The organism is Wolbachia endosymbiont of Tetranychus urticae (assembly GCF_046529255.1).
In the GTDB taxonomy this organism is placed as follows: Bacteria; Pseudomonadota; Alphaproteobacteria; order Rickettsiales; family Anaplasmataceae; genus Wolbachia.
The window spans coordinates 749,731-807,401 of the sequence record NZ_CP114181.1; the positions used below are offsets into that span (position 1 = coordinate 749,731).

Below are 57,671 nucleotides of genomic sequence, written 5' to 3' on the forward strand. Positions count from 1 at the left end.
ATGCAAAATTGCCTGGATTTAGATCAGGAAAGATGCCTTACGATCTTGTTATTACAAATTATAAAAACGAAGCTTTGGAATATGTGATAAACGATACGATTGACTATTGCTCAAGTGATTTAATGAAAAAAATCGAAGTTAAGTCTCACATCCATCCTAAGGTTGATATTATGTCATTACCAAACCTTGATAAAAAGGATAAAAAAGGTGACTTTCTGTACAAATTATCTTTTGAATCGATGCCAAAAGTGCCAGTAATAGATCTTGATAAAATAAATTTAAAGAAAGTTAAGGCAAAAATCAAAGAGGGAGACATAAAAGAATTTATTGATTCTATAAAAACAAAATTTCCTAACTTTGTCTCTGTTGATGATGCTTCTTATCAAGCAAAAAACGAGGATAAACTGATAATTGACTTTGAAGGGCGAATTAGAAATAAGCTCTTTCAAGGTGGAAGTGGCAAAAATTTTACTGTTAATTTAGGATCTGGAACATTTATAAATGGTTTTGAAGATCAATTAATTGGCATGAAAAAAGGGGAAACAAAAAGCTTTAAGTTGAGATTTCCTGAAGATTACCAGGTAATTTCCCTTGCGGGACAGGAGGCTGCTTTTTCTGTTCGAGTTAATGACATTCAGATTGCCAAAGATTTGCAAAGTGATAATGAAATAGCTAGGAGAATTGGTTTTGAAGATCATTCTTCGCTAATAGATCATGTAAAAGAAGTAATTGATAATCAGTGTAAAGAAATGGAAGATCTCTTAATTAAGAAAGAGCTATTTGATTGTTTGGATGCTAGTTATAGTTTTGATTTGCCTATAGAAGTAGTAAAACAGGAACAGCAGAGAGTGGAAAGAGAGTTGAATGCTAAAGATGATTCGTGTAAAGAAGCTGAAAGACGCGTAAAGCTTGCAATGCTATTCATGGAGTTCAGTAAAGAACATGAAATATCATTAACTCAAAGTGATATTATGAATGTTATTGTAAATCAATATGTCAGTAAAGATGTATCATTTGACAGGGTATTTAAACATTTTAAATCAGATGGACAATTTCAGGAATTAGTTAGAGGGCAAGCGCTTGAGTATAAAGTGACGGATTATATGATAGAAAAAGCTAGTAAAGAAGAACAGATTGTTTCTGTGAAAGAATTAAAGGAATTATTTGATAATATTTGATAGGAAAAGGTATGACTCTTATACCAATTGTAGTTGAACAAACTAGTCGCGGTGAGCGGGCTTATGACATATATTCAAGGCTAGTAAAAGAAAGAATAATTTTCGTAACTGGCCCTATTGAAGACAACATGGCCAGCGTAATAGTAGCACAGCTTTTATTTTTAGAATCGGAAAATCCCGATAAAGACATTTGTATGTATATTAACTCACCAGGTGGTGTTGTAACTGCTGGTTTGTCGATCTACGATACAATGCAGTATATAAATCCAGACGTTTCAACTTTGTGTATAGGTCAAGCTGCATCTATGGGTTCTTTGTTGCTTACAGCTGGTGCGGAGGGTAAACGTTACTCGCTACCTCATTCAAGAATTATGATACATCAGCCATCTGGTGGTTATCATGGGCAAGCAACTGATATAGAAATACATGCTAATGAAATTTTGCGAGTTAAGAAAAAATTAAATCAAATTTATGAAAAACATACTGGAAATTCACTAAAAAAAATTGAAGAAATGATGGAAAGAGATAAATTCATGGATCCTGAAGAAGCAATGAAAACTGGCTTAATTGACAGAGTAATAGCTGAGCGTAAAGATATGAAGATTGAAAATATTAAAGTTAAACAAAAGGTAGTTTAATGGATAACAATAATGATTTACACTACTGTTCTTTTTGTAACAAGGCACAAAACGAAGTAGATAAATTGATTACTAACTCTTCAGATGGTTTAAAGGTGTTCATTTGTAATGAATGCATAGAGTTATCCCATAAAGCAATAAGTCAAAAGAAAGAGAGAGCTTTTAATTCAGATCATATATCTGATATGAAGCTATTACTAAAGAAACCTGAAGATATAAAAATTTTTCTTAGTAAGCATGTTGTAGGTCAGGAACATGCGCAACACGTTTTATCTGTGGCTATGTATAACCATTGTCAATCCATGGTGCAACTTCATTCTATAAGTGATATTGAAATTGAGAAATCAAATATAATGCTTATTGGTCCTACTGGTTCTGGTAAGACTTTGCTAGCAAAAACACTTGCTAAAGTTTCAGATGTGCCATTTGCTATGGCCGATGCGACAACTTTGACTGAGGCAGGTTATGTAGGTGATGATGTAGAAAGCGTGTTGTCACGTCTATTACAAGCTGCAAATTATGATGTTGCAAAGGCACAGCATGGTATAGTGTTTATCGATGAAATAGACAAGATTACAAGAAAATCTGAAAGCACTTCAATAACCCGTGACGTTTCAGGTGAAGGGGTCCAGCAAGCTCTGCTTAAGATTATGGAGGGTACAGTTGCTTATGTTCCGCCACAAGGAGGGCGAAAACACCCGCAACAAGAGTTTATACAAGTAGATACTAGTAATATACTATTTATTTGCGGAGGAGCTTTTGAAGGCCTAAATAAAATTATTGAGGCAAGAAAAAAGGGAACATCAGTTGGCTTTGGAGCAGATATAAGTCAGTCTAAAGCACAAAAGAAAAAAAATGCTTTACGCGATGCTCAACCTGAGGACTTAATCAAATTCGGCTTGATACCCGAATTTGTAGGACGAGTTCCAATAACTGCTGTTCTAGATGAGCTGGATCACGAAGATTTAATACATGTGTTGACAGAGCCAAGAAATGCGCTAGTAAAACAATATAAAGCATTGCTTGCATTTAGTAAAGTAAATCTTGAGTTTTCAGATGAAGCAATATCAGCTATTGCTAAAAAAGCTATAAGCTATAAAACAGGTGCAAGGATGTTACGTGCTATCTTAGAGTCACTTTTGCTTGATGTTATGTATATATCCGGCAACGGAGGTTTTGAAGGTAGCACTATAACGGTTACTAAGAAAATGGTAGAATTAGGCAAAGTGACGATTAATCATAATAATAAGGGTAGTGTTATAACGGTTAATGATTAATTTGAGGCATATATTATGAGTATTGGACGTGCTGTAAACTTTAATTCTACTGTATTACCAGTATTACCTCTAAGAGATGTAGTAATTTTTCCAAATATAATGTTGCCTTTATTCGTAGGTAGAGAAAAATCTGTTCATGCACTAGAGTATGCAATAAGTAGCAGTAGTCACCAAAACGAGATTTTTCTCATAGCACAAAAAGATGGTTCTATTGATAATCCAGAGCCAGAGAATCTTTATGAAGTAGGTGTGTTAGCAAACATTATACAACCATTAATAAAACTGCCTGACAATGCAGTAAAAGTCATGATTCATGGGGTAAGAAGGGGAAGAGTTATAGAATATATTAGCTCTCACACTTTGTTAGAGGCCAGAGTAGCATTAGATGGTCATTATGAGTATGGAGAAAATGAAGATAATATTGATTTAGAAGCTTTAAGGCGTTCTGTTATAGATGCATTTGACAATTGGTGTAAACTAAGCAAGAAAAATCGGCCCGAGATTATTATTGACCCCATCGATCAAGTTAAAGAGGTTAATCAAATTGTAGATATGATAGCTTCGTACTTAAATATAAAGGTATCAGACAAGCAAAACATACTTGAAGTTTATAACCCAAAAGAGCGTTTAAAAAAAGTTTTTGCTCTTATTGAGAGAGAAATAAGTATTTTGAGTGCACAAAACCGCTTGTATAAGACAATTAAATCACAGGTTGAAAGTACTCAAAGAGTTTACTACCTTAATGAGCAATTAAAAGCTATACAGAAAGAATTAGGTGAGTTTGAAAATGGAGATGAAGGGAATATACTCAATGAATTTGAAAAAAAGATAAATGAAACAAAGCTTTCTGAGGAAGCAAAAGAGAAAGCAATAACTGACTTAAAGAGATATAAGAAAATGAATCCCATTTCTCCTGAAGCAACAGTTATATCTAGTTACTTGCATTGGTTGCTTGATTTGCCATGGAGAAAGTACAAAGATGCAAAAATTAACTTAAATGCGGCTAAAAAAATCTTAGATGAAAATCATTATGGCATAGAGAAAGTAAAAGATAGAATAATAGAATTTTTAGCAGTATTAAAGAGAGTAAAAGAGATAAAGGGTCCTATACTTTGCTTAGTTGGACCACCTGGTGTTGGTAAAACTTCTTTAGCTAAGTCTATGGCAAAAGCAGTAGGAAGAGATTTTGTTCGCATATCTCTTGGTGGTATACGTGATGAGTCTGAAATACGAGGACACAGGAAAACTTATATTGGCTCAATGCCTGGTAAAATCATTCAACACATGAAAAAAGCTAATTCATGCAACCCGCTTTTCCTTCTTGATGAAATAGATAAGATGGGTTCTGATTCGCGTGGTGATCCTGCATCTGCATTACTTGAGGTTTTGGATACTGAGCACAATAAACATTTTACAGATCATTACTTGGAAGTTGAGTTTGATCTTTCAAGTGTAATGTTTGTAGCCACAGCAAATAGCTTAAATTTACCGCATCCTTTGCGTGATAGGATGGAAATTATACAATTATCTGGGTATACCGAAGACGAGAAGATCAGTATTGCTACACATCACCTTATTCCAAAATTAAAAAAAGAGCATGGTTTGCATCAGAAGGAATGGGAAATAACCAATGAAGCATTATACGAGTTGATACGTTTATATACACGTGAAAGCGGCGTGCGAAGCATGGAAAGGGAACTTGCAAAACTCATGAGAAAAGCAGTTAAAGCAATATTAACTGATCAAAATAAGAAAATATCTATAGAGATTGGTAATTTACAAGATTATCTAGGGGTACGTAAGTATACCTTTGGCATTGCAGAAAATGAGAGTTTGGTAGGGATAGTAACTGGTCTTGCCTATACTGAAACAGGTGGTGATATTTTGATGATAGAGTCAGTCCTAATTCCTGGTAAGGGGGAGATAAAATATACAGGAAAGCTTGGAGAAGTTATGCAAGAGTCTATAAAAGCTGCGTATAGTTATGTGCGATCAAATTGTTTATTTTTCGGTATAAAGCCCGAAAAATTTCAAAATAATGATATACATTTGCATGTACCTGAAGGTGCTGTGCCAAAAGATGGCCCCTCTGCTGGCAGTGCAGTATGTACATCTATTGTTTCTCTCATGACAAATATATCAGTTAACAAAAGTGTTGCTATGACAGGCGAAGTAACATTGCGCGGTAGAGTTTTGGCTATCGGGGGCTTGAGAGAAAAATTGCTTGCTGCGCTAAGAGGATCAATCAAAACTGTGATTATACCAAGTGAAAATGAGAAAGATATGGAGGAGATTCCCGCAAATATTAAAGAAGGGATCAACGTAATTTTTGTTAAGAATATTGATGAAGTTATAAAAATTGCTTTAATCCGCCCTATTACTTCAATTGATGGTGATAGTCAAAATAGTCTAGCTTCCTCCATAGAAAATAAAGATAGTACCTTCTCTGCGTTAGAAACATTAAAGCACTAAATTGAAAAGGTTTATGCAATTTTCGTTTCTTTTTTTTAACCTCAAAGCTCTGATTTGAATATATAAATTACAAGTAACATATATGGCAATTTCATAAGTTCATTTTTCAAGCATATATTGCAATATCTCACTAGCAATTGCAACATCTTGGCGTGGAGTTTTGCCATGTTCTATAAACACTGAGATTGCATAGCGCGGATCATGGTAGGGGCCATAAGCGATAAACAATTTATGACTTTCACCTTTAGAGTTTATCTCTGGTGTACCGGTTTTGCCAGCAATTTGTATACTGCCTAGTCCTTTTCTATAGTTAGAATTCACCGCGTCAAACATAGCTTTTCGAACCACACTAAGATGCTCATGATTCACATCAATATCAAGAAAGTCTTGCCGTGGTTTACTCATCTCAATGTGGGGAATTACCTCCTTTCCTGTTGCAACCCTCGCTGCAAGAACCGCAAGCTGTAGTGGTGTTGTAAGTAAATACCCTTGTCCTATAACTAAGTTAATGGTATCACCTAAATACCACTCTGAATATAGCTTGCGTGCACGCCAATCCACATCAGGCAACAATCCCGGAGCTTCTTCCTTAAACATTCCAATTAATGGTCCACTTCCTATACCAAATTTGCTAGCCATTTCTAGTAGAGAATCTACATTTATTTTTTTTCCTATATTATAAAAGTAAGTGTTGCATGAGAAGGCCATTGCCTCGTTTAAAGATACATATCCATGGACTTTGCTTTTTAGGCAACGAAATTTTCGTTCACCTATTTTCATATAGCCCCTACACGAGAACTTTTCTTCTGGTGTTATTATTCCATCTTTTAAACCCGCAAGCGCATCTATTATTTTAAATATTGAACCAGGTGGAATTTGATATGATAATGCACGGTTTACAAGCGGTAATGAAGGATTGTTTAAATTTTTCCAAGTTTCATTTGATAATCTGCTAGTGAAAAGATTATTATCGTAAGAAGGTGAATTATATAATGCTAAAATTTCTCCGTTATTTACATCAATTACCACTGTGGAACCTTGGTGGTCTTTAAATATCTCTGCAATTTTCTTCTGTAAATCAACATCAATTGTCAGCTGTATATCTTGTCCGTCTTGCTGCGGTATGCTAGATAACTCTCTCATGATACGCTTCTTAGAATTTATTTCCTGCTCAGATTTTCCGGTCTTGCCTTTTAATACATGATCATATGTATATTCAATTCCACTAACCCCTGCTTCATTTATGTCTTGCTGTCTTTTTGTATATCCGATTATATGAGAACATATCGAACCAAACGGGTAATAACGTTTATAAAGAGCAGTTATTTTTGTATCTGATGATTTTATTGCATCAGGTTTAATTTCTGATAACATCTGCAAATCAACTTCCCTAGTAAAGGTTTTTTGCCCATTAAATAAAACAATATACGAAATTTTGTTTACTGCGAGTTCAACGCTATTTCTATCCAAAATCCTGCCTCGTTTAGGCACAATAGTAACAACTTTTATCCTGTTATTATTGGATAGCACTTCATATTTTTGTCTATCTCGTACTTGTAAAGTATACAACCTATAACTAAAAATAGCAGAAATAGTAAGCTGAATACCACCTAATATGAATGCCCTGCGGTTGAAGACCTTGTTTTTTTGTCCACATAGAATTCCTTTAGAACGCACTCATCCTCCTTTTATTGGCACATTTCTAGCTTTCACTACATCACAAACCCTTTCTTCCCACTCACTTAAGGTAACAAGTTTGTAACCCGATTTTTTTAGTATTTCAATAATCTGAGGTAAAGCTTCAACTGTATTTGATTTGTTATCGTGATCATGGAACAATATAATCGCTCCATTATGTACATTGCTTAAAACTCTTTCAACCAAAATCTCTGATTTATCACCTTGCCAATCCAGAGAATCGACTGTCCATAATATGGAATACATATTTAATCGATTAGTATTTTCGATCAAATTATCATTGTGACATCCATATGGTGGACGAAACCATTTTACATTCTGTTCTGTTACATTTTTAATTGCCACATTTGTCTTTTCCAGTTCTTGCAATTGCTCCTCACTTGAAAGTGATGTCAACTTCCTATGCGACCAAGAGTGATTGCCTAACTCATGACCTGCTTCATGGATTTTCTTTACTATTTCAGATGTTTTTTTATTTATACGCTCACCAAGCACAAAAAATGTCGCTTTTGTTTTATTGCTCTCCAGAATATTAATAATATCTCCTGCTCTATTATAAGAAGGTCCATCATCAAACGTAAGTGCAACGAACTTATCTTTGTTATTCAATAATTTCTTTATATTACTTAAATTTCTATATGATAGATCCAAATCACAACTGAGCCCACGACACGGTAAGTTAAAGTTACAATCACTACAGAAAACTGAACTTGAATATAGCAAAAGAAAAGCGATTATTCTTATAAACATATATAATCAGCAAAGTGATAGAGTACTACACTTTTTTGCTAAATTAAACCACTTTTAACAGCTACTGTTTACTTCGTTACTTTGTCAATATATTATATTAATAACTTTATATAATATAGTATGATTGCAAATATAAATACCGTTGCACTTCAGGGAACCAGCACAGTAAATGTTAATGCACAAATTCACATGGCAAATGGTATTCCAGCTTTTAATATTGTTGGACTTGCCGGATAAAACTGTTGCAGAATCCAGAGAGCGTATCAGAGCAGCGTTAAATTCAATTAATCTTCTGTTACCTCCAAAAAGGATTACGGTTAATCTTTCCCCCTGCGGATTTGCTTAAAGAAGGTAGTCATTATGACTTAGCTATTGCTGTTGGATTACTTGTTGTAATGAATGTGATACCAGTTGAAAAAGTTCAGTCTTATATAATTATGGGCGAGCTTGCACTAGACAGCAGAGTCATACCAATCTCAGGAGTACTTCCAACAGCAATCAATGCAAAACAGGCAAATAAAGGAGTAATTTGCCCAAGGGGAAATGAAGTATAGTATTTTCTAAAATGAATGATAAATTTCCATTATGGTATTACCAACCAAAAGTTGTAAGTCTGTACATTTATACATCAGAGGTCTGAGGCGGCTTTTGATGGTATGCCAACAGTGTTCTATGGGATTCAAATCTCACTTTTACCCACAAGTATAAAAAGCAAGTAAGATAGAGAAAAATATACTTAAGATGAGGTAAAAACGCTAATTCTGGATTAAAAAGAGAATAGAAAAGTCAGGAGAGTAGGGTAAACTCAACAAATAGAAAAAAAATAGATGAGGTTACCCATGGAAGATATAACAAAACTGTTTTGTCTGGTCGATGATTTTTGCAGAGATATAGAGAAAAATTTTGCAGATAAACTACTGCCAAACGGTAAAAACCCACAAGAGTGCCAGAAATTACACATTCGGAAATTATCACAATAATCCTCCTGTATCAGCAATCTCCCTGTGAAAATTTTAAGGCTTTCTACCTGCATTACCTAACATTGCTCTACAAATCAGAGTTTTCGAAGTTGCCTTCATACACTAGGTTTGTTGCTCTAAAGCCCAGGGTTTTGTGGCATTTAGCCATGCTATTACAGTGCCTTTGCGGATGGTCAGAACTTACTGGAATCTCATACATAGATACAACTCCTATTGCAGTTTGCCATGCAAAAAGAATATCAAGAAATAAGGTTTTTGCTGGAATTGCAAAATTAAGCAAGAGTACATATGGCTGGTTTTTCGGCTTTAAACTACATTTGATAATTAACGAGAAACGCTAATTCTGGATTAAGGAAGGAAGAAAGTATAGGAAATGGAAGGCTTTTTGGATTTCAAGGAATAGGAAATGAGAGTAGAAAAGATGTGAACCAAGAAATTAACGGGAGATCTATGGCGAGTATGTTCAATTTCAAGTCTACTTTTGAGGTAGCCAAAAATCGTCTCAATGATCGACCTTTTTCTCAGCAAAATCTTTTCATGTAGTGAAATTAATGTGTTTTTCATCCCCTTTTTCACCTTGGTAACAAGTTTCAAACCGCGGTTAAACAACTCTTGGAAAAGCTCTTTTTTAATATAGCCTTTATCACCAAACAAAAGACCGGTTAATTTCTTAGTTAGGTTTGCTACAGGCTCTCTATACGCTAATTCTGGATTAAGGAAGGAAGAAAGTATAGGAAATGGAAGGCTTTTTGGATTTCAAGGAATAGGAAATGAGAGTAGAAAAGATGTGAACCAAGAAATTAACGGGAGATCTATGGCGAGTATGTTCAATTTCAAGTCTATTTTTGAGGTAGCCAAAAATCGTCTCAATGATCGACCTTTTTCTCAGCAAAATCTTTTCATGTAGTGAAATTAATGCGTTTTTCATCCCCTTTTTCACCTTGGTAACAAGTTTCAAACCGCGGTTAAACAACTCTTGGAAAAGCTCTTTTTTAATATAGCCTTTATCACCAAACAAAAGACCGGTTAATTTCTTAGTTAGGTTTGCTACAGGCTCTCTATCGTCAACATTACCTCTTGTAAGCGTAAAAGCTTGAATTTCACCTTTCTCGTTAATTATCAAATGTAGTTTAAAGCCGAAAAACCAGCCATATGTACTCTTGCTTAATTTTGCAATTCCAGCAAAAACCTTATTTCTTGATATTCTTTTTGCATGGCAAACTGCAATAGGAGTTGTATCTATGTATGAGATTCCAGTAAGTTCTGACCATCCGCAAAGGCACTGTAATAGCATGGCTAAATGCCACAAAACCCTGGACTTTAGAGCAACAAACCTAGTGTATGAAGGCAACTTCGAAAACTCTGATTTGTAGAGCAATGTTAGGTAATGCAGGTAGAAAGCCTTAAAATTTTCACAGGGAGATTGCTGATACAGGAGGATTATTGTGATAATTTCCGAATGTGTAATTTCTGGCACTCTTGTGGGTTTTTTACCGTTTGGCAGTAGTTTATCTGCAAAATTTTTCTCTATATCTCTGCAAAAATCATCGACCAGACAAAACAGTTTTGTTATATCTTCCATGGGTAACCTCATCTATTTTTTCTATTTGTTGAGTTTACCCTACTCTCCTGACTTTTCTATTCTCTTTTTAATCCAGAATTAGCGTTCTATCGTCAACATTACCTCTTGTAAGCGTAAAAGCTTGAATTTCACCTTTCTCGTTAATTATCAAATGTAGTTTAAAGCCGAAAAACTAGCCATATGTACTCTTGCTTAATTTTGCAATTCCAGCAAAAACCTTATTTCTTGATATTCTTTTTGCATGGCAAACTGCAATAGGAGTTGTATCTATGTATGAGATTCCAGTAAGTTCTGACCATCCGCAAAGGCACTGTAATAGCATGGCTAAATGCCACAAAACCCTGGACTTTAGAGCAACAAACCTAGTGTATGAAGGCAACTTCGAAAACTCTGTTTGTAGAGCAATGTTAGGTAATGCAGGTAGAAAGCCTTAAAATTTTCACAGGGAGATTGCTGATACAGGAGGATTATTGTGATAATTTCCGAATGTGTAATTTCTGGCACTCTTGTGGGTTTTTTACCGTTTGGCAGTAGTTTATCTGCAAAATTTTTCTCTATATCTCTGCAAAAATCATCGACCAGACAAAACAGTTTTGTTATATCTTCCATGGGTAACCTCATCTATTTTTTTCTATTTGTTGAGTTTACCCTACTCTCCTGACTTTTCTATTCTCTTTTTAATCCAGAATTAGCGTTAATGGGAAGTTTCTTAGAAGCGATGATGTACCGGAATATCACCTTTAGCTATTTGTCTGAATGTTTTTAGTATGTAGACTGTTAGGAAAATTTCTTTTGCTTTTGTGATTTTAATGTTAAAGTATAATCCCTAGGTGCAATAAGTAGCTGCTGTTGTGTGATAAACACAGCAGAGGAAAGTCCGAGCTCCAAGAAAAGGTAGTGACGGGTAACGCCCGCCGGAGGTAACTCCAGTTATAGGGCTACAGAAAATTACCGCCTAAATATTATTAGGCAAGGGTGAAAAGGTGTGGTAAGAGCACACCATAACAATGGCAACATTGGTAGTCAAGTAACCAACACTAGGAGCAAGATTAAATAGAAGTGGATTTTATGTTTTTCTCATATCTACTCGGGTAAATCGCATGAAGTAAATGGTAACATTTACTCCAGATAAATAGCTACATAAACAGAACTCGGCTTATATTTCACCTAGGCAATGCATGAATGTCAGCCATACTATGTAAATGTATCAAACATTTCACATATCCTGTACGCTCAATTTGACCACCTATATTCCTTTTACTTCTTGGCTTATCTCTTTATTTTATTTCCTTTTGAACTTAACAAAGCTTGAATTTTAACCGAGCTTTTCCTTTAACTCGTCATTCTCTATCTCTAAAGCCTTACTTTCTTACCTATAACTTTTTAGCTCCGCTTCCAACTTTTCTATCTTTTGTTGCAAATCTTTGTAAAGTTCTAAAAGACTGACCACGTTACCTCACTTTTAGGATTAGTTTTTATCTTACTAAATCTACCTTTTCGCTTCTTCAATCAACAAGTAAATAAAGCATTTCATGCGCTGTCCTTGACTTGTTCTGCTTGATAGTCACTACTGCTTTCGCTTATATTAACACTAGAGTATTCTTCATCGTCAACATACTCTTTTAGAACATATCCTCTACCCCAAACGGTTTCTATGTGGCTTATTCCGTCATTTGCACTTTCAAGTTTTTTACGTAATTTACACATAAAAACATCAACTATTTTGTTGTCTGAAGGTTCGTCCAAGCCATTGTAAAGATGGTTTAAAAACATTTCTTTTGTCAACACTGCTCCTTTACGCAATGCCAGCAATTCTATCATGGAATACTCTTTGTTAGTAAGGTGAACTGTTTTGCCTTTTACCTCAACAATCCTGTGATCAAAATTGATATTCATATTACCAATCTTTATCACTGATTCGGGATGGCCTTTAGTACGTCGGACTATGGCCTTAATTCGAGCTAATAATTCGCTCTTGTGAAATGGCTTGGTTAAGTAATCGTCGGCACCATACCCAAGTCCTTTAGCTTTATGGTTGGCAGCGGAGATACACGAAAGTATTAAAACAGGAACTTTGATTTTTGCACTTCTTAATCTTAACAGTATATCATATCCATCAATATCACCAGGCAGGTGTATATCTAGAATAACTAGATCGTAACAGTCTCCACCTGAGGAAACCATATTATTGTTATAATCTTGTGCAGAAGTAACAACGTCGCAAAAATGTCCATCAGAAGTTAAGGCATTAACTACAGTCCTTGCACTTACTTGATCATCTTCAATTAATAATATACGCATATTTTACACCCCATAAATAATTTATAATTTTAGTAATATATATAACCAAGGAAAGTAACAAATCAAATTTTTATTAATGAATAATAGAAATTACACTTATTAATTAATAGTTAATGTGTCGTTCCAAAATTATACAAATAGATCTAAAATACAATAGATATACTATAATAGTACTATTTTTAGTAAATATTGAATAGAAGCTATTTTTATTAAAAGAATACTTATACCAATTCTCATTATTAATGAACCAAATAAGAAGCATAGCAGAGTTGTTTAACCGTGGAAGGGGAAAGAGAGGTAATAAATTTACACAAAGCGCATTCAAGCAGAACGATTGTATCGTAGATTTTATTGCGTAAAATGTTCTGTTTTATATATAACCAAAACCTCTCAACAGGATTGAGTTCAGGTGAGTATGGTGGTAGGTATATAATTTCGATATTTTTAGGTGCCTTTAAATTTTTTGACTTATGCCAACTAGCGCAATCCATTACGAGAAAAGCCTTTCGTATTCCTAAATATTGCGACATCTGTTCAAGGAATATATTTATACAATCAGTGTTGACGTTTGGTGCAAATAAGCTAAAATTCTCTCCATTTCTGGGATTAACTGCACTATAGAGATAAAAATTTTCCCTACCTAATTTTACCTTAACCTTTGTCCTACTGCCTTTTTTAAACCACCCATGTCCAACTTTCGAATGTGTACCAAACCGTGATTCATCGAAGAAAAATAGCTCTTTTTCAGAATGCATGACAATAGTTTCATTGAGGTTTTTTTTTAAACTCCTCTTGCTTGTTTTTATCTTGTCCACTATGAACTGGTCTTGGTGTGATATATGAGAATTTCATTCTTTGCATATTACGATGTATTGCGGATTTGCTGATATTCAAACCAAATCTTTCTTGGATTCTTATTCTCATTTCTCTAATAGTAATATTGGGGTTTTCCTCTATCCACAACTCAATTCGTTCAAGTTGACTTTGGTTCAATGTAGTTTTTCTACGGCGTTGAGGTGGAGCAAATAATTTTTCTTCTCTTCCAAATTTTATGTGCTTTATCCATGTAGTAATTGCCTTTCTCGAAATGCAACATATTTTTGCTACAGCTGTTATACTGTGCTTTTTTGCTGCAATTACAGCATTTAGTTTTTTTGCAACATACGCATTATTTCTTACTCTCTTCAGCATCTCTTTTGCTGATTTCACCACTTTTTCATCCAATAATTTTGATCTTAATGCCATCTAAACCTCGCTATTTTACTTACTTCAGTATGGCTTTTTTCCATTATTTTCTATTCGTTGCTTGTATAGCGGGAATTGGTATTAGGTTAATAGATATTTAAACTATTTTATACTTTTATGTTATATTTTTAATTTACTTATTCTACAGTTTTAAATTATAAGTAATACTTTCAGGAATATTGAGTGGTAATATCAGTTTTAGGTGCTGGCGCATGGGGTACAGCAATTGCGATTTCATTAAGTGGTAAGAAAAATGTAATTTTGTGGACTCGCAATAAGGCCATATTTGAATCAATTAAAGAGAAAAGAGAAAGTGACAAGCTACCTGATTGTCCAATTTCTGATAATGTATCAGTAAAATTAGCTATTGAAGATGCAGTGAATGCTTCAGTAATAATTCTAGCTGTTCCCACTCAGTCTCTAAGGGAGATATGTCATCAATTGAATGATTGTAACCTAAAAAAAAATGTAGCAATAATTTTGGCTTGTAAGGGAATAGAAAAATCTACATTAAAATTACCTAGTGAAGTAGTCAATGAAGTTTTACCTAATAATCCTCTTGCTGTTTTTTCTGGTCCTAGCTTTGCTATAGAAGTTGCAAGAAAATTACCATATTCGATGGTTCTTGCATGTCAAAATGAAGTATTAGGTTTAAAATTAGTATCAGAGCTACAGCAAGAAAATATTAAATTGTACCTTAGTAGCGATGTTACAGGAATACAGGTTTGTGCAGCGTTAAAGAATGTTTTTGCTATAGCATGTGGGGTTGTTCTAGGTAGGTTTGGGTTTAATGCTCATGCAGCATTAATTACGAAAAGTATGAGTGAAATTAAGGCTTTATACTCAGCAAAAGTTGGTGACGGCAATGTAGATATAAATACACTACTTGGACCAGCATGCTTAGGCGATTTGGTTGTGACATGCACATCATTAAATTCAAGAAATCTATCTTTTGGATCTAAAGTAGCTAATAGTAATGGTTCTAGTGCTCAGCAGATTTTATCAGAAGGTAAGTCGGTAATTGAAGGTTTTAACACTGCTAAGTCTGCATTTGATTTAGCAGAAAAGCTAAAGGTAAAAATGCCCATATGTGAAGCGATCTATAGATTGCTATATGAAAATACTTCTATAGAAGATACTATTTCTGTTCTTGTAAATTAGTTTTATATTTCGGTATATTGTGAAATTTTTATATAAATTAATATCAACATGGTGGCTATCTGGCACGGTAAAACACATGCCAGGTACTATAGGCAGCTTGGCTGCTTACCCAATTGTTCCTATATTACTCAATGACAGAATTTTAGGTACAGCAATTATTTTTTTTTTATTCTTAGTTGGATTATGGTCTACAGGCAATTATATACAACATTACAAAGCTCCGCATGATCCAAAAGAGGTAGTAATTGATGAAGTAGTTGGTCAATTGCTGACAGTACTTCTAGTTTCAATATTATTAGAACAAGAAATGAATAGCTCTGTATTGTTGGTGTGCTTTTTCTCCTTTAGGTTTTTTGATATAATAAAAGTGTGGCCTATAAATTTGATTGATAAAAATACAAAAGGTCCTTTAGGTATTATGCTAGATGATGTTGTAGCTGCAATTTTAGCCTTTGTTTTTATAGGAGCCTTTTATTGTTTATTGTTGATTTATGCAGAATAAAAAAATTTGTTATTCAAGCTTAATTATTCAGAACCTAAAGGATTATATACTTTATGCAACGAATTTGTCCAAGTGGGAAATACATGACGAATTTGATAATGTTATATTTACAGTAAATGGTACCAGAGAATCGTTATTTAATTTTGTGTTTTGTGAAGATCAATGTACTGAGCTTTCCATATGCAGAACTCTAGATTATCTCAAAGCACGAAATATAGAAGCAACATGGATAATAAGTCCACGTATAAAAATAGGGGGTATTTTAGAAAAATGCGAAATAAAACACGTTAGCACACCAAAAAAAGTTTTACTCAATATAAAAGATTATTTTTTGCCTGATGATGCTGTTCCAAATTTGAAGTTCAATGTTGTAAATAGTAGTGAGCTCTTAGAGCAATTAGATTTACACACTTCTAAAATTTTTTATCATAGAATTAGTATTGTTAGCACATTTTTTCGCCAATTATCGAATTATGATGATAAGAGCTCAAGGTTAAGATTTTTTCTTGTAATGCTAAATAACGAAATTGTTGGAATATGCGGTCTTTATATTCAAGACAGCATAGCTGGTTTTTATAGCGATGGAGTTTTACCAATTTACAGGGGTCGTGGAATAGGAACTCAAATGGTTCTAGAAAGAATAAAGATAGCTAGGCAATTTGAATGCAAATACATAGTAGCACATTGCATGAAACCTTCTGTAAACCTTTATAAGAGATTAGGCTTTAGGGTATTTGGCAATCTTCACTTATATACCTCTTCAGTACAATCTCTTTGCTGAGAGGTTACAAATTTTTATATTTGTTTTAGAATACTATGTTTTTTTTGTATGAAATAGTTTTACTACTAATTCTAGTATTCTTCTTTTTCTCATATTCTAAATTAAAAATTAGTAATAAAATTAAGGACTTACAACATCAAAATGTTATCATAAATAATTTAATAGATACTGTGAATGATGGATTTTATATTTGGGACGCAAAAAAACGTATAGAAAAATTTTCTCCCAATTTACTAATTTTGCTTAATACTGTTTTTTATTCATTTAATGAGTTTGTAAATTTTTTTGAGCAATCAGAAAGCTTAATTAAAAGTTTTGCTGAGGCAAAGGAAATAAATAAATCTTTTACTCTAGATTTAAAGTCAAAAGACAGTGAGGTTTATTGCACATGTTATGGTAAAAGCATAATAGATTATTCTAATAATGTGATTGGTGTGTTGTTATGGATAAGGAATATCTCCGATTATAAGATAAAAGCTAATGAACTTGAGTTAGAAAATAGTAAGCTTATGCGAGAATTGGAGAGCTATAAAAAAATTTTTGACTCTTTACCATTTCCAATACTGAAGCACAATAAGAATAAAAAAGTAAGGTTTTATAACTTATTTTATGATAAATATATAGGCAGCTCTAAAAAATTTACTGTTGCGAGTGGCTCCTATGACGTAAAACCAGGAGAGTGTGTAATAACTTACAAGAACGAACCTAAGGTTTTTAATTTTGTTGAAGTTCCAATGCAAAATTCTAATAGCATAGTAATGTATGGAAAAGATATTAGTGATGAAAAAAAATTACATACTGAGCTAAGCAATTGTTTAGCTGCACAAGAAAGTTTGCTTGAGAAGCTATCGATTGCTGTAGCGATATATAGTAAGAATCAAAAGCTAAAATTTTATAATAATGCTTTTATAAAAACTTTTCAGTTTGATCCAAAATTTTTGGAGTCTTATCCAACTTATCACGAGATTATGCTTCACCTATTTGAATCTAAAAAGCTTTTAGGAAAAAATGATTTTCAAACTATTAATAATCAAAGACATGAGTTGTTCAAAAGATTACTGGAATCATATGGTGAAACAATACATTTCATGAACGGAAGAACGTTTAGAGTATTAACAATACCCTATGCTTCAGAGGGTCTACTATTTTCTTACGAAGAGTGCCAGAAATAACACTCAAATTCCTCCTCTCTCTATCATAAGCTGTTTTACTTTCGCTATCGCTTTTGCTGGGTTAAGCCCTTTCGGGCAGGTTTTTGTACAATTCATTATTGTATGACAACGATACAACTTAAATGGGTCGTTTAAAGAAGCAAGTCTTTCTTCTTTCTTATTATCACGACTGTCAGCAATCCATCTATAAGCTTGCAGTAATATCGCTGGCCCTAAAAATTTATCACCATTCCACCAATAGCTTGGGCAACCAGTCGAACAGCAAGCACATAGTATACAATCAGACAGACCATCCAATTTTTTTCTATCTTCAGGAGATTGAAAGTATTCTTTATTTTGTAAGGCAGATTTATCTGTTTGTAACCAAGGTTTAATCGATTTGTATTGCTCATAAAATTGGCTTAGATCTGGCACTAGATCCTTTACTATATACATATGAGGTAGTGGATATATTTTTACTTCACCTTTTATATCATGTATAGATTTAGTGCATGCGAGAGTGTTGGTGCCATCAATATTCATTGCACAAGATCCGCATATTCCTTCTCTGCAAGAGCGTCTAAAAGTTAAGGTTGAATCTATTTCATCCTTTATTTTTATTAATGCATCAAGTACCATAGGGCCACAATTATCCATATCGATAAAAAATGTGTCTATTCTTGGATTTTTATCATCATCAGCAGACCAACGATAAATTTGAAATCTTCTAATATTTTTTGCTCCAGTAGGAGTAGGATAAACCTTGCCCTTTTTATTAACTTTAGAATTTTTTGGTAAAGAAAACTGAACCATATTGCTTACCTTTTACAGCTAAAACCCCTTTTTTGTAAATAACATATTTTGGTATTATCTACCATACTTTTCCTTTTCAAATTCAAGCAAAGCTAAAATCTTGCTCTCTAAACTTTTCATTATAATTTCTTCATCTTCTTTTTGATGATCATAGCCAAGTAAATGCAGCAATCCATGAACTAACATGTGTGCAGTGTGAGTGAGGATAGATATACAGTACTCATGAGACTCTCTTTCTATTGTATCTACTGCAATTGCTATGTCTCCTAGATCACATTCACTAGATAACTGTTCGCATGGAAATGATAGTACATTAGTTGGCTTATCTATTTCTCTAAACTTAAGATTAAGTTGATGTAGCAAGTTATCATCAGCGAGAGCTATTGATATATTTGGTTTATAATGATCTATTTTTAATTCTTTTAGAGAAGCGTTAATAATATTTAATACAAAACTCTGTGGGTCCTTCGTAATACTATGCCACCTCTTATCAAGAATATTTACTTCTAACATGAATAAAGCACCAGAAAGGACATTATCCCATCACTTGACATTGGAACCCAAAAAAGAAGAATTATAGACCATCGTATCATACACACAACTATACGAATATTGTACACTAGAAGTATGTCATCCCAGTGCTCCGACATTGGGATCCAGGAATTCTGATTAGACATTAGGTGAGTGAATATAAAAGCTATATTAAAACACAACATTTTTAATGTGGTTGCATTACAGCTGGATTCCAGTGTCAAGCACTGCTTTGTGTTTGATGAAAAATTTGCTACTTCGAAACAAACACTCATACAGCTGTATGTTGTGTGCTGAGGTAATATTGTTTGGCAACAGGTATTACACATCACTCATCCTTATTATTTCATTCCACTCAGTCTCTAAAACTGGAGAAACTGATAAACGTGATTGTTTTAATATAACCATATTTTTCAAAAGTGGGTTTTGTTTTATACTGTTTAACGTCACTTGGTTACTTAAAGGTTTCAAAAATTTTACATTCACTAGTCCAAATTTGGAATTATAAACATGATAGTACTCCTTTAATACTTCAACTATTCCAAGTATAACTCTCTCTTTACCTGTATGATAAAAAAATGCAAGATCGCCTAATTTCATAGCTCTCATGTAATTTTGAGCTTGATAATTGCATACACCATTCCACTGCGTCACCTGCTCCTTTCCCATTTTCTGCCACGAGTATTCACTTGGTTCTGACTTGAGTAGCCAAAATTGCATTATTTCTTTCTTCTTAAATAAGCTGGTATATCATAAACATTGCTACCCCACTTAACTCTTTCGTTTGTTTGCTCAGTTGAAGCATATTCTTTTGTTTCTAATATTGGAATTTGATTATAAGGCCATTTAAAATTTTTTTCCTCTGCTGGGATCTTGTTTTGATTAACAGATGAATTGTTGTTACAGCTATCAATGCCAGTTGCAAGAACAGAAACTCTAACTCTTCCCTCCATCGCCTGATCAAAAGTAGCACCAAATATTATATTTGCATTTTCATCCACTTCTTCACGTACTCTATTGGCTGCAGCATCAACTTCAAATAAAGTCATATCTCCACCACCAGTAATATTAATCAATATTCCTTGTGCACCTTTCATTGATACATTATCAAGTAATGGATTAGATATCGCAGCCTCTGCAGCACTAATTGCCCTATCTTCTCCTTCTGCCTCTCCAGTACCAATCATTGCTTTACCCATCTCACTCATTACTGTTTCTATATCAGCAAAATCAAGGTTAATCAGTCCTGGCATGATCATCAAATCAGTTACTCCTCTTATGCCAATATGCAGAACATTATCGGCGAGTTGAAATGCGTCAGCAAATGTAGTTTTCTCGTTAGCAATTCTAAATAAATTTTGATTGGGAATGACAATAAGTGTATCTACGTATTTTTGCAACTCTTCAAGTCCAAGCTCTGCAATGCGCATACGTCGCACACCTTCAAAACCGAACGGCTTAGTTACAACTCCAACAGTCAGTATCTTTTTTTCTTTTGCTCCTTTATCTTTAACTACCGCTCTTGCTTCTCTGGCTGCTTTTGCAATTACCGGTGCAGCACCTGTTCCAGTACCACCACCCATCCCTGCTGTGATAAAGAGCATATGGCTATCTTTTATATGCTCCATAATCTCATCAATTGATTCTTCTGCTGCACCTTTACCAACATCAGGCAAAGCGCCGGCACCAAGGCCCTTAGTTAAGTTAATACCAAGTTGAATTTTTTTATCACATAACGACTTCTCTAACGCTTGAGCATCGGTATTTGCTACAACAAAATTTACCCCTTGCAAATTGGATTGGATCATGTTGTTTACAGCATTTCCGCCAGCACCACCCACTCCCACAACGGTAATCCTTGGGTGCAATATGGGTAATTCTGGTAAACTAAGGTCAATTGACATTTAAATTTTACTCAAATATTAGTGAATTCACTTGATAACAAGTTACTGCTTTTTTAACAATATGCAAACATTTTTCATTTTGATATATGCAAATAGTAAACAAGATTTACTTATTCTTAACACTAGAAATATCACTAATCAATAGACGTAGTGATTTTCGAATTTTAACCAATAGAAAAAAAAGGGATAGGTTTCTATCCCTTTTTGTTTTGTTACGCTGCACTGATGAGTGTTTCTGAAAGATTAATACTAATAACACCATCCAAGAGCGCTAATGGTGCAGTATCTGCTTTAAACTTCCAACCATTACTATCTACTTCGCAACCATCCTTGAAATTTTTCTCAAGCTTAGCAAGTTTCCCTGCCTTACTACTGTTCAGACATCCATATATAGGTGCAGTTATTAAAGCTGCTACTGCAGCAAGAACTACCAAACTAGCAATGAGTGGATGAGCAACTGCAAATGCAGACATTGCAGTAATAGCAGGACTAACAAGTGTTGCAGCTTTCGTTCCAACTGCACCAACAAAAGTTGCATAAGCTGGACTTAAGAAATAAGCAGCTGTAAGAGAAGCTACTGCTGCAATTGCCAAAGAAATACCAATTGTACTACCTTTAGTCTCTTTTACAAAATTAAGACCGTTACCATAAATTTCTCCAGCTTTCTCTCTGATTGTTTTTAATTTCGTCATAACTCTACTCCAAAAATACTAAAATTTCACTAACGACAGTATATGGCAAAAAAAGCTGCCCGTCAAGTAAATTAACTTATTTATATATTCTTATTCTGTAATTTAGTGCTTCTGCGATGTGTGCTCTTTTTATTTCCTCACTTTTTGCAAGATCTGCAATGGTTCTTGCAACTCTTAATATGCGCGCGTAACCTCGATTAGAAATGTAATTTTCTTTCAGTACGTGTTTTAGCAATTCTAACCCTTCGTGATCTGGTTCAGTGAATTTATTTAATGCTTCACCACTTACTTCTGCATTGCAATGAATATTAAATTTACTATAACGCTCAGCTTGAATTTTTCTCGCTGCTATCACCCTTCCTCTTATAACCTCGGTACTTTCTCCCTCCACAGAGATTTCAGGAGAAAGTATGCTAACGTTTGGCATTTCAATGCATATGTCTATTCTATCAAGCAATGGTCCTGATATTTTATTTCTATAATCTGTGCCGCATTTTGGAGCTTTGTTGCACGATCTACTTGCATCACCTGAGTAACCGCATCTGCAGGGATTCATTGCAGCTATAAACGCTAATTCTGGATTAAGGAAGGAAGAAAGTATAGGAAATGGAAGGCTTTTTGGATTTCAAGGAATAGGAAATGAGAGTAGAAAAGATGTGAACCAAGAAATTAACGGGAGATCTATGGCGAGTATGTTCAATTTCAAGTCTATTTTTGAGGTAGCCAAAAATCGTCTCAATGATCGACCTTTTTCTCAGCAAAATCTTTTCATGTAGTGAAATTAATGCGTTTTTCATCCCCTTTTTCACCTTGGTAACAAGTTTCAAACCGCGGTTAAACAACTCTTGGAAAAGCTCTTTTTTAATATAGCCTTTATCACCAAACAAAAGACCGGTTAATTTCTTAGTTAGGTTTGCTACAGGCTCTCTATCGTCAACATTACCTCTTGTAAGCGTAAAAGCTTGAATTTCACCTTTCTCGTTAATTATCAAATGTAGTTTAAAGCCGAAAAACCAGCCATATGTACTCTTGCTTAATTTTGCAATTCCAGCAAAAACCTTATTTCTTGATATTCTTTTTGCATGGCAAACTGCAATAGGAGTTGTATCTATGTATGAGATTCCAGTAAGTTCTGACCATCCGCAAAGGCACTGTAATAGCATGGCTAAATGCCACAAAACCCTGGGCTTTAGAGCAACAAACCTAGTGTATGAAGGCAACTTCGAAAACTCTGATTTGTAGAGCAATGTTAGGTAATGCAGGTAGAAAGCCTTAAAATTTTCACAGGGAGATTGCTGATACAGGAGGATTATTGTGATAATTTCCGAGTGTGTAATTTCTGGCACTCTTGTGGGTTTTTACCGTTTGGCAGTAGTTTATCTGCAAAATTTTTCTCTATATCTCTGCAAAAATCATCGACCAGACAAAACAGTTTTGTTATATCTTCCATGGGTAACCTCATCTATTTTTTTCTATTTGTTGAGTTTACCCTACTCTCCTGACTTTTCTATTCTCTTTTTAATCCAGAATTAGCGTTTCTAGTATATCAACTCGTATTGATTTGCTGTTACACACCCTATTCCCACCAAAACGCATTGATTTTTTCTTTCAGTCCTCGGAAAAATCTTACTTAGCTTAGCTATAGATGTTTACAAAAGAAATTCAAGTGAGTGAAGAAAGAAAAATTATTTTTGCAATACCGTAGGTACGCTCCACAATTATATTGAAGTTTTTATTGCACTCAAAACCTTCATTTTTCCTCATTTCTAGAATTATTAACGCATTATCATTTAACCAGCCTGAGTGAGCTAACTCGTCTAAAGTTGAGTTAACCAGATTGATATTATAAGGTGGATCCATAAAAACTATATCGCACTTTGAAATAGGTCTTGGTAATCCGTTAGCATTGCAACAAATTAACGTGATATCGTTCGTAATTCCAAAATCTTCTGCTGTTTTTTTAGGCAGTTGCAAATTGTAATAATCTGAATCTACCATGAATGCATGTTTAGCACCTCGAGAAAGTGCTTCAAATGAAAAAGAGCCACTTCCGCAGAATAAATCAAGTACATTTAGGTTATAAATAGGTTTTCTTGAAGAAAGTATACTAAATATTGCTTCTCGGACACTACTCATAGTGGGCCGTGCAGCTAAATTCTTGCCTGTAGTTATTTTTCTTCCACGATATTTACCCGCAATAACACGTAACATATAAAACAAGTTCGAAGTTAACTAATTATTTATAATACACATTTAATGTCAACGTAGCTTCAGCAGTCTAATAGAAAGAAGGTTGCTTGTGGAGGAACGCAAGATCAATCGCTTTTCTTTGATTTATTTTCTATACTGATTGCACGACCAATCTCGTCTTGTAAATCATCATGGTTGTTTTTTTCATCATGACCCATCCCTTCAATTCTACTTTCTAACTCTAACTTAATTAAAGTATTAATTTTCTCTATACTATCGAGGAAATTGTGACACTCTTCATCACTATATTCCTCACCAGATGCTTTTTTTTCTATAAATAGACTTTTGAGCCCTATTAGATCAGAACTCTGATCGGCATTCAACACAATACTTCTCTCTATAAAACTAAGATCTGATAGTAACAAACTAACCTCTAATAGATCTTCACTTTCAATGTTTGCAAGATTATCAAGACTGTCTAAAATATTAGACATCTTAAGCCTTTCTTGTGCAATCTCTTTGTCTTCCTTATCAAATTCAGACAATAAACCATGATTATCTACAAATTTCTCACTCAAAGCTTCATTCAATTTAGCAAAATTGACATCCTTGTCAAGTGATGTGTTATCCCGCAACAAGTCTACCCTTGCCCTACGCGCATTTAAAATGTCGTCGTAGTCATTTAACTTTATGTTGCCATCTTTGTCTTGCTGCAATTTATAATAATCAAGGCCTTTGAAATTTTTATTAGTCTTCATCTTCAATCCTCTTCTCATCTCCTTTTGCATCTGGTTTCCTCATTGGTTCCGGTAATTTCCTTTTACTGTCTTCTCGATTTCTTTTTTCCTCTCTTTCAGCACGTTTTTTTATAGCTTCCTGGGTATTCATTTCAAAAAGTGCCTTAACGTACTCTTCTGGATTTTTTGGTTCTTTAAATAAAGGCTTAAGATTATAAACTTCGTCTTTTCGATCTCTTTCTTCTTTTCTTCTAGCTCTTTCAGCACGTTTTTCTACAGCTTCTGGAGTGTTCATTTCAAAAAGTGGTGAGAGGTTGTAAACTTTATCTTGATTTCTTCTGCCTTCTCTTTCAGCACGTTTTTCCATACCTTCAAAAGCAGATCCAAAATCATCAATTTCATCTGAACCTTTTGGTTCCGTGCCTAAATTTCGTGTCACTTCATTTGATTGATCAGGCTTATCTTCTTCTGTTGGCTGATCATGCTGTAGTTGATTAGGCTTGTCTTCTTGTTCTGTGCTTAGTTCTCGTACTACCTTATCTGGCTGACCTCCCCCTCGTAGTCGAAGAGGGTCGCCTTCTTCTAGTGGCTGATCATGGTTATTTCTTACTAGTTCCGTGCCTAACTCTCGTTCTACCTTATTTGATTGATCAGGATTGTCTTCTTCTGGTTCTCTCTTGCGGCCAATAGTGTAGTCATGAAGCTTCTCAAGAAATTCCCGTCTATATGTTTTTGCTCTATAGAGTAGATTATGCTGGTAACCATCCTTTTCTCCTGTAGCAGGGTTAATTCCTATAGAGTCGAGACCATGTTCCCAAGTAAACTTCATAGCATCTTCTATTGTATAGCCCAAATGTGATCCTACATATCCTTTATAATATTCTAAATATTTATCAATTCTTCTATGTGCAATATCTTCTTTATCAACTCCAAACGCCCTGTAGATTTTTTCCTCAAGCTTATCAACATCATTTTTAGGTGATGTTGCAAATTTTGTTGCTTCAATAGTAGCACCTACAAGCTTACGTGGCACATTAATAGCATATTTCAGCACACCCCCAACTCTTGGTATTCTACCTAGCAAATTAGCTGTACCTCCAGCTAATCTGTCCGGTGCATGAGTAGCCCAATTACCTAAAGACTCTAGCCCTCCACCAATTTTATCTTGCATCTGTTGTTTTAATCCCTGCATTAAACCAGTCACAGGTGATGCTTGATACATACTAGATATATTGTAAACACCAAACCCACCACCGGCAATGCTTGAGCCCATCTGTTGTACAAACTCCTTCAAAGAAAACATCAAAAACGAAAGCAAGAACAATACAAAGATCTCTCCTGCGTTGATTAAATAACCTCTCTGTATGTCTTGCACCCTTTGGTAATCACTATTTTCTTTATAATTTTTGCAATCCTCACAATCTTTACATTTCTGACAGTATTCACTGTTGGGATCCTTATATAAATCATGAAGTTTCAGTATTCTACAACCTTGTTTTTTTATCGCACTCCGCACTAAAGATCTTATTTCATTAATTATTTCCCTATAACTATTGCATTTATTTATATCTTGACAGTAGCGTTTTATTATTTCACTAACATCACCTATCCTTTTCTCTATATTGTTGATCAGTAATATAATGTCAGCCCTCTCTGATGCATGAGATAAACTATTTGTTAAGCGTACTAGATCTTTTGCACTACAGCCATTACTAACTATCATATCTCTTTCCGCAACATAGTGGTCTGCTGGATTATCTTTAGTTCCAGGAATTGGATTAAAGAAAGGATAATCTATATAACGAAAACCTTTATTAATGTAATCTGGTGGAAGAGGGATATATCCAGCGCCACCAGTAAACTTTACTGTACCACCTATTCTGCTTAGTTTTTCTATACCTTCTATATTCTTATCTACGTTCAATGTAGAAGCCTCTCCAATAGCATAAGGTACAAAAATTTGCCCTGGAGTCCAGCTAAAGTATTCTTTATCAATTATACAAAAACCACCAAATACCCATTTTGGAGCACATAACTTTATTTCAAGCCATTTATTATAGCACACAGTAAAGCCTAACTGTTTATAAAAGGTATTCATTATCATCGCAGCAAGTAATGACAGCAGGGTAAATATCATAATTGATTGCAAACAGAAACTAATACAGAATTTTATCCAACCCTCAAATAGACTTTTCAGTGGTGAAAATAAAATAGAGATTAGGAATAGCGGCATTATAGCTACAAGAAAAGCTATACCCATAAAACCAGAAAGGAATATTATGTAAGCATACATACACAGCAGGAAATATAAGACAATCCCTATAAAAATTGCCGGTATCATAAGGAGACTTGCCCACATTTGATAATGTAAAAATGCTGCAAACTTTTTCCAAACAGAGTAAGCAAAAAACTTATTAAACATATCCTCCATGAAGCTAAACAATTTAGCTTCATTTCCTTGAGCAACGTTTGAATTACCTCCGGTGTTCATGTTGGGAGCAAAATTAGTAATTATGCTTATCAATTGTTCAAGACCTTTAACAAATAAAACAAGAAAATGATCATAGAAAAATCTAAAACTTCCAGGAGATATAAGCACTATTACTAGAGTGATTTTCATCATTCTGATGAGCATATCATGCTTAGTTTCTCTTATCATTCCAAAAAGATAAAGAAGCGATGAAATCACTATAAATAGAACAAGCAAGGAAAGAACAAAATTGTGAAAGCTCGTACTTTTTTCAGCTATATTTTGAAATATCGCTTGTGCAGCTGCAGGATCATTGCTATCAAAATGCTTTTTACAATTTTCGTTAATCAATAATACACATTTTAGATAGTTATAAATGTAATCAAAAAATCCAAAGTTACTTGGTTTCTGCACTCCGCTCAAAAATTCAAAAGAGTAGCCACCTGCATTATCTAGATAATATCTATCTAATATCTTTACATATATTTTCCATCCTTTTTCTAACCTCACCGTATTACAACTCCTGTCCTGTAATGTGGTGTTATCTCTGTCTAAAGTAAAAAGCCCACTTCCATCTTCCGCTACGGAATTGTAACCTAGATGTACAGTAGGAGACTCAGGGTTACGCATGGATTTTAAATTTTCGTTAGGACTAGAATCGCTAGGCCTTTTAAATAAAAGATAAGCACCATGGCCGTTAGTAAACCAACATGGAGCACCACGTGATACTGTATTTGCGCTATCATCTTCATTAATGCACTTGCAATTTACAGTGCAACTTGCATTAGGCTTACTTGAAAATTTTTGTATGCTAGGTTTATAATCATTACAAACCAAGTGAAAGTCAGGCAGACTGTTGTCACCTTCCCCTCTTTTAAATTTGGTTGCATATTTTAACTGCTCCAAACTTTCCAAACTATAACTACTTTGAGATTTCTTCTTATTACTATTGCTCCAAGATGTCCATGCACCATTTACTCGTACTACTAAACTATCTCCATTGGTTTCAAGGCCGGTATCCTTCCACTCCACTACTTGATTAGGGTGAAAACCATAATTGATTTCTCCGGTTTCAGGATCAATAGGTTCTCCACTTTCACCTTTTGGAAAAAACGCATAATGACCGATTGGAAAATGAGCACCAATTGCAATGGGTTCAGGACCAAAATAATCAGCAGATATACATCTTGGAAAAGGCATATCATCCTTACTACAACCTGTAACCAGAACACAGATTACCAAAATTAATAACCTAAACCAACATTTGCCTAAGCGTGATTGCATACCTAAACTTTTTCCAATACAGAATAAATTTCTAAAACCTTACTTCAAATATCTTTTTAATTAGTTACTCCATATATCTCATCAATCTTCCTTGACTTGTCCTTTTGTTTTATCAGAATCCTTTTGCTTATCTGGCTGGCTTAGTGTTTCAGATTTGCTCATTTCTCTCCAGCATTCCCTTTCCCATCTGCTTGCTTTGGTGTATCAGGCAATTTAGCTTCAATTTTGCTACGATCTTTACTCATTCCCTGCTTGATGTTATGTATCATATTTTGGGTTCTATCATCAAGGCCAACAGTTGACAGCATAGCTTGTGATGCGCTCCTAGAAATATGACTAACACTTTGAGCAACTCCATAACCAGAGCTGAACAACGCCTGCGCCATAGTTTCTGATATAGAAACAAAAGCTTCCATTGCACTAGCAATGATGAGATATATAAATGCCTGGATTAGATCTATAGGTAATGCTGCAAAGTGCCCACCAGCCCTTTCTCCAGTACCGAGCGCAACATCAACACTAGTACCAGGACTATACCCAAGAGGTAATATTGATTTCATAAGACACAGATCATACGATAAAAAATTTACACTAATTAAGCATTGATAGCATGCAGAAAAATTTGTGAGGTTGTATAGAACTGAATACATTAACTGGTTTAAAAGAGACAAGGATGAAAATAAAATGACTGGTTGCAATGAAACATGAGCCAGCGTTTTTATCCAATTATCAAATAATGTTTTAGTTTGTTGAAATAGAATAAATACGATAAATAAAGGTGCCAATGACAATAAAAATGCCACTAAAACAGTAGATATTACATACTTAAACGTAGCACTAATAATGCATCTTAAAAACACAAAAGTAGCATAAAGTATTGCCAAAAATGCAATAAAGCCAAAAGGTCCTGATAGCATTAAAGATAAAAATTTCAGCCATGTTTCTCCTGTAAATAATACTCCCGCTGTTAAATCTAAGAATGCAAATTTTTTACCTCCTTCTCCTATATAGCCAGAAAAACTATCAACTAAATAAATGCTACCCCCAACAAAAAGCCCAGACAAAGTTGTACCAAAGAATTCCCAACTTCTATCACTAAAAGCAAAAGCTATAAATGCTATTTTAAATATTCTTATAATAAAATCGAATTTACTTAATTGTATTGTTCCAAGCATATAGCCAACAACAGTAAATATAACGTATAGAATAAGCAAAGCTCTTATTCCTTGTAGAAGCCCCTTTCTATATCCTTCATATGGAATTTTAATTCCGTCTTCACTCCCGTCTGTTATGAAATCAAAAATCTTGTTTACAGTTGATGAAATCAAATCGTTTATTTTTCTTTTTAAAAATAAATTTACTGTGTATTTGTTATCTTCATAATATTTGCTATCTTTATCCGTAATATCATCTTTCTCTACGTTTTCTACATTAATACCAAAATATATTTTCTTAGACTCTTCATTTACCAAATGACTTCCATCTATTATGTAATAGTCTACATTATCCTCTGTTATTTTATCTAACTTCCTTACTTTTTTGAAATTATTAGTCTTTCGAACGGATGGATCTCCTGGCGGGCTATCACCCAAGTACATATACAATTTTTTGCCACTATCGAAGTTACATGATCTAGTTACTTCAACATGATATCCACCTCTATGAAGAAAGTAATTGCCATTGCTTGCTATAGCAAGCATTACACTACTACCAGGTGTTATACCTTTTATTTTATAATCATGATTTAATCTCAGAGAGTAATCTTCAAATTTATAATTAATCTGTGAACATACATTATCTCCTTTCGCACCTTTCTCATTTGGAAAACATTGAATACCTTTAGCAGTATCCTGATCATCAAAATCGCCAATTTTTGCAACAAGAGCTTCGGCCCAAGAAATATCTCCTCTGTCCTCTTTGAAGTTTAATTTAGAATTTGATATTAAATTAATGTCAATCTGCTTAGAATCCCTCTTATTTTCTTCAATCTTTTTTAGTTCATCCTCAATACCTTTAAGGTGAGAATACATGTCACATGTATTTCCTTTATCATACTTCTCATACCTTATAGAAGAGACGCAATTCTCCCCTATACCTTTTGCGTTGTAACATATATTCTGATAGTAACAATTAAGTTCATAAGAACTGTACTTGTTCAGCTCATTAAAATCACACCTTTTCCCATTACATAATTCATTCAGTCCTATTTTAGTTCGTCGTAGATCTAACAACGCACCATTTATCCATGAATTTTGAATATAATCCTTATTAAAATGTACCATATTATCATATGGAGTGTAGCCATTGCCAACTAGCACTCTTCTTTTATTCATTTCTTCTTTATTCAGCGGCGGAAATTCTACTACAGTTCTTTTACCACTTTCTCCACAAAAGAACTTTCCTCCGTTTAGCATATCTCTTATTGTAGCTCTGTCTTTTTCATCCCCTTTTTCAGTTCTATAGCAATTATCATCAAAACTGATACCTTTTCCTTGTGGATTGTCATAATCAATCGTTATCTCTCTGGGAACTAAGCTAAAGCTTAACTTATCACCAGGATTTGCTTTAATTCCAGTATCTACATAACGTCTATTGCTATAGAATTCATTATTTCCAAAGCCTATATCCCCACATATTTCTCGTTCATCAAGACTAGCATTATCAGTTAACTTACTACTGTAATTTGGTATTAAATCATTAGCACAAAATACAGCGGGGACAAGTACTCTCTTTAGATTTTTCCCTTCTTTAAGAGGACAAAGATTTGCTGACCCACCAAGAGTAAATTTGATTTTCTCATCCTTGCTAATTACTTGACCAGAATCAACCCAATGAATTTTAACTCCTTCGCCAGCTTCACGAACTGGAACGTCTATACTGACACTAGTATTTCTGCTCTGCAACCCAGGTTCAACACAATCGATTGTGCAGCCAGTAATTACAAGACATAGTATCAATAATAATGATTTTCTGCTCATCATTGATTTCCTGTGTTTGTCGGTATTTTAGGTGCTGATCTTTGAGCTGATTGTGGTATTTGAGGTCTTCGACTTGGTGTACCAGATTGCTGACCTGCTCTTCTTTGGACACTTTGTTCATCTAAACCTACTGTTCCCATTAAGCTTTGCTGATATTGCCTTCCTGGTTCGCTTGCCACATAAACACCAAACAACGAATCAGATATTGTTGAAGATGCCTCAACTAAAGCTTTCATGGCATGTCCCAAAATCACAAAAGCCATTATAGCTGTGATGTTAGGTGCATGTTTGGAAGCATAACCATAAAGAATACAAGGATTAAAAATCTTTAAGTTAAGATTAAGTATACATGTAGGGCAGACCTCAAAATTAAAGACCGAATACACAATATAATCCATAACCTGGCTTATTAATGATATAAAAATTAAAAGCACTACCGGATGAATTGCAAATCTTGCTAAATTTTTGACCCAATTGTGAAACATCTGTCTAGTATATCCAAATAGAAGGTAAATAATAAAAAGAGGCGCCAAGGAAAGCAATAATGCAACTATTGCTATAGATGTAATAAAAGAAAATAAGGCGTTAAACATCGATAAGCTCACTGTTATCAAACCCCAAATCACCAAGCAAAACGATACAATACCCAAAGGACCGGAGAATATAAGAGATATTATTAGTAACACTGAGTGTGCTGATAAAAACCTATTGAGCGGTAAATCAAGAAATTCAAAAACATTTGATGTTGTACCTCTGAAATTTGCTATTTCTATTAACTGTTTTGGAGCATTAACAAAAATAGAAAATGCATTGTTATAAAAAAAACTCCAACTGTTATCGTTCAGCAATTGGGTAATAACTCCTATCTTTACACATATAATTAAAAATTCATATATAGAAGCATGAGATAATCCAAAAAAGTAATAAAGGGTGTATAAAACTATATATAATACTAATAACGACACTATTGTAGATCTGATGGTATTTGTTCTATTTGATGCTACAAAACTTTGATAAAGAGACTTCACAGGGCTAGTATCAGAGTGAATCGCGTTAGTGTCTTTGTAGTTAGAACCGAAAAATGCAGTTTTTACTTTTTCATCAAAAAAATTATATATCGCACTAAAAGTTCTTACAGGTGGCTCTTTAGTTGTAAGGTTAATGCTAAATTGACCTTCATTTTTCTTATAATCACACCCATGATCTCTTATTCCGTAATATATAGTGCCACTCTTGTCCTTTAGCTTTTCTTTTAAGCCTTCCATATATTGAGTATTATAAACTTTGCTAATGTCTACAGGTATATCTCCCTGAATTTCATCAGGGTTGTGCTCGGGAAATTTGTCAGAAACATGTATATATAAGCTTTTTTCTAAATTAGGGATTCTTGTTACTCTTATGTTGAAACCACCTTTATCTCTGCTATCACCCAACTTGAAAATTAACTTTGATGTTTGATGGTCATTACTTATCTTGTGATCACAATTAGTACATAAACCACCGCTAGGAATGTGTTCAAGATTTTCACTATCCATATAAACATTTAAGAATGAAACGTCAGTTTTTACTTCTGCATTCTTTAAAACATTATCAATAATCTCAGTATTAACAGATTTGCCACTAGAGTTAGTTGAAGCGTTAGTAATGGATCCAAATATTTCATCTTCTATATCATTGTATTCAACATGCACACAATTACTGTCACGGCTACCGGAAGAAAACTTACATATCTTTCTACAGAGTAAATTTAAAATGCGCGTATCCATCTTACTTTTCTGATCGCTTGAAAGCTTGCTGCAGTCTATATTTTCTCCCTGCTTTATAGAGTTAATATTTTCAATCTCCTTTCTTTTTTCTTCTTGGTCTGGTTTTGAAAAATCTGAACTCCAGTACTCTTGCCCGGGAAGCCACTCTGCATTGCCTATCATGAGTTTATTAGGACATATTGTGTACTTGTATTCTCCATTTTGCCATATTGCCTGACATTCATTTTGATTTAAAACATGTGCAAAATACTCCGTCTCTCCTTCACCGCAACTCTCGTCAATTTTTTTATAGGTGACCGTGCCATGATCGTTTTTACACATTTTACTTCCAACAACACTAAAGCTTATCGCATCGCCAGCTTTAAGCGCAAACGGTAATGTAACGTTTCTTACTCCAGGTTCAATTGCAAAATCTTTATATTGCGAACAAAAATTAACCTTATTAGGTACTATATTAATCTCTGTTACTTTTATTTTATCCGAAATATAGACTCCAGAATCAACCCATTTCTGCTCTGTTGACACTATATCCAATTTCTCACGCAAGCCTGATGAATCTTCTGGCTTAATACACCCGCACCCAGATAATAAAAAGAGTATCACAAAACTTATGCATAGCTTAACCAAATTTTGGTTGCTCAAATGTTCAAACATCTGTTACTCACCTGCGCTCACTCTCCACCTGATTTTATAGATTCACTAGAGGAAGATCCCGATCCCCTATTATCATCTCCATCTCCTCCAATAGCCCCTCTTGCCTTATTTACAGCCGCAGCAGCAACTTGACCAGCACCTCCAGCAGCAGCTTTGGCAGCAGATAAAGCTTTATTCACCATTTGTGCAGGAGTGCTACCTGAACCAAGTGCTGCTCTGTGATTACCAGCAAGCTCAGCAGCCATGCCAGGAAGAACGTTTAAAAAGTGGTAAAAGAGGAATAATACTAAACACAATTTTAATAATTCTCCGATTAGAGAGCTGCCAAACTCCATGTATGTAAAGTTGAATAGACCAAGTATGCTGCTATTTTTAAAGCTATAATTTTGCATCATACATGCGAGAGTAGTTTCATTTTTATCACATTCCCCATCTTTCAATTTAAACCACTGTTTTTTCTTGCTATATGAGATTTCTGCTTGTTTCTTTTCATATGACTTGTCCGGTTGTTCATTTTTATATAACTCGTCCGGTTTAAAATTTAAATTTTTAAAATAGATTTTATCACATGCTATGAACATAAAAGATAGAAATGCAAAGAGGATAACTGGGTATAAACTGTAGGTAATTAACTCTTTTAGCCAACCATCAAAATATCCTTTAGTATGTTGAAACAAAACCATAGGAATGAATAAAGGCGATAAGATGATAATTACACTAAGCGCAACTAAAGATAAGATAAATACATAGCACATCCATAAAATAACCATCATCATCAAAATGGCCATAAATATACAGACAAGAGCTACTAAAATTTGTCCACCAGCGAAAATAATACCAATCACCGAACCTGCAACTAACAAGACAGGAGCAGCGCCAAGCAAGACCGCTAACGTTGCAACACCTCCAGTACCAATTTTGCCACCAATTCCATCTAAAGGGGCACCTAAATAGAATAAAATTCTACAATCAAGCCTATCCCAAGGAGCAAGATAGCTGTAAGATATTCTTTTTCCATCTACTTTACGCATGTATTCATAATCTTTGCCTGCTTCGTAATTACATATACCTTTGCTCTCAGATGATGCTTGCAATACTATCTCCGACAAACCATTTGAAAGTTTTGTTAATTCTCCGTAATAATGAGACATGGTACTACCTGTTGTAAAATAAATCACTAAAGCAAACTTAATAATCAACATGTACATTTCTTGAGGACTGCGAACACCACCAGACATGGCTTTTATAGAGAACAGTATTAAAGCCAAAACTAAAACAGCAGTTACGGTGTTTTTTAGCTTTTTCTGTGCTACAGATAAGAAACTGCCCTTGTTATGTCCATTTTGATCGTTAAGTGGACTGCCACTTGAATCAATACCTGCAACTAAATTATCTAACGATTCCTTAATGCATTGCACTATCATAGAAGTGATGGGAAGAGGAGCTAATGATTTACTCCCTGCCTGATTGTAGCAAGCTTCAGAGACATACTGGCTAAAACAACTGGCATTATTATAACCTACAAAAATTTTTCCCTCTCCTTTCTTTTCCCTTATAATAGTTTTGTAATCTTTGTCCTTATTTTTAGAATCATTAAGATCTTCCTCATATTCACCTGTACCATCTTTATTTTTGAATATCATCACAGATTTTTCACACATAGGAGCAAGTGGGTCAGGTGGCAATTCTGTGCATCCCATATCAACCCCTTGCGGCCAAGGAGTCATTTTGATACCAAGCATTCTCACACTTGCCAGCTCCACACACAATCTGTCCATTTTTTTTACTGCCTTGAATGTTGACCCATGTATGGTTTCGCTTTGTCCTGCTTTAAGAACTTTACATTCCAGATCACCATCAACTTTTGGAGACCATGATCCACCTTCATATCCAGTGTCCTTCTCTCTAACATCAAAGTCTGCTTTTATTGATGTATCTAACCAAAACAATCTGCTAAATGTTAAAGGATTTCTATGGCATACTTCTATATATTCACTGTATTGCACACCGTTTTTTGGCCAGTAATAACCACCAGTATTTTGGTCAGGTATGGAGTTTAAAATGCCCTTCTCTATTTTTCTAGCTACTTCTATTGATCCATTTGCCCCATCAAAACATTTAAAATATTCATCTTCCTTTTGATAATTCTTATTTGTGCAATCTGAATATTTTGAGTATTCTGATTTTGAGAATTCGAAATCTTTATACTTTCCATCATGATCACGTGCAACTGGGTGTTTAACAAAACTATGCTCACAAACAACAAGTCCTCCTATCGCCTTCCAAACCCCAACAATTGCAGCTATCATTCCAACGATAACAAGAGCAGTAAATAAACCAGCAGAAGAGACAATCAAAACAATACCAGTAAATATTGCACCAATAGCAATTGCTATCCCAGCAGCTGCTGCAGCTGTTTCAAACGCCTTACAGTCAGGATTAGAAGCACGACTAAAGCTGCCAGTAGAATTAAATCTGCTAACAAATTCCGTTTTGTCAGTGCCACTTACTGTATCTGCAAACACTGGATATGAGAGCAAAAAATCTATATTTAACAAAAATATCGCAACTAACAGTAATGACAGTTTAGTTTTAAACATTTTTCACCTTTTGATAAAACACAGGCAACCACATCTTTGGATCATCTCCGACTTCTTTCAATATATCATGTAACAATAGGACACTTTCTGCACGTCCAGATAACACGTTGACCACATCATCCAAATCTTTCAGATCTATTCTAGCTACTACAGCATTAACTCCCTGCTTTACTAAAAAGAATCTAGTACTTGGATCTGTGTGTTTGATCAGTATGTACTCACGTTCAGTTAACATAAAAACATCTCGATAGACACTAGTAGCTTTCAGATTTGGCAAAAAAATTTGTGTTGCTGTCTGCTGTACAAGCGTATCACTAATAGCACTTTTACTTGCATCTTCAACACTCTGAGTAGCAAAAACCACAAAAGCATTTAACTTTCTCAGCACTTTCAACCAGTCTTTTATCTTAGGTGCAAAAACTGGATTATCTATTAACGCCCATGCTTCATCAAGAACAATAATAGATGGAGTGCCATCAAGCGATATACTAATCCTATGAAACAAATAAATCAAGACCGGCCCAAGAGCAACAGGATCTTTTAGCAAGCTAGCCATTTCAAAGCCAAACACTCTTGCTTTTGAAAAATCTAGCAAATCTTCTTTATTGTCAAATATTGCAGCATGAGAGCCATCATCATGCCACATAGATATTGCTCCAGCTAGAGTATCAGGGCCCGCAAGTCCTAAAAATGGGACAAGATTTCTCAAAAATCTGTCTTCTTTTTTTAATTTAAAATTTCCCTCAATTGCATCATTAATTCTAGCAATATCTTCTGAAGTGAATTTATCGTTGTACACTAAAATTAAAGATTTTATCCATTCCATCAAAAATGTTTTATTATCAGGAGTATCGTCAAGTTGCAGAGGATTAAAATTCGTCTTAGTTCTTGGTTCTATTATAGTATAGATACCACCAAGTGCTCTTAAAAAAATTTCTGCACCGCGATCTTTATCAAAAAAGAATATTCTTGGAGAAAATTTCATTGCTTGAGCACATAAAAAATTCATTAAAACAGTTTTGCCAGCACCTGTTGGCCCAATTATCATAGTATGTCCAACATCCCTTATATGAAAGTTGAAGAAAAATGGAGTGCCAGATGTTGTATCAAAAACTGTAACAGCATCTCCCCAGTGGTTATTGAATTTTTTACCAGTAGGATAATTATGTTGAGATGCAAAACCGGCCAAATTAAGACTACTTATTGTACCTTTTCTTACTATATAATCAAAATTACCAGGAATTTGCGCCCAAAATGCTGGTTCTAGATTAACCCTCTCACGAACAGGATAAACACCACAATTAGAAAGCTCCGATTCAACCAATGATAAAGCATTGTCCAATGATTTAGGACTTTTTTCTATACATAAGATAGTTAAATGGTGTTCACCAAACGCAATTTTACCACTCATTGCATCATCAAGCGCATGAGAAATTTCTGCTATTTGAGAAATAGCTTTATCTGCAGATTGTATCATACGATTTTGCTGTATCTGCATTTTCGCAATTGCCATTTGCCTATTTGTAAATTGAAAAGACTGCGTGATAATAAATTCATAAGGAAGTTGTAAAAAAGAATCAAGCATTCCTGCAGAAGTATTATTTCCATATTCTTTGATACTAACTATTCCAGCATATTTACTTTCATTATGAGTCACAACCTGTATCATCTTATGGCCAAAAAATAACCTATGAACTGGTAAGTATCTTGATATTTCAGTTTTTAGTGGAAAAAGCGTATTTGTAACAAAGCCACAATTTACAACTCTAGACAGAAACTCCATTATTTCACAAAACAGTCCGTTTGGAGTTTCTTTTACTCCAAGGACTTTAGGCGAATAATTCCTAAGGCTTATTACTATACGATTTGTCGTTTCTTCTAAATCTTCATAGGTATCACGCATATCACTTTCCCAAGCATGTTTTGAAGTTACATGCCCAAATTTTTTCAGTAGATGTGATAAAAATTCTACTCCCTTTGTATCTGCCCTACGAATAATCGTAATGTATAAATCATTAATAAAAGATTGCCTAGTTGCGTGTTTTTCTCTCCATTTTAGATTTACATGGTTAGCAAAAAAATTTGGTAAACTCTGATTTGCAAATTCATCAGAAAAAATATTTTTCTTACGTCTGATGGTATGAAAGTACAAACTAAATGCTGGAGATGAAATGCTTCTTAGCATCTGATTTCTGATATTATTTTGTATCACCAACTCTTCATCATCGGCCGTTTCAAACGCAAAGCCATTTAATTTTATAAATTTAACTAACCAATTCTGCTTTGTTATCAAGGTTGTACTATTCCAATAGCAAGAATAAGGTATAAATTCGGCAGCGTGAACCTCTCTATTTAGAATAGATTTATTTTTTGATTGAATAGCTCTAAATCTCAACATTGCATAACATCAAGTAATGTCATAAGAATTGGCTCCATGATAAAACCGATTTAAACATTTAGAGCATTTTCCCAACTTTACCATAAATAACTCAATAAACAACGGTTCCTTTGCAGAAGCTATATAGCCAAGTCCATGTATACCTGGTAACATCAGGAGAATTACTCTAAGATCATTTGTATTAATGAAAATTAGCATGCAAATTAGAACGTTTAATATTGCAAATATATAACTCACACCAAAGAGCATTGCAGGTCTTGTAAGACCTTTAAATAATTGATTTGTTTGTATGCTGCCAGTAGACATATCTTTAACCTTCTAATAAGAGCTTTAACACTAATACTACATCATTAATTAAAAATCTATTGAAATGAATAGCACTTTAGGTAAGATAATTAATTTAAATTCAATGATTATAAGCTGGCCGTTTCAAGAAGCAGAAAAAATACTACAAGAATTCCCTAATAAAAAAGAGATAATATTTGAGACTGGTTATGGTCCCTCGGGTTTACCACATATTGGTACTTTTGGGGAAGTTTTTCGTACCACAGTTATTGCAAACGCTCTAAAAAAAATAGCTCCTAGTATAAAAACCAAAATCATTGCAGTTTCCGACGATATGGATGGTTTGCGAAAAATACCAGATAATGTACCAAATCAGGAAATGCTAAGAGAGAATCTGAACAAGCCATTAACCATGATACCTGACCCATTTGGCACTCATGAGAGTTATGGTCATCACATGAATTCGTTGTTGTGTAAATTTCTTGATTTGTTTGGATTTGAATACGAATTTAGGAGTGCAACAGAGTGTTATAAATCTGGCGTTTACGATGAAAAACTTTTACTCCTGCTGAAAAATTATGATAAAGTGATGGACGTAATGCTTCCATCATTTCGGGAAGAAAGGCAGCAGACTTACAGTCCATTCTTGCCGATATGCCCAAAAACTTCCCAAGTTTTACAAGTTCCAGTAATTGAAACAAATACAGATAAAGGAACAATCACGTATGAAGACCCAAACGGGGAAAAAATAGAAGTTCCAGTGACAAAAGGAAAATGTAAACTGCAATGGAAACCTGATTGGGGGATGAGGTGGGCTGCATTCGGAGTTAATTACGAAGCTCATGGAAAGGATTTGACTCCATCTGCTGTGCTTTCAAGTCAAATATGTAAAATACTTGGAGAAAAGCCACCGCTTTTGTTTTGCTATGAGTTATTTCTTGATAAAGAAGGAAAGAAGATATCAAAATCAAAAGGAAATGGTATTTCAATTGAGGAGTGGCTAACTTATGCACCCACAGAGAGTTTAGCGTTATACATCTTTCAGAGTCCTAAAAAAGCTAAACGTTTATATTTTGATGTGATACCAAAATCAACTGATGAATATTTAGAGTTTGCTAAGCGTTACAATGAGAGTGAAGAAAAGGATGTAAATAGCCCTGTATGGCACATCCACCAGGGTAAAGTTCCAAACGTAGAAACTTCAGGCATAAATTTTTCGTTACTTTTAAACCTGGCAGCAGCTTGTAATGCTGAAAACAAAGAGATTCTTTGGGGCTTTATATCCACTTATGCACCAAATGTTACACCAGAAAGTAACAAAATGCTCGATAGGCTTTCGGATTTTGCAGTTAGGTATTATCACGACTTCATCAAACCAACAAAAGCATATAAAGCTTCAAACACAAAAGAGAGAGAAGCGCTACTAGATTTAAAGAATAACCTACATTCCCTGCCTATTACGACCACTGCTGAAGAGATTCAATCTCAGATTTTTTCCATCGGAAAAAAATACAATTACAATAACTTACGTGATTGGTTTCAGTTTTTATATGAAACACTACTTGGACAAAAAACCGGCCCTAGAATGGGATCTTTTATAAAGCTTTATGGGATAGATAATACAATCTCTCTTATAGACAGTGCCACTGAACGTACACTCTAGAGTTTACCTTCTTTCATTTTAGCTCTCTAGTTTTACTACTTGACAAACTTTCCCACTTTCCTTGTTATACCAATAAGAGTATTTATTCTTGTTTTTGATCCGTGCAGGCTCAATGACAAAATTCAGATATTTTTTAGCAAATTACATAGAATTATAGCAGCTTTTTTTATTTTTTCTACATTCAGCCAAATTGCGCTTGTTAGCACATTATCAATTTAAATTATTAAAACTCGCTATACGGGGATTCTTTTGTCTTTTTTTATTCAGTAAATTTCTTAATATTTATAACTAAAGTAATTTTAGAACGCTAATTCTGGATTAAGGAAGGAAGAAAGTATAGGAAATGGAAGGCTTTTTGGATTTCAAGGAATAGGAAATGAGAGTAGAAAAGATGTGAACCAAGAAATTAACGGGAGATCTATGGCGAGTATGTTCAATTTCAAGTCTATTTTTGAGGTAGCCAAAAATCGTCTCAATGATCGACCTTTTTCTCAGCAAAATCTTTTCATGTAGTGAAATTAATGCGTTTTTCATCCCCTTTTTCACCTTGGTAACAAGTTTCAAACCGCGGTTAAACAACTCTTGGAAAAGCTCTTTTTTAATATAGCCTTTATCACCAAACAAAAGACCGGTTAATTTCTTAGTTAGGTTTGCTACAGGCTCTCTATCGTCAACATTACCTCTTGTAAGCGTAAAAGCTTGAATTTCACCTTTCTCGTTAATTATCAAATGTAGTTTAAAGCCGAAAAACCAGCCATATGTACTCTTGCTTAATTTTGCAATTCCAGCAAAAACCTTATTTCTTGATATTCTTTTTGCATGGCAAACTGCAATAGGAGTTGTATCTATGTATGAGATTCCAGTAAGTTCTGATACCAATTCCCACTATGTAAAGAACAGATAGACAATAATGGGAAAGAAGTGATACTAGAGTAGATAAAATAGAGAGGTATAAATGGCATTAAGGTCAAAACTGTTAGACGAAAAAGTTGTAAATTTGGCGAAAGAAATGTTAAAAAAGGTCAGAAATAACGCATATGTTTCAAAAAAGTTACAAGCGGTGATAGCAGGAAAAGAAAGTAGTATAAGCGCTGTGGCAAGAATATGTAAAATTTCAAGGACTGCTTTGACTGAATGGATAAAGCATCTAAAATTTGGTAGAGTAGAAAAATTATTTTCCCCTTCTCAGCGGCGAAGAAAAAGCAAATTAAACAAAAATCAACGTGAGCAAATTGAAATATGGGTAGAAAGAAATCCAAATATTACTATTAAGGAAGTGCAAATAAAAATCTCAGAGGAATTTGGCCTAAACATTAGCAAATCAACAGTGCATCGTGAGATACAAAGGATGAAGTTTTCTTATATAACACCGAGGCCAATTCACCATAAACAAGATAAAAACAAGCAAGAAGAGTTTAAAAAATACTTCAATAAAATAATCAATTCCCACCCTGAAAAGGAGGTATTTTTTTGATGAATCACGATTTGGAACTCATTCAAAAATCGGACACGGATGGTTTAAAAAAGGGGTCAGAACGCAGGTTAAAATGAAAATTGGTAGACAAAATTTCTATATCTACAGTGCGGTAAATCCAAGAAGTGGTAAGAAAATTAGCCTACTTGCTCCATATGTAAACACTAATTGTATGAATATATTTCTGGAGCAGATGTCGAAAGATTTAGGCACGAAAAAAGCCTTTCTTGTAATGGATTGTGCAGGCTGGCATAGATCAAAAAGTTTGAAAATTCAGAAAAACATTACCATTATATACTTGCCTCCTTATTCACCAGAACTGAATCCTGTTGAGAGGTTGTGGCAATATATCAAACACAATACTTTACGCAACAGAGTCTACGATACCATAGGCTTACTTGAAGATGTTCTGTGTAATTTTATTGTCAGTATTTCCAGTGCTACTATTAAACGAGTTTGTAATGTTTCTTATTTGTTCGATTAGTAATGGAATTTGGTATTAGAAGCTCAAATGAGCCTGCACTTGTTCGCAAAGTTTTTCCACTCCTACCATTTCTTCGATTATTTCCTTCATCTTCATTTGATAAGTGATTTTCTATTTCACCTTCCAAGCTTGCCTCTAAACGCTAATTCTGGATTAAAAAGAGAATAGAAAAGTCAGGAGAGTAGGGTAAACTCAACAAATAGAAAAAAATAGATGAGGTTACCCATGGAAGATATAACAAAACTGTTTTGTCTGGTCGATGATTTTTGCAGAGATATAGAGAAAAATTTTGCAGATAAACTACTGCCAAACGGTAAAAAACCCACAAGAGTGCCAAAAATTACACATTCGGAAATTATCACAATAATCCTCCTGTATCAGCAATCTCCCTGTGAAAATTTTAAGGCTTTCTACCTGCATTACCTAACATTGCTCTACAAATCAGAGTTTTCGAAGTTGCCTTCATACACTAGGTTTGTTGCTCTAAAGTCCAGGGTTTTGTGGCATTTAGCCATGCTATTACAGTGCCTTTGCGGATGGTCAGAACTTACTGGAATCTCATACATAGATACAACTCCTATTGCAGTTTGCCATGCAAAAAGAATATCAAGAAATAAGGTTTTTGCTGGAATTGCAAAATTAAGCAAGAGTACATATCGCTGGTTTTTCGGCTTTAAACTACATTTGATAATTAACGAGAAAGGTGAAATTCAAGCTTTTACGCTTACAAGAGGTAATGTTGACGATAGAGAGCCTGTAGCAAACCTAACTAAGAAATTAACCGGTCTTTTGTTTGGTGATAAAGGCTATATTAAAAAAGAGCTTTTCCAAGAGTTGTTTAACCGCGGTTTGAAACTTGTTACCAAGGTGAAAAAGGGGATGAAAAACGCATTAATTTCACTACATGAAAAGATTTTGCTGAGAAAAAGGTCGATCATTGAGACGATTTTTGGCTACCTCAAAAATAGACTTGAAATTGAACATACTCGCCATAGATCTCCCGTTAATTTCTTGGTTCACATCTTTTCTACTCTCATTTCCTATTCCTTGAAATCCAAAAAGCCTTCCATTTCCTATACTTTCTTCCTTCCTTAATCCAGAATTAGCGTTATAGAGATAAAAATTTTCCCTACCTAATTTTACCTTAACCTGTGTCCTACTGCCTTTTTTAAACCACCCATGTCCAACTTTCGAATGTGTACCAAACCGTGATTCATCGAAGAAAAATAGCTCTTTTTCAGAATGCATGACAATAGTTTCATTGAGGTTTTTTTTAAAACTCCTCTTGCTTGTTTTTATCTTGTCCACTATGAACTGGTCTTGGTGTGATATATGAGAATTTCATTCTTTGCATATTACGATGTATTGCGGATTTGCTGATATTCAAACCAAATCTTTCTTGGATTCTTATTCTCATTTCTCTAATAGTAATATTGGGGTTTTCCTCTATCCACAACTCAATTCGTTCAAGTTGACTTTGGTTCAATATAGTTTTTCTACGGCGTTGAGGTGGAGCAAATAATTTTTCTTCTCTTCCAAATTTTATGTGCTTTATCCATGTAGTAATTGCCTTTCTCGAAATGCAACATATTTTTGCTACAGCTGTTATACTGTGCTTTTTTGCTGCAATTACAGCATTTAGTTTTTTTGCAACATACGCATTATTTCTTACTCTCTTCAGCATCTCTTTTGCTGATTTCACCACTTTTTCATCCAATAATTTTGATCTTAATGCCATCTAAACCTCGCTATTTTACTTACTTCAGTATGGCTTTTTTCCATTATTTTCTATTCGTTGCTTGTATAGCGGGAATTGGTATAAGAAACCAGTGTCAGCTACTTGAAAAGGAAGAAGGGACTTCTTCCTTCTACTTAACTACACTGTTGTGCCTAACTCTGAAAAAACTTCTGATTGTACAGCAACTCCATTTAGCTTCTGACCAGGACTTGACTTTGCTTTTGCAATAGCGTCCTTTAACTCATCACAAGGCTTATACACTTCATACGTAATACCACCAGCAACAAGTCCTGTGAGTACAGCAGCAGCCACAGCTATCCCAGCAATAGCACCTACTGATAATGACACACCAAAAAAATATGCATAAGTAACTACTATAGAAGCTATACAAGATGCAATAATAAATATATGAGCACCCAAGTCTACTGCTTTCCCAATTGCTTTTTTAGTAAATATTTCTGCCAGATTTTTGTTACCACAATCTTTTACTAAAGGATAAGCATTGGCTTCTAATAGAGCTCTTACTATCTTGTGATGACCTTTATCAACAGCTATATACAAAGGATTTTTTCCAGATCCATCTTGCAAATTAACATCTATACCTTGTGCTGCTAATAGAGCTTTTACTATATTTCCTTGATTATATAGACATGCTACATGTAATAATGTTAATTCTTTTTTGCCAAAATAATCATCAACACTAAATTTATAACTTATATCAAAATTTTTCTTCTCCCATTCTGCATAAGTAGATGGGTCTCTTTTTTCTATTCGCTCTTTTATTTTTTCAACTATGTTATCACCATTCAAATCATTTTCACGATTTACTACACTTAATATCTGTTTCAATAATGCTAAATACATATCAAACTCTCCTATAAAAATAATAATATACTTTAATTATTATATATTTAAGCAATAAAGTCAAGAATTTAACTATAGCCCTTCCCATAATAGTCCAAAAAGAGTAAGATATAGATTTATAGTAGTGAAGGTAAGGATGCCAGTAGCATATAGTTATGACTTAAGGAAAAGGGTAATGGAAGCGTTGGATGAAGGAGAGAGTGGAGAAACTGTTGCCAAGAGATTTAAGATCGGAAAAACAACTTTATATGAGTGGAAGAAAAGACGTGAGAAAACGTGAGATTTTCAGTCAAAAAAGCCTGGAAGCATGGGCTATAACCATAAAATTACCGACTGGAATGCATTTGCCGAATTTGCAAATGAGCAAGGTGGCAAAACTCAGTCAGAGATGGCTAGGCTTTGGGGCAATATTAGTAGACAAACAATTCATCGAGCACTTAAAATATAGGATTCACAAGAAAAAAAGACCTATGGATACAAAGAAAGAAATGAGGAAAAGCGATCTCAATTTGCAAAGGTTATAGCGACAAAAGAACTTAAAGAATTAGTGTATATAGATGAGTCTGGCATTGATAGCAGTGAAGACTACCCTTATGGATATTGTCAGAAAGGACAGCGGTTTTATGCCCTAAAATCTGGCAAGAAAACTCAGCGAATCAGCATGGTTGCAGCCTTAAGTGGAAGAAAAATAATTGCTCCGTTAACCTTTGAAGGCCACTGCAATATGGATATCTTTAATAAATGGTTTGAGCAGTTTCTGACACCGATTTTGAAACCTGGACAAACTGTTATCCTTGATAATGCTACTTTTCATAAGTCTAATAAGATTACTGAACTTGCTAAAGGAGTTGGTGCAGAAATTTTATATCTACCTCCTTATTCTCCAGATTTTAACAAAATTGAGCATAATTGGTTTGCTATAAAAAACAGAATTAGGAAAAACATTCCTCTATTCACATCTTTTCGTCATGCTGTCGATTCTTCCTTCTTATGATTTTTTTGGACTATTATGGGAAAGGCTATAACTATCATAAATAAGAAAAAGAGGCTTTTGTGCGAGCGTTATTAATCTTCAGTTTAATAGGATAAGATTCGTCAACATTTCTGTGAATATCTGCTATACAGAAGAGTTGCTACCAATAAAGCCTAAACTTACCAAATACATTTCTGTAGATTCAGATCTACTTGATTTTGGTTTGAAGTATCTTACTGTTTTAAACATTTTTTTTAGCTCATTGCAGAAATCTTTATCAGACTCTCCTTGAAAAATTTTTACTACGAACTTGCCATCATGATTCAAAAAATGCTTTGCAAAATTGAGCGCTGCTTCGCATAAAAGCATAATTCTGATATGATCTAACGATTTTAAACCGCAAGATTCTGGTGCCATATCAGATAAAATTACATCGAATTTGTGATCCTTGAATTTTTCTCTTAAAATTTCAAGTTCGCTGATAATATCACACTGTATACACTCTACTCCACTAATTGCGTTTATTGGTTTTATGTCAATAGCAATCACACTCGCTCCTTTCTTAGATGCAACTTGTGACCATCCACCAGGAAAAGCGCCAAGATCAATAATTTTTTGCCCTTGTTGGAGTAGTTTAAATTTATCGTCTATTTCTATTAACTTATATGCCGAGCGCGATCTATAACCGTCCTTATTGGTTTTTTGCACATACTGATCATTCAAATGGCGATGTAGCCATCTTGTTGAAGATAACTTTCTACCTCTAGCTGTTTTTACTCTGGTCTTTATACTAATAACCTACTTATTATTGATTATATCTTTGAGCTCTTTTTCAACTACTTCTTTTACCAATGCATGTAGATACTTATTCAGCCACTCTGAAAGCTGAGGTTTTAAAAGAGATACAACTAATTCTTCAACAGTAAGATCCGCTCTTTTTTGTTGTTTATGACGTAGTTCGCTTTGCATCTTTTCAAGCAATGCTTTAATTTCCTCCATATTTTCTTTTAAAACTAAATGCTCGTTACTTTGTTCTTGATAGCTCACTTTGTTATTACTCATTTGGATATTATCATACAAATTTTTTTCTTCTGAGTTGTAACTATGGCTATTAAATAGGTTATTCATTTTCTCACTTTGGCAATTATTCTCTTCTTCACTATTTTCTTTTTCTTCGATGTCTTCTGGGTACTCCTCTTCAAGGCATAATACGTCATCACCTTCATCTATTATTTCTGCTCTATCGCCACTTGGATTTTTACCCGATATAGCTTTTTTTATATCTTCTAGTATATCTTTTACAGATTGATTATCGCTCATACCATTAAATTTAAAGGTTTATACTATTTATCATAAAAAGCAAGGTGTAAACACTAATTACATAATTGCTTTTTGCCTGAATTAGATCGGAACGTGCTTTAAATAGTTCATCTTCAGTATCCAAAAGATCAATTGTGCTCTTTAAATTTAAGTTTACTTCTTGCGCAACTCCTTCCAATGCTAAAGCTGCTGCTTTTTCTGCTTCTTGACTTGCTTTCATAATAGCTTTTGCTGTCAGCACGTTATTCCAAGCATTTATAACTGCTTGTTCTATATTTTTTACTGCTTCGTAATAATCGTAAGTGGATTGTTTTGCATCCATTTTAGCTCTACTAACACCAAAAACATTAACTCCTCTTTTAAAGATCGGAATATCAAGAGTAAAGACAACATTCACATTTTCTAGTAACGTGTCTAATTTTATATTGTCCTTTCCAAAATTTTTGCTTGCGCTTAGATTCAAAGAAGGAAGCCACTTGGAACTTTCAGCAATCACTTCCATTCCAGCAGCTCTTTTTTTATAAATAGCTGCTTTTAGGGACAAGTTGTTGGTTTTTGCTAACTGTAAACATTCATTTAATTCTGGTATAGAAGGTAGTTTACCATTAGTCTCGTGAAGATTATCAGCATCTTCACCAATTAAATGATAGTAAGCAATATTAGCGAGCTTTAATTCACCTTCAGCATCAACTCTTTTGGATATAGAAGATGAAAATTTTGCTTTTGCGAATAAAACCTCAGCATTAGTAACTTCTCCAAGAGAAAAACGTTTTTTCATAGCTGACAAATGTTCTAAAGAAACACGTTCTTTATGTTCCCCCAGTTTTAATATTTCTGCCTTTTGTAAAACATTAACATATGCTTTCAGAGCGCTGAGTGCAACTTCTTGCTTAGATTGCTGAAATCTAATTTTTGCTGCTTTAAGAAGATGATTTGATCGGCTGAATGTAGCAAAAGTGCCACCACCATCTATTATTCTTTGACTTAATGTTAGACGTTTTCCAGAGTTTTGTAGACCGTTAATAATATTAAAATTACTATCGAAATTATATTGTAAATTGATGTCAGGTAAAAACCCAGCCAATCCAGAAGATTTTAGTTGTTTTTCAGCACTCTTATATTGGTAAAATTGAGACTTTATTTTTGAGCTGTTTTTGATAGCTTTGCTTACAGCTTCCTCCAAATCAATTGCATAGCAACCTATGGTACAAAAAGCAATTACAAATATAATAATCAATCGAAGCATTTTGCTTTCTAGCATGTTGTTTAAGTTATTAGCATAAATTACTTTAATAATCAATAACTAATGTTGTTGACACTATCAAGCAACTTAGTATATCATAATCTACTGTTATGTATTGATATATGAAGACTTTTTTCTTAAAAGAGAAACAAATTGATAAAAAATGGCTTGTTATAGATGCAGAAGGATTAGTAGTAGGAAGGCTTGCAGCATTTGTAGCAATGCTATTGCGTGGAAAACATAAACCCGAATATACACCTCATATGGACTGTGGTGATAATGTAATCATTGTTAATGCAGAAAAGGTACATTTTACCGGAAAGAAATTTAAGGATAAAATCTATTATAGGCATACAGGTTATTCTGGTGGTTTAAAGAAAACTACTCCAGATAATATTTTAAATGGCAAATTCCCTGAGCGTGTGATAAAAATGGCAGTAAAAAGAATGCTTGATGATGGTCCTATGGCACGTAGACGGTTTGAAAATTTGTATGTTTATTCTGGTTCAGAACATAAGCATCAAGGACAGCAACCTGAAAAAATAGATTTTGCCTCTTTAAATCGTAAAAATAAGAAATAATGGAGTAAAAAGTGAAAATAAATAATAATGATCAGCCAAAAAAGGCAATAATTGACTCACTTGGTCGTTCATATGCCACAGGTCGAAGGAAAGAATCTGTAGCAAGAGTATGGATAAAGCCAGGAAGTGGAAAATTTAGTGTTAATAAAAAAGATGATTTAATTTCTTATTTTAAAAGAGAATCAGTGTGTCAAATGATTAAAGCGCCATTCATAGTAACTTCTATGTTAGATAGGTATGATGTGTTTGCAACTGTAAAAGGTGGAGGACTATCTGGCCAAGCAGGTGCCTTAGCTCATGGAATAAGCAGAGCTTTAAGTAGTATAAGTCAAGATCTACACTCTATATTACGTAAAGGTGGATTCCTAACTAGAGATTCACGTGTTGTTGAGCGTAAGAAATATGGTCAACATAAAGCTCGAAAAAAATGTCAGTTTTCTAAGAGATAATTGTTTCATAATGGTATTTTTTTGTAAATGTTATACAAGTTCTTACAAGGGTTTATGACATTTTCTCTTTTTATGACGAATTTAGTTGACTATTAGCATTAGCATAATATGCTGTTTATGTAATTTTTCAATATTAAGGTAATTTATGAGTAAAGAAGATATAGTAAACCAACTGAGTAAAGAGTGCTCTAGTCAAGGTATAGATATAACAAAAGCTAGTTTAGGTAAGATTCATGATATTTTTATGGAAACAATCAAGAACGATCTAATTTGTCAGGGTGAAATACGTTTGCATGGAATCGGGACATTCTCTACTGCTATAAGTAAGGAAAGACAATGCCGCAATCCTCAAAATGGTGAGATTATGACTGTTCCTAAAAAGCAAAGGGTAAAGTTTAAAGCAAGTCAAGCTCTTTCAAGTGCTTTAAATAACAAAGAGAAAGCATCAGCTATTTAGATATAGTCATTTTCATCTTTTTAGTTACATTGTGTAAGCCATGAAATATAGCCTCGCTGATTAAAGAATGGCCTATATTAAGAGCTGAGATGTGAAGTATCTCTTTTATTCTTTTAGCATGTTTATAATTTATGCCATGTCCTGCGTGGAATTCTATTCCTAGCTTATTAATGTATTCTGCAGAGTTAGTAATAAGTTTTAATTTTTCTTCTGATGGATTATTACAGTAATCCCCCGTGTGAATTTCTATTATGTCAGGCTTTCTTTCTAGCTTCTCAAGATATTTTAGTTGATTAATATTTGGATCGATAAACAGTGAGACTTTTATGTCAAAGCTGTGCATTTCCTCTATTATACCAGAAAGTTTACTGTGCATATTCACGATATTCAGGCCACCTTCGGTTGTTAATTCTTCTCTTTTTTCTGGTACTATACAAATCGAGTAGGGTTTTACTTCTTTTGCTATTTTGAGCATTTCTTCCGTAGCTGCAATTTCAAGGTTCAACTCAGTGCTAATGTTTTGTTTTAGATTGAATACATCCTCATCTCTGATATGCCTTCTGTCTTCTCGCAAGTGTACGGTGATAAAATCCGCTCCAGCATCAATAGCTATTTTTGCTGCTTTTAATGGATCTGGATAAGAAGCTCCACGTGCGTTGCGAAGGGTTGCAACGTGATCAATATTAACGCCCAATTTCACAATTTACCTCAAAAATTATTTATAAATTATACATATTATTAGATCTTATGCATGTCATTGTTTAATGCCATAGCTGAAAGACGGAGCTAGCAGTTATACCAATTCTCATTGTTGGCAAGTCAAATAAGAAACATTCAAAATTGTTTGATTGTGGAAGTGGAAAGAGAAGTAATAAATTTGCATACACTTGCCCTTTTTTACAGTTAATCTAGTTTATAGAACTACTCGTGGTAATCCAAATAAGATTTTTTCTCATAATCAAGTTATAGTAAACTGAAACAATTTTTCGCATCTAAAAAATTTTAGATTTAGGATTGAAATTAATAAGTGGAGTGATTATATAATGCATGTATTAGTAAAAGGAGGTACAACATGAGTAATATAGTTCATTTAAATAAAAACAATAATCGTGATAATTTTAGTGTAAGAGGGTTACAAAGAGCCGTTGATGACATATTTGATAGCTTCTTTACAGGATGGAACCCAGAGCTTTCTAAAAGAGGCAGCAGCCTACTACCAGTTTGTGACCTTTATGAAACAAAGGAAAGCTATTGCCTATCATTAGAGTTACCAGGTATTCCTAAAGAAAGCATAGATATTAGTATATCTGGCGATAACTTAATAGTGAAGGGTGAAAAAACATGTGATAATGAATCAAAAGACAAGCAGTTTTACCATAAAGAAAGGTACTATGGTTCTTTCTATAGATCTATTCAACTTCCAACAAATGTAGAGCAAGATAAGGTATCTGCCAGCTTTTTAGATGGAGTATTGCATGTAACCATACCTAAATCAGAGAAACACATCAAGAAAATTGATGTAAAGTAATCAGTAAGTAGGTGTTATGAAAATAGCTGACGTTGGCTTCTTTATGACGATGTCATCCGAGTAGCTGACACATAGCTGTACGAATATTCATTTTTGAAGACAGCAAATGGTGTCATGCCAGTGCTTGACACTGGCATCCAGCAAAATTTATCGAAAACAAGACGACATTTTCAATCAAAAAACTGGATCTCAGTGTCTGGGCACTGGGATGACACTCATTTAGTTGTCTTTTCTCGTCTACCTTATTTTACCACTTTGCTGAACAGATATATAAAATATTAACTTAGCAATACAAAAAATTATCTATAGATTAGACACACCATTAGATCTTATGCATAGTCGTTTTTTAGTTCCATAGCTGAGACGGAGCCTGCTCCCCTTATCATGAAACTGAAGTCTATATGGTACCACAGTATAATGATATAATAAAATATAAAAAAAATACCAATAAAAAAAAGGCCGTATTAACTTTAACAATTTAAAATGATTTAATGTGAAAACCATAGGCGCCAATTGTTTTTTTAACTTAAAAATAAAAGTCAAGTATCAGGAATTCTAGACATAAACCCTCCTATATGAATAAAGAGCTAGCAAAAATAAACTTATATATTTTTTGCTGAAATTTGATTATTTGGTGAAAAACCTGCAGGTGAAGATAGATTTTGGATCCTAAAAAACCTTCATTTTCCACTATAACGAAGCCACCAGAGTCTGTCAAGTAATTTTTTATTTAAATTTGTTGCAATCTTTTTATACATTCATCTTTCCCAAGAATTACCATGATATCGATGATTCCAGGCGCATCCATTACTCCTGTTATAGGGGCGCGTAATGAGTGGTATACATCGCTCATTTTCATATTATATAACTTCGAAAATTCCTTGATTTTAGCAGATAAAAAATTCTTATTCCAATCTTCACTACCTACACTCGAAAGAAATGATACAAGTAACTTAATTATATCGAGGTTAGATTTGATAATTTGTTGAGCTTCTTCACTAAAATCAACTTGAATATAAAATTTTGCTAAATCCAATAATTCGGTCAGATAGTTTGCTCTTTTTTTCAGCTCTGTCAGTCCCTGAAGTAAATAGCCCTTTTTTTTGTCAGTTAGAGTATTTTCTCTAAGCATTAGAGTCAGAATATCTTCATTGCTCATGTTACTAATATAATGATTATTTAAATGCTCTAATTTTTTAAAATCAAGCCGTGCAGGTGAACGACCGATATTTTCCAAATTAAACCACCCTATTGCTTGCTCATCGCTAATAATCTCATCGTTGCCATGACTCCAGCCAAGTCTTAGCAAGTAATTACGCATTGCCTGTGGCAATATTCCCATCTTTTCATAATCGCAAACACTTGTAGCACCATGTCTTTTAGATAACTTATTCCCGCCTTCTCCATGAATTAGCGGTACATGTGCAAAGCGTGGGACATCAAAATCAAGAGCCTGATATATTAGTAATTGTTTGAAGGTATTAGTGAGATGATCAGAGCCACGTATAATATCGGTTATTCCGGCATCATGGTCATCAACCACTACAGCAAAAATATATGTTGGAGTATTGTCAGAGCGCAAGATTATTATGTCATCAAGCTGATCGCTACTTATTGTAACTTGGCCGTATATTTTATCGTCAACAACAATATCTTCTGAGTCTGGCACTTTGAAACGGACAACAGGGTTTGCGCTTGATGTCGAATGAGTACACTTATGCTTATATATTTTTCCTTCTTCTCTTGCTCTTTCCTTCTTTTCTGCAACTTCATCTTCAGGGCAGTAACAGTGATACGCCCTACCCTTTTCAACTAAAAGATTTGCAACTTCAATATGTCTAGCTATTCTTCTCGATTGATATATTATTTCTCCATCATAGTTTATTCCAAGCCATTTTAGCCCATCCATTATTGCATCAATTGCTTCTTGTGTTGAACGTTTTCTGTCAGTGTCTTCAATCCTTAGCAAAAACTCCCCACCATGACGCTGCGCATAGAGCCAATTAAATAACGCAGTACGAGCTCCTCCAATATGTAAAAATCCTGTTGGTGATGGAGCGAATCTAGTGACTATACCTGGCATATTTGTCTATTGTGATAACGTAACCGATGATAACTAAAATTTGTACTTGCAACAACGTGGAACTATAGTAAATTTGAAAGATCAATTTACATTTATTTTTAACAAACTGCATTGTATAATTTAATATTAGTGAATGCAGTGAGGTGTATATATGGATAATTTATTTGAAATTGCAAGAGGAGTTGTAACAAAAGAGGATGAAAATAAATTTATTGAAGCTTGCAAGAAAAGAGTTGCTTGTGTAGCTAAGCATAGAATTGATGAAAATGGAAACCCATTTCATATAGCAGCAAGTAAAGGGTTTCTATTATCTGCGTTACAGGGGATCATAAAGTATTTAGAAAAAGATACTGAGAGCAAAGTCAAGAAAGCAAAAGAAGCTAAAGATTGGGAAAAAGTAAAAAGATTAGAAAAGGAATTTAAGAATAACAAGAAATATATTAAGGAAGCACTCCTCGATAAAAGCTATATTAAGGATGACGGGAAGAAGGCAGTATCACCCCTTTATTTCTTGGACCCTGCAGAGCGGAAAGAAGTTAAGCAAATTGCAGATATAAAATGTGGCTTTATATGTAATAAGAAGTTTCATCTATGCTTATATATAGCAGGGGCTATAGTGTGTGCTATCGCTATGTGTGTATCTTTGTATCTTCTATTTTCGGTTTCTCAGTCTCTTGCGTTGGCTTCAATAGCGACAATAGCTTCTGGAGGGTCTTCATATCTGTTATTTAAGGCATGTAACGAGGTATATGGCCTCTATAACGAAAGTACTATAGTGACAGATCCTAATGTTATGCAACTTTTAGAGGGTGGTTTAGCCCCAACATGAAGTACTTGCAAGGAATAATATAGAAATTTACTTTCTTAACTTAAGAAAGTATACTGATAAGATGATAAGAAAGAAGTATAGTAAAATTTTAATAGCAAATAGAGGAGAGATTGCTTGCAGGATAATCAAAACTGCGCGCAAGATGGGTATATCTTGTGTATGCGTATATTCAGATGCAGATGTAAATTCTGTGCATGTAAGGCAAGCAGATGGGTCGAAGTACATTGGTCCTTCACCTTCTTGCCCGAGTTATTTAAATATTGAAAAAATATGCGAGGTGGCAGTTGAAACAGGTGCTGAAGCGGTTCATCCTGGCTATGGGTTTTTAGCAGAAAATCCAGATTTTCCCCGTGCTCTGGAAAAACATAACATAGATTTCATTGGTCCAAGTGCAGAAACAATAGAAGTTGCAGCCAATAAAATAACAGCAAAAGAAGAGGCAAGAAAAGCTGGAGTAAATGTAGTGCCAGGATATATGGGTAAGATCGAAGATGCTGCCCACGCAGCCATCGTTGCTGAAGAGATTGGTTTTCCCGTTATGCTCAAAGCTGCATCAGGTGGTGGTGGCAAAGGAATGCGAATTGTATATTCCAAAAAAGAAATTGAACTAGCATTTACATCAGCAACAAATGAAGCAGAGAAAAGTTTTAAAGATGGCAGTATTTTTATAGAGAAATATATAGAGCTGCCAAGACACATTGAAATACAAATCATAGCAGATAAATATGGCAATATAGTGTGTCTTGGAGAGAGGGAATGCTCGATACAAAGGAATAACCAGAAAATAATGGAAGAAACTCCAAGTCCATTTATTAGTGAAGAAGTAAGACAAAAAATGTATGCCCAATGTGTTTCTTTGGCAAAGCAAGTTGGTTATTTTTCAGCAGGTACTGTCGAGTTTGTTGTAGATAAAGACCAAAACTTCTATTTTCTTGAGGTAAATACGAGATTACAAGTTGAGCATCCAGTAACAGAATTTATAACTGGAATAGACATAGTAGAAGAAATGATTAGAACTTCCTGTGGAGAAAAATTGAGATTCAATCAGGATGATATTAAACTTACTGGTTCTGCAATAGAAAGTAGAATTTGTGCTGAAGACCCATCAAAGAAATTTTTTCCTTCCAGCGGAAGAATCAAATATTACGACAAACCAGATGAAAATGGTCATGTAAGAATAGATGATGGAGTAGCTAGCGGTTCAGAAATCAGCATGTTCTACGACTCAATGATTGCAAAAATTATAACCTATGGAAAAGATAGAATAGAAGCAATCAGCAGAATGCAAAAAGCATTGTCTGAATGTTATATAGAAGGAGTAACAAATAATATAGAATTTCTAGAATCCATTTTCCATCATCCAAACTTTATTGCAGCAAAACTCCACACAAGATTCATTCCAGACCATTATCCCAGTGGGTTTCAAGGCGATTTTATCACAGAGGAATATATTAAAATATTTATTTTTGCTGCACTGTATGTTCATTTAGAAAATGAAGAAAGGTACTATCACAAAGCAGTAAATGAAACAACTCAGGTGTCATTTCAGTGCGTGACACTGGAATCTAGTAAAAAAGAAGAGGCACCAGTGTCAGCTACTCGGATGATACCTTATGGCATTGAAACAACAGATGACCATGCAAGAGATTTATTCATAGTGAAAATAAATGACAATGAGTACTCCGTAAATGCAAAGTATCAAGATAACACATTAACAACAGTATATAACCACAATAAATACTCCGTGGTAGGTAGGTGGAAATCAAGTTATAGATTGCTACATATCATAATTAATGGCGATACCAACATAGCACTTAAAATAGAAAGGCAAGGCAGCAAATACTTTATAAGACACGCAGGTATGAAAGCTAAATGTTGTGTATTGAAACCTCATGTAGCTAAACTAAGCAAATTAATGCTAAACAACAAAACAGAAGGGATTTCAGTAGACACTGTGACATCTCCAATATCTGGTTTATTAGTTAAATTACACGTAAATGCTGGAGATCAGGTAGAAATAGGACAACCTCTCTTTGTTGTGGAGGCAATGAAAATGGAAAATATCATATGTGCTGAATCAGAAATGGTGATAAAAAATATCCCTGTTACAGAGGGGAAAAATGTACAGACTGGTGATTTGGTATTAGATCTGCTTTCTTAAATAACACAAGAAATATAAACCTGACCCAAATAAGATAAATGAAAACATTTGATGGGCTATGGCAATGGCCATTGGTATATGCAGCAACAAAGTGACTACTCCTAAAATTACCTGAATAATGACGGAGAGTAGCATAATATATGCTGGTTTTACACTAGCATTTTTTATTGTGAGTATTGCTGTCAGAACTAATATCAGCAATGCCAATGCCCGGTGTATGAATTGCACTGTTACTCTATTTTCAAAGATATTGAGCCATGTAGGCTGTAAGAAAAATAAATCTTCTGGAACAATTTGTCCATCCATCAGTGGAAAGGTATTGTAAATTAAACCAGCATTTAGCCCTGCAACAAATGCACCGAAGATTATTTGTACTGTCACTAGGATTAAAATTATCCATATGTAACATGTACTAACCTTAAGTTTAGTTTGCCTTGGTTTGATTTGGTAATCAAAAAATTGATATGACAATAATGCAAAGATAACCAACGCAAGCAGTAAGTGAAGTGCAAGCTTATAGTGACTAACATGAGGATTAGATACCAAACCGCTTTTTACCATATACCAACCAGCAAAAGCTTGTAAAATTCCAAATAATAGTGCTGTAGATAACCTTATTACTGCATTTTTAGGTATTCTTTTTTTTAGTGTAAAGTATATAAATGGTAAGATAAAAACTAAACCTGTCAGCCTTGCAATTAACCTGTGCACATATTCTATTAAGTATATGGTGCGAAACTCTTCCATACTCATACCATAATTAAATGCTTTATATTCAGGTGTAGCTTCATATTTTGATTTTTCTT

Annotated in this window: 41 protein-coding genes, 1 other RNA gene and 11 pseudogenes (2 of these 53 only partly in view); 21 read left to right on the plus strand and 32 right to left on the minus strand. The window is 34.2% G+C overall.

Annotation, left to right across the window (positions count from 1 at the left end):
• The 4 genes in view from tig to lon are tightly spaced (at most 15 nt apart) and all read left to right on the plus strand, a layout consistent with a single transcriptional unit that may run on beyond the window.
• On the plus strand, positions 1–1,178 hold the 3' portion of the coding sequence (gene tig / locus O1Q06_RS04070) for a trigger factor (protein ID WP_410543072.1). 166 nt of this gene lie to the left of the window's left edge; the window shows 1,178 of its 1,344 coding nt (coding positions 167–1,344); its start codon lies off the left edge, out of view; it ends in the stop codon at positions 1,176–1,178.
• Positions 1,179–1,189: 11 nt separating this feature from the next.
• Positions 1,190–1,816, plus strand: a complete 627-nt coding sequence (clpP, locus tag O1Q06_RS04075; RefSeq protein ID WP_007301999.1) for an ATP-dependent Clp endopeptidase proteolytic subunit ClpP — start codon at positions 1,190–1,192, stop codon at positions 1,814–1,816.
• Entirely contained in the window at positions 1,816–3,093 is a 1,278-nt protein-coding gene (clpX, locus tag O1Q06_RS04080) for an ATP-dependent Clp protease ATP-binding subunit ClpX (RefSeq protein ID WP_007302000.1), read from the plus strand. The genes clpP and clpX overlap by 1 nt, the downstream gene beginning before the upstream one ends.
• A 15-nt stretch (positions 3,094–3,108) precedes the next feature.
• A complete protein-coding gene (gene lon / locus O1Q06_RS04085) occupies positions 3,109–5,565 on the plus strand; it encodes an endopeptidase La (protein WP_410543073.1) in 2,457 nt (818 codons plus the stop codon).
• 99 nt (positions 5,566–5,664) lie between these two features.
• Here lon and O1Q06_RS04090 read toward each other — a convergent pair.
• Both O1Q06_RS04090 and O1Q06_RS04095 read right to left on the minus strand, forming a co-directional pair.
• Positions 5,665–7,222: pseudogene (locus tag O1Q06_RS04090) on the minus strand (penicillin-binding transpeptidase domain-containing protein).
• Positions 7,223–7,242: 20 nt separating this feature from the next.
• On the minus strand, positions 7,243–7,872 hold the full coding sequence (locus O1Q06_RS04095) for a polysaccharide deacetylase family protein (protein WP_410543074.1): 630 nt from the start codon (positions 7,870–7,872) through the stop codon (positions 7,243–7,245).
• A gap of 261 nt (positions 7,873–8,133) precedes the next feature.
• Between O1Q06_RS04095 and O1Q06_RS04100 the strand changes: the two are divergent.
• A pseudogene (locus tag O1Q06_RS04100) lies at positions 8,134–8,564 on the plus strand (magnesium chelatase domain-containing protein); the annotation flags it as partial.
• A gap of 288 nt (positions 8,565–8,852) precedes the next feature.
• A pseudogene (locus O1Q06_RS04105) lies at positions 8,853–9,325 on the plus strand (transposase); the annotation flags it as partial.
• A 16-nt stretch (positions 9,326–9,341) separates the two neighbouring features.
• On the opposite strand, the pseudogene O1Q06_RS04110 reads toward O1Q06_RS04105, so the two are convergent.
• The 3 genes and pseudogenes from O1Q06_RS04110 to O1Q06_RS04120 all read right to left on the minus strand — a co-directional run.
• A pseudogene (locus O1Q06_RS04110) lies at positions 9,342–9,689 on the minus strand (transposase); the annotation flags it as partial.
• Between the two features lie 16 nt (positions 9,690–9,705).
• Positions 9,706–10,575 (minus strand): IS982 family transposase, encoded by an 870-nt coding sequence (locus O1Q06_RS04115; protein WP_410542661.1) that lies wholly within the window; start codon positions 10,573–10,575, stop codon positions 9,706–9,708.
• 85 nt (positions 10,576–10,660) lie between these two features.
• A pseudogene (locus tag O1Q06_RS04120) lies at positions 10,661–11,184 on the minus strand (IS982 family transposase); the annotation flags it as partial.
• 217 nt (positions 11,185–11,401) lie between these two features.
• Between O1Q06_RS04120 and rnpB the strand changes: the two are divergent.
• Positions 11,402–11,750, plus strand: an RNA gene (gene rnpB, locus O1Q06_RS04125) — RNase P RNA component class A.
• A 355-nt stretch (positions 11,751–12,105) separates the two neighbouring features.
• On the opposite strand, the gene O1Q06_RS04130 is transcribed toward rnpB, so the two are convergent.
• Complete coding sequence (locus O1Q06_RS04130; protein ID WP_007302014.1) at positions 12,106–12,876, minus strand: response regulator transcription factor; 771 nt, start codon at positions 12,874–12,876, stop codon at positions 12,106–12,108.
• 239 nt (positions 12,877–13,115) lie between these two features.
• Positions 13,116–14,121, minus strand: a protein-coding gene (locus O1Q06_RS04135) for an IS630 family transposase (protein ID WP_410543075.1) whose coding sequence is annotated in 2 segments (ribosomal slippage) — positions 13,116–13,658 and positions 13,660–14,121 — 1,005 coding nt in all. Because the reading frame shifts where the segments join, the coding sequence is not laid out codon by codon here.
• A 183-nt stretch (positions 14,122–14,304) separates the two neighbouring features.
• Here O1Q06_RS04135 and O1Q06_RS04140 point away from each other — a divergent pair.
• The 4 genes from O1Q06_RS04140 to O1Q06_RS04155 are packed head-to-tail and all read left to right on the plus strand — an operon-like array spanning position 14,305 to position 17,737.
• Positions 14,305–15,282: an NAD(P)H-dependent glycerol-3-phosphate dehydrogenase gene (locus O1Q06_RS04140; RefSeq protein WP_410543076.1), complete on the plus strand. Its 978-nt coding sequence runs from the start codon at positions 14,305–14,307 to the stop codon at positions 15,280–15,282.
• Between the two features lie 19 nt (positions 15,283–15,301).
• Positions 15,302–15,784 (plus strand): phosphatidylglycerophosphatase A, encoded by a 483-nt coding sequence (locus O1Q06_RS04145; protein WP_012481861.1) that lies wholly within the window; start codon positions 15,302–15,304, stop codon positions 15,782–15,784.
• Positions 15,774–16,565: a GNAT family N-acetyltransferase gene (locus O1Q06_RS04150; protein WP_410543077.1), complete on the plus strand. Its 792-nt coding sequence runs from the start codon at positions 15,774–15,776 to the stop codon at positions 16,563–16,565. The genes O1Q06_RS04145 and O1Q06_RS04150 overlap by 11 nt, the downstream gene beginning before the upstream one ends.
• Before the next feature lie 35 nt (positions 16,566–16,600).
• Positions 16,601–17,737 (plus strand): hypothetical protein, encoded by a 1,137-nt coding sequence (locus tag O1Q06_RS04155; RefSeq protein WP_410543078.1) that lies wholly within the window; start codon positions 16,601–16,603, stop codon positions 17,735–17,737.
• A gap of 3 nt (positions 17,738–17,740) precedes the next feature.
• Here the strand turns inward: O1Q06_RS04155 and O1Q06_RS04160 are convergent, their stop codons facing one another.
• From O1Q06_RS04160 to O1Q06_RS04230, 15 genes and pseudogenes are all read right to left on the minus strand, one after another.
• On the minus strand, positions 17,741–18,529 hold the full coding sequence (locus O1Q06_RS04160; protein WP_410543079.1) for a succinate dehydrogenase iron-sulfur subunit: 789 nt from the start codon (positions 18,527–18,529) through the stop codon (positions 17,741–17,743).
• A 54-nt stretch (positions 18,530–18,583) separates the two neighbouring features.
• A complete protein-coding gene (ybeY, locus tag O1Q06_RS04165) occupies positions 18,584–19,042 on the minus strand; it encodes an rRNA maturation RNase YbeY (RefSeq protein WP_015587883.1) in 459 nt (152 codons plus the stop codon).
• 339 nt (positions 19,043–19,381) lie between these two features.
• The gene (locus tag O1Q06_RS04170) at positions 19,382–19,780 is read right to left on the minus strand and encodes an EVE domain-containing protein (RefSeq protein WP_064085650.1); all 399 of its coding nucleotides are present in this window, start codon (positions 19,778–19,780) and stop codon (positions 19,382–19,384) included.
• Positions 19,780–20,964, minus strand: coding sequence for a cell division protein FtsZ (gene ftsZ / locus O1Q06_RS04175; protein WP_264375783.1), 1,185 nt, complete (start codon positions 20,962–20,964; stop codon positions 19,780–19,782). Before ftsZ ends, O1Q06_RS04170 begins: the two co-directional genes overlap by 1 nt.
• A 212-nt stretch (positions 20,965–21,176) precedes the next feature.
• The gene (locus O1Q06_RS04180; protein WP_410543080.1) at positions 21,177–21,656 is read right to left on the minus strand and encodes a hypothetical protein; all 480 of its coding nucleotides are present in this window, start codon (positions 21,654–21,656) and stop codon (positions 21,177–21,179) included.
• Positions 21,657–21,732: 76 nt separating this feature from the next.
• Entirely contained in the window at positions 21,733–22,257 is a 525-nt protein-coding gene (locus O1Q06_RS04185) for an ATP-binding protein (protein ID WP_410543156.1), read from the minus strand.
• Positions 22,238–23,106 (minus strand): annotated as a pseudogene (locus O1Q06_RS04190) (IS982 family transposase). Before O1Q06_RS04190 ends, O1Q06_RS04185 begins: the two are co-directional and overlap by 20 nt.
• Positions 23,107–23,318: 212 nt before the next feature.
• A complete protein-coding gene (gene rsmD, locus O1Q06_RS04195) occupies positions 23,319–23,867 on the minus strand; it encodes a 16S rRNA (guanine(966)-N(2))-methyltransferase RsmD (RefSeq protein ID WP_007302024.1) in 549 nt (182 codons plus the stop codon).
• Between the two features lie 104 nt (positions 23,868–23,971).
• Positions 23,972–24,604: a hypothetical protein gene (locus tag O1Q06_RS04200; protein WP_410543081.1), complete on the minus strand. Its 633-nt coding sequence runs from the start codon at positions 24,602–24,604 to the stop codon at positions 23,972–23,974.
• The gene (locus tag O1Q06_RS04205) at positions 24,594–28,337 is read right to left on the minus strand and encodes a type IV secretion system protein (RefSeq protein WP_410543082.1); all 3,744 of its coding nucleotides are present in this window, start codon (positions 28,335–28,337) and stop codon (positions 24,594–24,596) included. Before O1Q06_RS04205 ends, O1Q06_RS04200 begins: the two co-directional genes overlap by 11 nt.
• A gap of 81 nt (positions 28,338–28,418) precedes the next feature.
• Positions 28,419–31,318, minus strand: a pseudogene (locus O1Q06_RS04210) (type IV secretion system protein).
• The gene (locus tag O1Q06_RS04215; protein ID WP_410543083.1) at positions 31,315–33,735 is read right to left on the minus strand and encodes a type IV secretion system protein; all 2,421 of its coding nucleotides are present in this window, start codon (positions 33,733–33,735) and stop codon (positions 31,315–31,317) included. The pseudogene O1Q06_RS04210 and the gene O1Q06_RS04215 overlap by 4 nt, the downstream one beginning before the upstream one ends.
• A 17-nt stretch (positions 33,736–33,752) precedes the next feature.
• Positions 33,753–36,335: a type IV secretion system protein gene (locus tag O1Q06_RS04220; protein WP_410543084.1), complete on the minus strand. Its 2,583-nt coding sequence runs from the start codon at positions 36,333–36,335 to the stop codon at positions 33,753–33,755.
• Positions 36,328–38,733: a VirB4 family type IV secretion/conjugal transfer ATPase gene (locus tag O1Q06_RS04225; RefSeq protein WP_410543085.1), complete on the minus strand. Its 2,406-nt coding sequence runs from the start codon at positions 38,731–38,733 to the stop codon at positions 36,328–36,330. The genes O1Q06_RS04220 and O1Q06_RS04225 overlap by 8 nt, the downstream gene beginning before the upstream one ends.
• A 9-nt stretch (positions 38,734–38,742) precedes the next feature.
• Positions 38,743–39,039 carry a type IV secretion system protein VirB3 gene (locus O1Q06_RS04230; protein ID WP_410543086.1) on the minus strand — a complete coding sequence of 99 codons (297 nt, stop codon included), beginning with the start codon at positions 39,037–39,039 and terminating at the stop codon, positions 38,743–38,745.
• Positions 39,040–39,103: 64 nt separating this feature from the next.
• Here O1Q06_RS04230 and O1Q06_RS04235 point away from each other — a divergent pair, with 64 nt between their 5' ends.
• Positions 39,104–40,681 (plus strand): lysine--tRNA ligase, encoded by a 1,578-nt coding sequence (locus O1Q06_RS04235; protein WP_410543087.1) that lies wholly within the window; start codon positions 39,104–39,106, stop codon positions 40,679–40,681.
• Between the two features lie 318 nt (positions 40,682–40,999).
• Here O1Q06_RS04235 and O1Q06_RS04240 read toward each other — a convergent pair.
• Positions 41,000–41,554: pseudogene (locus O1Q06_RS04240) on the minus strand (IS982 family transposase); the annotation flags it as partial.
• A gap of 82 nt (positions 41,555–41,636) precedes the next feature.
• Here O1Q06_RS04240 and O1Q06_RS04245 point away from each other — a divergent pair.
• Positions 41,637–42,639 (plus strand): IS630-like element ISWpi10 family transposase gene (locus O1Q06_RS04245; protein WP_410542987.1). Its coding sequence is split into 2 segments (ribosomal slippage): positions 41,637–42,146 and positions 42,148–42,639, totalling 1,002 coding nucleotides; the frame shifts between segments, so codons are not numbered across the junction.
• Positions 42,640–42,649: 10 nt separating this feature from the next.
• On the opposite strand, the pseudogene O1Q06_RS04250 reads toward O1Q06_RS04245, so the two are convergent.
• A pseudogene (locus O1Q06_RS04250) lies at positions 42,650–42,778 on the minus strand (IS256 family transposase); the annotation flags it as partial.
• A gap of 86 nt (positions 42,779–42,864) precedes the next feature.
• Between O1Q06_RS04250 and O1Q06_RS04255 the strand changes: the two are divergent.
• Complete coding sequence (locus tag O1Q06_RS04255) at positions 42,865–43,734, plus strand: IS982 family transposase (RefSeq protein WP_410543088.1); 870 nt, start codon at positions 42,865–42,867, stop codon at positions 43,732–43,734.
• A 9-nt stretch (positions 43,735–43,743) separates the two neighbouring features.
• Here O1Q06_RS04255 and O1Q06_RS04260 read toward each other — a convergent pair.
• A pseudogene (locus O1Q06_RS04260) lies at positions 43,744–44,377 on the minus strand (IS630 family transposase); the annotation flags it as partial.
• 138 nt (positions 44,378–44,515) lie between these two features.
• Entirely contained in the window at positions 44,516–45,241 is a 726-nt protein-coding gene (locus O1Q06_RS04265) for an ankyrin repeat domain-containing protein (RefSeq protein ID WP_410543089.1), read from the minus strand.
• A 136-nt stretch (positions 45,242–45,377) separates the two neighbouring features.
• On the opposite strand from O1Q06_RS04265, the pseudogene O1Q06_RS04270 reads away from it, so the two are divergent.
• Positions 45,378–46,235, plus strand: a pseudogene (locus O1Q06_RS04270) (IS630 family transposase).
• Positions 46,236–46,358: 123 nt separating this feature from the next.
• Here O1Q06_RS04270 and O1Q06_RS04275 read toward each other — a convergent pair.
• The 3 genes from O1Q06_RS04275 to O1Q06_RS04285 all read right to left on the minus strand — a co-directional run bounded on the left by O1Q06_RS04275 (position 46,359) and on the right by O1Q06_RS04285 (position 48,795).
• Positions 46,359–46,937 carry an RlmE family RNA methyltransferase gene (locus O1Q06_RS04275; protein ID WP_410543090.1) on the minus strand — a complete coding sequence of 193 codons (579 nt, stop codon included), beginning with the start codon at positions 46,935–46,937 and terminating at the stop codon, positions 46,359–46,361.
• A gap of 75 nt (positions 46,938–47,012) precedes the next feature.
• Positions 47,013–47,534: a PopZ family protein gene (locus O1Q06_RS04280; RefSeq protein WP_410543091.1), complete on the minus strand. Its 522-nt coding sequence runs from the start codon at positions 47,532–47,534 to the stop codon at positions 47,013–47,015.
• Positions 47,535–47,544: 10 nt separating this feature from the next.
• Complete coding sequence (locus O1Q06_RS04285) at positions 47,545–48,795, minus strand: TolC family protein (protein ID WP_410543092.1); 1,251 nt, start codon at positions 48,793–48,795, stop codon at positions 47,545–47,547.
• 104 nt (positions 48,796–48,899) lie between these two features.
• Between O1Q06_RS04285 and rplM the strand changes: the two genes are divergently transcribed.
• From rplM to O1Q06_RS04300, 3 genes are all read left to right on the plus strand, one after another.
• Positions 48,900–49,358, plus strand: coding sequence for a 50S ribosomal protein L13 (rplM, locus tag O1Q06_RS04290; RefSeq protein ID WP_410543093.1), 459 nt, complete (start codon positions 48,900–48,902; stop codon positions 49,356–49,358).
• Positions 49,359–49,369: 11 nt separating this feature from the next.
• Complete coding sequence (gene rpsI, locus O1Q06_RS04295) at positions 49,370–49,807, plus strand: 30S ribosomal protein S9 (RefSeq protein WP_341813526.1); 438 nt, start codon at positions 49,370–49,372, stop codon at positions 49,805–49,807.
• Between the two features lie 145 nt (positions 49,808–49,952).
• A complete protein-coding gene (locus O1Q06_RS04300) occupies positions 49,953–50,264 on the plus strand; it encodes an HU family DNA-binding protein (RefSeq protein WP_410543094.1) in 312 nt (103 codons plus the stop codon).
• Here O1Q06_RS04300 and O1Q06_RS04305 read toward each other — a convergent pair.
• On the minus strand, positions 50,257–50,964 hold the full coding sequence (locus O1Q06_RS04305) for a pyridoxine 5'-phosphate synthase (protein WP_410543095.1): 708 nt from the start codon (positions 50,962–50,964) through the stop codon (positions 50,257–50,259). The genes O1Q06_RS04300 and O1Q06_RS04305 overlap by 8 nt on opposite strands.
• A gap of 372 nt (positions 50,965–51,336) precedes the next feature.
• Here O1Q06_RS04305 and O1Q06_RS04310 point away from each other — a divergent pair, with 372 nt between their 5' ends.
• Positions 51,337–51,792 (plus strand): Hsp20/alpha crystallin family protein, encoded by a 456-nt coding sequence (locus O1Q06_RS04310; protein WP_410543096.1) that lies wholly within the window; start codon positions 51,337–51,339, stop codon positions 51,790–51,792.
• A gap of 730 nt (positions 51,793–52,522) precedes the next feature.
• Here O1Q06_RS04310 and gltX read toward each other — a convergent pair.
• A complete protein-coding gene (gene gltX, locus O1Q06_RS04315; RefSeq protein WP_410543097.1) occupies positions 52,523–53,875 on the minus strand; it encodes a glutamate--tRNA ligase in 1,353 nt (450 codons plus the stop codon).
• Between the two features lie 151 nt (positions 53,876–54,026).
• Between gltX and O1Q06_RS04320 the strand changes: the two genes are divergently transcribed.
• Together O1Q06_RS04320 and O1Q06_RS04325 are read left to right on the plus strand one after the other, a co-directional pair.
• A complete protein-coding gene (locus O1Q06_RS04320; RefSeq protein ID WP_139686853.1) occupies positions 54,027–54,704 on the plus strand; it encodes an ankyrin repeat domain-containing protein in 678 nt (225 codons plus the stop codon).
• Between the two features lie 61 nt (positions 54,705–54,765).
• Positions 54,766–56,865 carry an acetyl-CoA carboxylase biotin carboxylase subunit gene (locus O1Q06_RS04325; protein ID WP_410543098.1) on the plus strand — a complete coding sequence of 700 codons (2,100 nt, stop codon included), beginning with the start codon at positions 54,766–54,768 and terminating at the stop codon, positions 56,863–56,865.
• On the opposite strand, the gene O1Q06_RS04330 is transcribed toward O1Q06_RS04325, so the two are convergent.
• Positions 56,848–57,671, minus strand: partial view of a COX15/CtaA family protein gene (locus O1Q06_RS04330; protein WP_410543099.1) — the 3' portion only. It continues 166 nt past the right edge of the window; only the last 824 of its 990 coding nucleotides appear in the window; its start codon lies beyond the right edge, outside the window — the gene reads right to left on this strand; it ends in the stop codon at positions 56,848–56,850. The genes O1Q06_RS04325 and O1Q06_RS04330 overlap by 18 nt on opposite strands.

Bases quoted from the DNA above. Each gene is read 5' to 3' on its own strand.
- O1Q06_RS04155 (WP_410543078.1), top strand. From the start codon at position 16,601: ATGTTTTTTTTGTATGAAATAGTTTTACTACTAATTCTAGTATTCTTC.
- O1Q06_RS04130 (WP_007302014.1), bottom strand. From the start codon at position 12,876: ATGCGTATATTATTAATTGAAGATGATCAAGTAAGTGCAAGGACTGTA.
- ftsZ (WP_264375783.1), bottom strand. From the start codon at position 20,964: ATGTCAATTGACCTTAGTTTACCAGAATTACCCATATTGCACCCAAGG.
- O1Q06_RS04160 (WP_410543079.1), bottom strand. From the start codon at position 18,529: ATGGTTCAGTTTTCTTTACCAAAAAATTCTAAAGTTAATAAAAAGGGC.
- O1Q06_RS04220 (WP_410543084.1), bottom strand. From the start codon at position 36,335: ATGTTTAAAACTAAACTGTCATTACTGTTAGTTGCGATATTTTTGTTA.
- O1Q06_RS04170 (WP_064085650.1), bottom strand. From the start codon at position 19,780: ATGCAATTTTGGCTACTCAAGTCAGAACCAAGTGAATACTCGTGGCAG.
- O1Q06_RS04200 (WP_410543081.1), bottom strand. From the start codon at position 24,604: ATGAAGACTAATAAAAATTTCAAAGGCCTTGATTATTATAAATTGCAG.
- O1Q06_RS04115 (WP_410542661.1), bottom strand. From the start codon at position 10,575: ATGGAAGATATAACAAAACTGTTTTGTCTGGTCGATGATTTTTGCAGA.
- clpP (WP_007301999.1), top strand. From the start codon at position 1,190: ATGACTCTTATACCAATTGTAGTTGAACAAACTAGTCGCGGTGAGCGG.
- O1Q06_RS04235 (WP_410543087.1), top strand. From the start codon at position 39,104: ATGAATAGCACTTTAGGTAAGATAATTAATTTAAATTCAATGATTATA.
- O1Q06_RS04280 (WP_410543091.1), bottom strand. From the start codon at position 47,534: ATGAGCGATAATCAATCTGTAAAAGATATACTAGAAGATATAAAAAAA.
- O1Q06_RS04300 (WP_410543094.1), top strand. From the start codon at position 49,953: ATGAGTAAAGAAGATATAGTAAACCAACTGAGTAAAGAGTGCTCTAGT.
- O1Q06_RS04310 (WP_410543096.1), top strand. From the start codon at position 51,337: ATGAGTAATATAGTTCATTTAAATAAAAACAATAATCGTGATAATTTT.
- rsmD (WP_007302024.1), bottom strand. From the start codon at position 23,867: ATGTTACGTGTTATTGCGGGTAAATATCGTGGAAGAAAAATAACTACA.
- O1Q06_RS04180 (WP_410543080.1), bottom strand. From the start codon at position 21,656: ATGACGAAATTAAAAACAATCAGAGAGAAAGCTGGAGAAATTTATGGT.
- O1Q06_RS04325 (WP_410543098.1), top strand. From the start codon at position 54,766: ATGATAAGAAAGAAGTATAGTAAAATTTTAATAGCAAATAGAGGAGAG.
- O1Q06_RS04320 (WP_139686853.1), top strand. From the start codon at position 54,027: ATGGATAATTTATTTGAAATTGCAAGAGGAGTTGTAACAAAAGAGGAT.
- O1Q06_RS04265 (WP_410543089.1), bottom strand. From the start codon at position 45,241: ATGTATTTAGCATTATTGAAACAGATATTAAGTGTAGTAAATCGTGAA.
- lon (WP_410543073.1), top strand. From the start codon at position 3,109: ATGAGTATTGGACGTGCTGTAAACTTTAATTCTACTGTATTACCAGTA.
- clpX (WP_007302000.1), top strand. From the start codon at position 1,816: ATGGATAACAATAATGATTTACACTACTGTTCTTTTTGTAACAAGGCA.
- O1Q06_RS04285 (WP_410543092.1), bottom strand. From the start codon at position 48,795: ATGCTAGAAAGCAAAATGCTTCGATTGATTATTATATTTGTAATTGCT.
- rplM (WP_410543093.1), top strand. From the start codon at position 48,900: ATGAAGACTTTTTTCTTAAAAGAGAAACAAATTGATAAAAAATGGCTT.
- gltX (WP_410543097.1), bottom strand. From the start codon at position 53,875: ATGCCAGGTATAGTCACTAGATTCGCTCCATCACCAACAGGATTTTTA.
- O1Q06_RS04215 (WP_410543083.1), bottom strand. From the start codon at position 33,735: ATGTTTGAACATTTGAGCAACCAAAATTTGGTTAAGCTATGCATAAGT.
- O1Q06_RS04230 (WP_410543086.1), bottom strand. From the start codon at position 39,039: ATGTCTACTGGCAGCATACAAACAAATCAATTATTTAAAGGTCTTACA.
- O1Q06_RS04150 (WP_410543077.1), top strand. From the start codon at position 15,774: ATGCAGAATAAAAAAATTTGTTATTCAAGCTTAATTATTCAGAACCTA.
- O1Q06_RS04255 (WP_410543088.1), top strand. From the start codon at position 42,865: ATGGAAGATATAACAAAACTGTTTTGTCTGGTCGATGATTTTTGCAGA.
- ybeY (WP_015587883.1), bottom strand. From the start codon at position 19,042: ATGTTAGAAGTAAATATTCTTGATAAGAGGTGGCATAGTATTACGAAG.
- O1Q06_RS04225 (WP_410543085.1), bottom strand. From the start codon at position 38,733: ATGTTGAGATTTAGAGCTATTCAATCAAAAAATAAATCTATTCTAAAT.
- O1Q06_RS04205 (WP_410543082.1), bottom strand. From the start codon at position 28,337: ATGCAATCACGCTTAGGCAAATGTTGGTTTAGGTTATTAATTTTGGTA.